This window comes from Enterobacter sp. 241F3 (assembly GCF_034106785.1).
GTDB lineage: Bacteria > Pseudomonadota > Gammaproteobacteria > Enterobacterales > Enterobacteriaceae > Enterobacter > Enterobacter vonholyi.
Genome location: NZ_JAWNDD010000002.1, coordinates 455077 through 509895 on the forward strand (window position 1 = coordinate 455077; position 54819 = coordinate 509895).

Below are 54819 nucleotides of genomic sequence, written 5' to 3' on the forward strand. Positions count from 1 at the left end.
GCGTGGAAACACCCACATCAAAAATTAACGCAACGCGCTGCCGGGATTCTCCGGCAGCAATCAGTCTTCCAGCCTGAGCCCATTCCTCCTGCGTCAATTTAGGGCGTCTGCCACCAATTCGTCCCTGTTCTCGCGCTGCGGCCAGCCCGGCGCACGTCCTCTCGACAATGAGTTCGCGCTCCATTTCAGCAAGCGCCCCCATGATATGGAAGAAGAAACGACCCATTGGCGTTGAGGTATCAATGCTATCAGTCAAACTGCGGAAATTAATGCTTCGCTGGCGTAGTTCCTCGGTCATTGAAACAAGGTGGCGCATACTGCGCCCGAGCCGATCGAGTTTCCATACAACGAGAGTATCGCCCGCATTCAGCTGTCTGAGGGCACGATTGAGCCCTGGTCTGTTTGTCGATTTACCGCTGATTTTATCTTCAAAAATGAGCTCACATCCTGAACGCTGCAGCGCGTCACGCTGTAAGGCGGTGTTTTGTTCATTTGTTGACACGCGTATGTATCCAATAAGCATGGTCTTTCTCTCCGTCAAAACCGGAAATCATGCCATTTAATGGATAAACACGCATTTTCGAAAACCTTGGTTTGGGAGGAGCTAAATACGTAACCAGTCGAGGAAGTAACGCAAATGGAGCTTGGGTAATATGGTCGGATGGAGCCATTGAGGTTATGGGGTATGGTGTAATCCTTGATAACGGCCTGGCAACCGTTAATTACCCAATTGCGCTACCAGGTATAAGCCGCTATATCAGCATTGCCGAACGTCTCTCTGCTGATCCTGGCACAGCGCCCAACTTTGCTCATTCATCAATGATCATTGATGCTTTAACAACAAATATCGGTTTCAAAGCTCGTTGCACAATGGCCGCAACGGGTGCCCCATCAAATAATGGTTTTTCGTGGAGAGTTTACTATGCGCCTATTTAATCCGATCACGATGACGGAGGTCATTCATGGTTTCCACGATACTGTTGGTGCTATAGAGCTCCCTGAAGATAACTGGTTTTTCACAATGCGGGAAATACCTGAGGGAATGCGGCTTGAAGTCAATGAAAAAGGTGAACCAACTCTTATGGAAATTAAATTTGATGTATCAGGCAACGAATAAATGAATACGTTTCCTGGCTGAATGCAGAAAATATCAGGTGCTGCTGATGATTATTGATACATCAAAAGCACCCGATATTGAATGACCTATACCTCGGGTTTCGGTGGAAGGTTAAGATTCGGAGCGGTATCGGTATCAACCTTAGTTAACTTATAACGATACCGCTGCCATTCAGTCAGACGTGGGATATCTGCATCATCAATGTAGCCTCCAGCCTGAGCATCTACCAATGGTGCGATAATTGCAGATGCTTCCGCTAGCAATGCAGTTTTCTGCTGTTCAGCCTTTACCACATCCGCAGAGTGTTTCGCTTTTGCGTCGGTTATCCACTCGCTGCCACTCCACTTATCATATGGCGTTCCAGGGGCTTCTGTAGTCGTATCTTTCGGATAATCACCCGGCAGGGAAATCGTGACTCGTTGACCTGTCTTCGTGCTGTATACAGTTTCACTACGATGATCGGCGAGGTACTCCCATGCGCTTAAGTCAGAGGTGCGACAAATGGTAAAACCTTCTTTAGATTCTCCAGGCGCATCAATACATGATAAGGCTGGAATACCTACACCTTCCGCTAAATATTCAACGGATGAAGAAAGGTATTCGCGCGTCTCACCATCATAATTAAACACAGTAATCTCACCGGCCATAATGGCGATATGTTCACTGTTTAATTTTGCCATCACCATTATGCGGCCCTCACGATGTAGTTAAATGCGATGTTACGCGGGCGAGCGCCAAATGATGACCTTTGCCCTGTAATTGAGGAAATCATTCCAGCGGTACTAATATGTGACCATGATGGGCTATTGTCGACAACGCTATCGAAATCACTCACTGCAATATAAGCAGTTCCATCAGAATAACCGCCAACAAACATCCCAATCCCAGAACCAAACTGAGCTGACAGCAAACCCCTCCCGCTATCTATTCCTCTGCCATCATCCCAGCCACGGATAAACTCAGCGCGAAGGTCTGGCAGTTTGAGGGCAGGATAAGCAAGCGCAAGCTTCGGATATTGGGAAGCCGTGAACGCAGCTCCATTGCACTTAAGCCACCCCGTCGGTGGAGTTGCTGACGGCCACGGAACGGGGACGCCAACCGGCAAAGCGGAACCTTCTCCCAAACCAAGGTTTTTGAGAACCTCAGCACTCAACCCCGCATCGGCAATTTCTTTTAACGCATTGGCGATTAAGGGATACTGTTTATGCGGATTATCAGCAGCAATATGCTTTTTCATCTGATCGTCAGCGTAGCCCTTAACCTCAATAACTTTATTGTCAACATACTGGCGCGTTGCCAGCACAACTGATGGATCAATTTTCAGGGAAATTGACGATGTGCTCGACACAATCAGAATCATGCGAATGGTCTGCGTGCGGCCACTTCCTTCCTGCAGCTGAGGCTTGTATGTTTCCGGGCAGTTAGCTACGGCGATCAGAATGCCATCGTCGTCATAGAGACCGATCTCTCGGATCCAGAAACCGCCCTCGTTCTCGGGAATTATCTGTTCAGCGATGATCTGGCTGGTATTATTTGGGTCAACAGCGAGCAGGTTCAGCGGCGCTATGCGTTTTTGGTTGACGAGCTTCGTCTGCGCCGGATCGGGGGTTGGCAACGTTCCGTTGGCGTCGCCTATCGCCATTTGCGTCAGGTTGAGTTGCATACCAAGTGCCGTCGCGTTAGCTAGCCGCGCCGCGCCCTGATTCGTCAGTATGGCAAAATATTTTGCGGTCATGCGTTCACTCTCAGGTTATCAATCAAATGGATGGCCGAGGCCGGGTAGTAATCACCACCGACAATAAGTTCCTCAGTGGTGTAGGGATAAACAGCCAGCACATCGCCGTGATAGCATCCTGCGCCAACATAAAACTCTCCCGTTGAGCTCAGGCTGATAGCCAGCCCGGTCATATGTCTACTTGCCGGTTTGGCATCTTCAATGAGCCGTTCAAGCTCCTGATACATTTCGTCAGTGATGCCGTTATCAAGCACACCGACAACCAGACGGAATGTCCCTGGCTCCTCACCGAGCTGCCACCACTCGCGCACCTCAATCAAAAAGCCAAGCGGTTCCACCACGCGACGCAATGCGCTGATGGTTCCTTTGTGCTGATGGACGAAAAATGAGGACATAATGACGCTGCGTTTGGTGCTCTCCGGCCACGCCTCATCCCAACGGTCTACCGACAGCGCCCATGCCAGGTAGGGAAGTAAATTCACCGGGCACGCGCTGGGGTTCCATAACGTGCGTAGCGGTACCGGCACACGCTCAATATTCGAGAGCGCAGCGGCAGCGGCGATTTCCAGCGGTGAGGACCCAACGGGTAATAACCTTTCACTCATCCGAACCCCCGATCGCTATCTGATACGAGGTACAGTTCGATGCCTGCGACTTACTCAGTACAATGTCAGAGTGGGGAGACTCCAGTTCAACGCGCTGCACACCTTCAACGTGAAGTGCTGCATAGATGGCCGACAGACGGATATCGCGTCCAAGGCGATGCTGCGCGCTGATATAATTTTGCAGCTTCTGCTCTGCTGCCTGCCTGATAGGTTCAGACTCTGGTCCGGGATAAACGTAGAGCGTTGCGTTTATCTTGTAAGGCACGATTTCTGCTGACTGAACAGTCACACGATCGCCGACCGGGCGGACGGTTTCAGCGTTAAGCGCTTTTTCAACAACCGCCAGTAGTTCAGGACGAGCGGTACCATCACCCTCACGGGATAACACCGAAATCGTCACATACGCAGGCTGAGGGCTTTCAACCGAAACGTCAGCGACCCGTCCGTCGGCGCTTCGACCATGATATTCATAGGCTCCAACCGGCCCCGCGACGCTCAACCCTTCAAATGCCTGCTGCGCACGCAGTCGCAGGTCAGCATCAGACTCCATGACGGCAGCCGTTGGCGGAATGGTAGTGTCATCGCCCGGGGTGATGGTCAGGCGTTCGGTATTATTGTTTCCCGCAATAACGTCCAGATCGTGACCGGAAGAATAGGCCAGCGTCACGGCCAGCGCAGCCTCATTAACGCGCTGGCGCCAGATAACTTCCCGGTAGGCGTTCTCCTGCAGAAGCTTCACAATCGGCTCGGATTCCAGCGTCAGCGTCCGTGTGATCGCCTCTCGCTCCTCTTCCGGATAGAGGGAGACAAAGGTGGCCTTTCGTTCTGCCAACAGCGTTTCATAATCCACCTCCTCCACGACATCAGGCGCGGCGAGCTGGCTCAGATCAACAATAGCCATAGCGTTTAACTCAGTGAAATGGTGATAGAAAAGGATTGTCCGGAGGTCGGACGCGTGCCGGTGATATCGACATACAACGTCCCGTCGTTCTCCGAACGTTCGAAAGTGATGGCCGTCAGGCTTATCCGCGGCTCCCATTTCTGGATGGCGGAATAACAGGCGGCCATGATCTGCAGGCGCAGCGCCGGGCTCTGCGGCCTGTCTATCATCGCCGCCAGCAGCGAGCCGTAATCCCGGCGCATGACCCGCGAGCCAATCGGCGTAACCAGAATGTCGCGCACGCTCTGCCGGATGTGGTCAGCCTCTGAAAGGCTTAGCCCGGTCTGCCTGTTCATTCCCCTGTAACGCACCGTCATTGTGTCCCCTTAGTCCAGCTTCCGCCGCTTTGCACGCTGCCGTGCGCGTGGTTGTCCACCTGCACTCCGTTGGAGGTCAATTTACCGCCGGAGTGCTCAATATTTCCGCTCATCACCCCGCCCTTCTGCACTTCCAGCGAGGCGGTAATTAACTTGTTGGTACACACCACTTCAGGCGTATCCAGCGTGATGCGGGACGTTGAGATCACCCGCACCTCCGGCACGGTGGCAGTCAGCGATTCAGAAGCGGAAATGTCGGCCGTTTTAATACCTGACACCTTCAGCGCCCCGCGTCCGGGTTCGTACTCGATCACCGCGCCGTCAGGAAACGAGACGTGGAACGCGTCAGGCGACCCGGACGGCGCCGGATGGTCGTCAGAGAAAATGCCGGGCAGCACAAAGGCAGTATCCAGCTCACCGCCGATGGCCAGCAGCAGCACCTGCTCTCCCTCGGAAGGGGCCCACCACACGCGCGAACGTCCCGCACGGCAGGTTAGCCAGTTCAGCCAGGTGGTTTTCATCCCGCCGGTCTGGACACGGCAAAGCCCTCTGTTGAGGTCAACGTCGGTCACAACACCGATACGAATCAGATTGCGGATCGCGCGAGCGATACCGTGCATGGAAGTTAATGTATTCATGAGAAGAGAATGCCGTTCAGGAGGAACGGCAGCAACGAGACGGGGTTTTCTGCGGGATGATACAACAAGCGGTCCAGACGGCAGGCGGCTGGCGGCCTTCAGCGTGGGGAGCTTAGTCCTCCCACTGGCTGACCAGCTCACCGTTGATGTACAACGCCTTCGGACGCGTGACGCGCTCCGGCAGCGGCGGCTCCGGGGAATAGGTCGCGTGCAGAACGCCCTGTTCCTCGGAAACAAGAATGCGCTCGGTTAATTGCATGCTGATGCTGATATCCATCGTAGCGTCATCGTTTAAGACGATCGCGAAGGTATATCCGTTTTTGCGTCCGTCATCGAGGGTAAAAATGTCCGGCTGGTTTTCCCGCAGCCAGGCCAGCACCGGGACAAAAAAGCCCTCGCTGTCGCCGGTGAAACCGTTGACCTTCGCGTTCAGCGCATACCGTTTTTCAAAGGAGAGCGAGGAGGCCTGGCGGGCGTCTATATTGCCGCTGCCGACCGACATTTGCAGGCGCTCCGGGTTGGCATTCAGTTGGGGGATCGCGTCAATTAATGCCTGACGCAGGCTCTTGAGTTTGTGCATCGAGTTTATCCTGACAGTCTTTAATGGTTTCAACCTGCAGCGCGCAGGCGATAAGGGCGTACTCAAGCCTGCGAATATCGGCGCTGAGATCGCCGTTAGTGGCGGGTTCGCTTCCCGGCATCGGGCAGCGGCTCACCTTCGGGCAGGCGTTGTAAACAATGGGCTGCGGAGGCGCAGGCGGTGCGGGTGTGCAACCTGCGGACAGCATCAGGCAGCTGAGCGGTATACCAGCGGCGTAACGCTTCATTTTCATTGAGTAATCTCCCGATAGTCGCTTCCCGTCTTGCCCTCTCCTCGCCCGCAGCGACAAGCTCCTCACGGAGCCTGACCTGGGCGTTTTCATTTGCTCTGGCCATCCGCTGTGCCAGGAAAAGCTGTTGATTAAGCTCGGCGAGAGCGTTTTTTTGCTCGCTGTCAACCCGGTTCGCGGTGGCTAAGGAACGGGAAAGGTTCAGGTTGTCATGACGAAGCCACAGCGTGATGGCCAGCAGCCCGGCCAGCGCCAGCATGAGCGTTCTCATGGCAGCCCGTTCATGCACCAGGCCATCTCGCGGACACGGCGGTTTTCCAGACCGGTATTTTTGACGCCGTTGACGTACACCCAGCGGGTAAGCTGTTCGCACGCCTGCGACCACTGTTTACGCTTAATAAAAGACACCAGAGCCGAACGGCAGGCGGCGCCTGCGCCAACATTAAAGGTAAAACTCACCAGCGCGTCGTAGACCCGCGGCGGCATCTCCACCGGCGCGCACGTCGCCAGCCGTCGCTCAACGTTGAGTACATCAGCAACCAGATTTACAGCGGCCTCACGCTCGGTAATGTCCCGCGTCGGCACAACGTTTGCCGTGTGGCCAATGCCTGACGTCCAGACCCCAGCGCTGCACCGGTAGGGCGAGAGGCGACAACCTTCGAGATCGGCAATCAGCGCCAGCCCCTCAGGGGACGTTTTCAGTAATCGAAAATCGGGCATCAGCACCGCCAGGGCCAGCACGCCGGCGACGCTGCAACGCTTAATGATTGAGTTCACGAATGCTCTTCTTATCGAGGCCCAGCGACTGGAGATAGCGCCAGGTTTTTCGCTTAAACCAGTAGTTCGTCAGCGCGGTAAAAATGGCGCAAACACTCCCCACGTACAGCGCGACCTTTTCAGGAGACATCGCCCCGAACCAGGCCAGCGCCACGGCCAGCCAGTAGGCGATAAACGTGGTGATTTTCTCCAGGCTCAGTCCCATAGATTTACGGATTCTTTGGTGGGGGCGCTATTTACCTCCGGCATCTCTACCGGCTTACCGTGAGGCAAGATAACGCCTGACTCCGCGAGGCCAGGATTGGCCTTCAGAACGGCTTCTACGACGCCAGCCGTGCGCCCATAATAGCGGGCACAAACGGCATCAAGCGTGTCCCCCTGCATTGCATAGATCTTCATCAGACGCTCCTAACATCCGGTTACCAGGTACCGTAGAGTTTCCCGGGCTGGCGGCCTTTTCGCTATCGCTGATGGATGGACAATCACGGACACAACAGACCGTCCACAAGCAGCGAAGCGTGGGTCAACGAAAGCGTAAAATCTGAATGAGGGCGTGCGTTCGGGTAATGACGCTGGGCTAGCGCCAGCTCTCGTCTTCCCAGACTTCCCGGAGAATATTATTCAGCATCTCACGATCGGCTTCTCCTTCAAGCCCCTGGAGCTCTACTCCCGTCATCGATCCTATTTTCACGGTCACTCGCGATGACGGGAACAGGGACCTTATTCGGCGGGTCAGTTCGTTCTGGAAGGCCTCGACGACGCCATGGCCAATCTGCTGGTCTTTATCGAGCGTAATGTTCACCCGAACGTTACCCTCTTTTTTGATTCGTTCCGGAACAGGCGATGCTGAGAAAACAACGGTAAATGCGTTGTTTTTGATTAAATTTCCCCGCGCAATCTCAGCAATCAAATTCAGGGCAATCTCACGATCTCTTTCCTGACATGTTCCTTCTGTCGTCAGTCGAGCAATCATCTCGACACGTTCAATCATGACCTGCTCGTTCAACTCTCTGTCCACACAACCTCCACCACGAGATACTGTACAAACATACAGTAGCACGTATTCATAAAAAGAGTGAAGCGAAAAATCAGAACTACTCACGGTATGTGCATGATATCGATGGAGATTAGCGTGCTCTCAGAGCGAACAGATCTGATAAATGCCCAATACGTTCAAGGATTTTCCGCGCCTTGTGCTGATAAGAACGCGCTGCCGGAAAGAGCGTTCCGTCAGCTGCGCCTCTGCACCATTTGTCGTTAAAGCGGCTAACGCCGCCCGCCATAAGATGCAGGGCCTCTGCGCGGCTGATGGCGATTCCGGTGGCGAGCCAAACCTCATCAATCACTTTCTCCGGGACCCCGTTCTGCAGATCCCGCTCGTAGACAAAGGGCGCCGCTGCGCTGGGTCGTATGTGCCTGATGCGCTCGGTTAATGCCCGTCTCGCACGCCGGTTAAGGGGTTGAGAGAGATCGCTCAGCGTACAGTTATTGACAGAACTCCGAGAAGGCGCTGTTACATTCTCAGGCTCCTGGGCCCGCTTCGGCACAATTTTCCACTGCGTCAGGCGGGTTAAAACCGGGCTGCCCGCGCCGAAGGCGGAATCGTACACGCCGCGGATGCGGACCGTTTCTTCGCCGTACTGGTTAAACCCGGTACCCGGCTCATACAGCGTGCGCACCTGTAAATCATCGCGACGCACAAACGGACCGCCCTGTGCAGTGACGTAACCCGCCCAGTCACCGGCGTCGGCAGCCTCATGGACTGCAGCAAACTCGACGCTCAGACCGCGCGCGGCCTCAGCGTCTGCCAGTCGGCGCAGCTCGCGGTAGACCGTTACCGGCGCGCCGCCGATGAACTGAAACTGGCGAATGTGCCAGCGCCCCGCCCAGGCCGATACGGAGGACGCCGTCTCCTTCAGCAGCCCGCCGCTTTCGTTATCGGTCTCACCATCGAGCGCATAGCCGTCGATATTCTTTGAGATGTATTTGGCGATATAGCCGGTAGCGCTGCCTTTCTGCGGATCGATCGCGTCCGCGTGAAAGCGCGCCTGTCTGGCGCTTTCGCTCTGCAGCTCAGCGGCATCCTCCTGCCGCGCGTAGTCCCCGATAATCCGGCGAACACATTCGACATCTTCCGGCAGCATAAACATCAGCATGTGCCAGTGGGGCGTACCGTCATGATGGGGTTCCGCAACGCGGATACCGAAAATACGGATCCCATCACGGTGGAGCTTTGCGCGGATGCGCGCCCACTGCCGGGTGAGGTAGCCTTGCGTCTCCGCCGGACTGGCCCCGTTCCACTTCGCGTTGGGGTAACCTGATTTCAGCGTCGCGTGATACTGCGCGGGCGCGGTTAAGGTATAGAACTCGCCCACGTAGCCCAGCGCCTCACAGATATTTTCAAACCCGCGAATGCGGGTCATCAGTTCACAGCGGCGTATCGCCGGGTTGGCCACCGAGCTATCGAATTTTTCAATCAGGCTGATGCGGTTGCCCTCTTCATCTTCCAGCTCCACGCCCTTGAGAAATTCGCGGGTGCGGCGCTTCTGTTCGCGCCACTCGGTCACGCAGCGTTTGCTCGCATACGCCGTTCTCTTTTTGCTGACGTTGCCAAGGGCAATCTGCAAATGCTCGCGCCAGGCAGCCGCGATCCGACGTAAACGCCCGCGCCACCACGCCTCGGAAAACATCCGCATCACCGCGGCGGCAACATCGTCTTTGTTGAAAAATGTCTTCGACACCCGCTCCCAGTGGGGAGGCGACACGTTGAACTGTCGGGCGATCAGTCCGGCGCGCTGATACCAGACGTACAGCGTCTGGTATTCGCCCATTTCAGCATCGTTAATATTCGCCAGCTCGCCGCGAATAAAGCTGGCGACATCTGCGGCCAGCAGGTCGATGTCCGCGCGGGACATATCCGGAATGCGGTTATAGCGGGCAACCAGTTCAACCATCCGCGAGGCGAGGTATTGCAAAAGCTGAGTGTCGAAATGGCCGTCGAACACGGCCCTGGAGACTTCCTCGTGCAGTCCTGTGCAGGCATAGCGATCGGAGACCCGCCGCAGGCGAGGTAACATCCTTTTGCAGAAGCGGATCAAAAAGGCGTTAGCCTGGGGATTGCCCCGATGCTGTTCGAGGGCGTCAACGGCGCGCCAGACCTCAAAACGCACGCAGTCAGGCTGCTGTGAGAGAACCATTCTTGCCTGCTGCAGCGCCGCGAAGAAGCGATCGCGACGCTGCTGCTGGGCATGGGTAAGATAAGGGCTGGCAATGGCCGACCGCGGTGCATTCCACGGATAAGCGAATGACGTAGCCAACTCACCCTCCCCGGACGTGTTTATTTTTCATCTCCGCGATCTCCTGACAGGTGACGCACAGGGCCACGCCGGGCACCGCCATACGGCGCGCCTGTGGTATTGGAGCCTCGCACTCCTCGCAGAAGAAACGCGAAGGCGATGCGGGTCGTCTGCGGGCGCTATTAATGTGGCGCTCTCTGTCTTCCTGCTCGCGCGCCTGGGCAAGATCGATAAAATCGGCCATCAGTGCAGCTCCTGGGATTCACGCTCGTAGCGAGCCGCCTCGTGGCACAGCAGTTCGGCAACGTCTTCTCCGCTCATGCCGGTTTTGTAGATCTGGCTTGCCAGCGCTTCCAGACGCAGGGAGACCGCAAGGGCGCGCGCGCATCGTTCCTCTGTTTTTGCCTCTGCCAGCAGGCGTTTCAGTTCTTCACTTCCGATTGGATAAGGGCGGTTTTCACTGTGTCGCATCACGCGTTCTCCTTAAATTCAGGCAACAGGGTGCCCGGCGGGTTTACGCCATTCGTTTTTGGGTTGGGTTACAACGGCATGGTCAGCCGTTCAGGAAATAAACTCACAACAGCACGAAAATGATTCATCGCGGTAATTAGCGCTCTTTTCTCCTCTGTGGTCAGCTCGCTGATATCGCACTCATGACGGGCGACGGGTAATCTCGCCAGGAAAAAGAGAGCGGCCAGCGCCCTGCTGTTCTCCTCAAAAAAGGGATCGCGCTTATCGCGCATGTCGGCCATAAACCGCGCCAGCTCTTTCCCGCTATCGCTCCCGAAGCGGGCGCGCAGTTCAGCGATGTGGTTAAGCCCGCTAAGACGCGCCCCCACGCTTAGTGGAACCCTTGCACTGGCAGCTTCTATCGCCATATCTCCCCTCGCATAAATATATGCACGCTAATGCGTTCAAAACGGGCAGAGCACGGCTTTTTCCGCCGTTTGAGGATTGCGATTTCGGAAGCCATGCTGCATGATTCCCATTTTGATAATGCCTGCAATCATTAGCCTCAGTTTGCCAACGTCTGCCGCTGATTGCCCGAATTTGCAATGATACTAATACCCAAATGAGTATTAGTAAACACCCAAAGGAATATATTTTGATATTAGATTCTCAAGTGAATAATGAAGAATTGCTCGATAGAATCTGTCAGGTATATGGTTTTACGCAGAAAATCCAGCTGGCCCGACACTTTAATATCGCCGCCAGCTCGCTTCAGAACCGCTACGCGCGCGGTACCATCTCTTACGACTTTGCGGTTCAGTGTGCGCTGGACACTGGCGCCAGCCTCCGCTGGCTGATGACCGGCCAAGGTGCGCAGTTTGCAGGAAACCCCGCCCCGGGCGATCCCGTTTCGGTTTCGACATTCACACTCAGTGACGGGAGGCTGGAAGAAAATTCCATTTTGAGTATCGACTCTGCTTTCTTTAGCAAACCGCTGGCACGCGGAATCGCCGTCCGCACGGAGGGGAAGCTGCACTTTATCGAAAAAGAGGCGTCGTTAACCGACGGCCTGTGGCTGGTTGAGATTGAAGGCACCGCGAGCATCCGCGACCTGACGCTGCTGCCGGGGAAAAAACTTCACGTGGCGGGCGGCAAGGTTCCGTTTGAATGCGGCATCGACGAGATAAAAACAGTGGGTCGCGTGGTGGGAATTTATAGCGAGGTTAGCTGAGGCCGGGTCGGTTGCATTCGCCACCAAAGATGAGGCGCTTGCTTTCGGGTAGGACACGGTAAAACCCGTGGCAGGGGAAAAAGAGGATCGATGCACATTAACAGGGCTGGTGAACGTGTGGTATTACGCTTTATTGGGTTTACCCCATAGTGAGAGCAACATCCATCAGCTAATTAAAGAAATCCCCCATCGCGCCGATCATCATCCGTGTGTATTATTTCCTGTAGCTTTTACAACAACTAACCTTAACTCAAATACTTAAGCGCCAAAGCGAAAGGCATCATGAGCACACCGATCAAACGGCTAGAAATCATTAAAAATGCCATTGAGCTGGAAGATGACGACATCATCCAGAGCCAGCTGACACGCCTGAAAAATGAAGCGTTTGACGATGAGCTACAGGCAATCGTCGTGGCGCTTGAGGGAAAAAACTACACCGAGGCTATGGCGGCCATTACCGCCTGGCTGCAGGGTCAGCGCGCCGTGACCCAGTGGCGCGATCCGCAGGTGGCGGCCAGCAAGCTAGAGCTGAAGGCGCTGGAAGAGCGCCTACGCGATCTGATTGACCGCCGCAACGCCCGTGTGCAGCAGCTTGATGAATTCAACGATCTCTATTTCTCCCGCCTCGGGCCGTTGATGCAGCAGATCCTCGCCCTGCGTAAAACGCTGGCCGAGCTTAACCTGCGTCGTCAGCAGGCGGAAGCGCGTCGTCGCGAGGAAGATTACCGTCGCTGCCAGCGCTATATGGCGCAGGCGGTAGAAGTACTGGCGACGCTTACCCAGCGCTGGCGCGATCTCCCGGCTGACTCCGTGCAGGCAGCCGAGGCGCGTAAACATCTGGAGCAGCAAAGTAATCTCATCGCCAACCTGCTGGCCGAAGCGCTGGAGCTGGAGAGCGGCTTAACGCGTGAAGAAGAGCCTGCGCGTCAGGCTCGCGACGAGGCCAACGAAGAGTACGAGAAGTATCGCGAACAGCATCACGATGCCGAAGTGCGGCTGCGTAAAGGAAAGCATCTTTCGGAAGAAGATCAGAACGAACTCAAGCGTCTCTGGCGGCAGGCGAGCAAGCTCTGCCACCCGGATCTGGTGGCGGACGATCTGAAAGAAGAAGCCAACAACATGATGGTGCAGCTTAACCAGGCGAAGCAGCGCGGCGATGTGAAAGCCATTCGCTCGTTGGTGGCCCGCCTGCAGCAGGGCTTCGAGCCATTGATGGCAAGCGACAGGCTGAACGATCTGGAACGTATCCGCAAAAAAATGGCGCAGGTCCGCGAGCAGATCGACATTTTAGTGAATGAGCTGGCGGAGCTGGAGAAAGAGGAGTCCTGGCTTCTGGTCTCGTCGCTGAGCAATATGGAAGCGTACTTCGCTCAGCAGGAGAAAGCGCTGCACGAGGTCCGCGCCTCGCTCGAACATCAGGTGAGCGAAGCGCAGCTGGATTCAGCAGCCTGATTATTTGGCGTGCCAGTATGCGCTGGCACGCACCAGCTGTGGATCAATCGCGTCGGCTTCAAACTGACGGCTCAGCCTTTTCACCACCTTCCCTTCCCCGGTCAGCCAGATAAAATAATCGTCCCCCGGAACGGTCAGCGCAGCCAGATGATCTGCGACTGCCTGCTCGCTGTGGCCCACCACCCAGGTGATGTTGAACTCGCTCAGGTGCGCCAGATAGTCCTTATAGGATTCATCCCCAACCGTCACGACCGCGTGAACGTCCGGGCGAACCGGCAGTTGCGCAATGCTTTCTAAGCGTCGACGCAGCGCGGGCATACCGGACTCATCGCACACGTACAGCTGCCAGGCGTAATCCTCCGGCACCACCAGCGAGCCGCGCGGGCCGCCGATGGTCAGCTTGTCTCCCGCTTTCGCCTCAATCGCCCAGCTGCTGGCAATACCGCCGTCATGAATGAAGAAATCGAGAACCAGCTCATGATTTGCCTCGTCGTAGAGCGGCGTATAGTCTCGCGCCTGCGGACGCACGCCGTCGCCCCAGTCGATGCCTTCTTCGGTAACCACCGGCGGCACGAACGCCGCCCCGGGTGCCGGGAAAAAGACTTTGGTATGGTCGTCGAAACCGCGGGAGCTAAAGCCCTCCAGTGCCTCGCCGCCTAAAACAATGCGCTGGAAACCCGCGCTGGCGCGCTCAACGCGGAGCACCGTCAGCTCGCGAAAACGCAGGTCATTACGAACGCGCTGTGGGTAACGGGTAGTTGCCATTTTTAGCCCCTTCTCTGGTGAATACGATATATCTAAATCAATTTTCAAATGATAATGATTACTAATAAGTAAAAATGCAAGATCTTTTAGATTGCATCTGAATATATCTTAGATATAGTTTAGATATATCAAAATGAAGGGCATACTATGCGACACGAACATGAGGGCGGCGGGCGGCGGCCGCGCTTTTTCGGCCACGGCGATCTGCGGCTGGTGATTCTGGATATCCTGACCCGCAACGCGAGCCACGGCTACGAGCTGATCAAAGAGATCGAGAACCTGACCCATGGGAATTACACCCCGAGCCCAGGGGTCATCTATCCAACCCTGGATTATCTTCAGGATCAGACGTTTATCACCATTACGGAAGAAGAGAACGGTCGCAAGAAGATTGCGATTACCGCTGAAGGACAACGCTGGCTGGACGAAAACCGGGAACAGCTGGAACAGATCCAGGTGCGTATCAAAGCGCGTTCTGTCGGTTTTCAGCTACGCAAAAACCCGCAGATGAAGCGGGCGCTGGATAACTTCAAAGCGGTGTTAGACCTGAAGGTGAATCAGGGAGAGCTCAGCGACGCGCAGCTCAAGCAGATTATCGGCGTAATCGACCGCGCGGCGCTGGAGATCTCCCAGCTGGATTAAGCCGGTGCGTGCTCGCTCACGCGGAAGACGCGTACCAGCTCTTTCAGGTGCATCGCCTGTTCATTAAGCGATGCTGCCGCCGCGACGGACTCCTCCACCAGCGCGGAGTTCTGCTGGGTGGTGGCATCAATCAGGCCAATCGCGCTGTTAATCTGCGAGATACCTTCCGTCTGCTCGTGGCTAGCCTGGCGGATTTCCCTCAGAATCACGTCCATCTCTTCTACGTTGCCGACCATCCCGTTGATCAACGCACTCGCTTTTTCAACCAGGTTCATCCCGTCCTGGGTCTGGCTGGTAGAGCTCTCAATCAGCTCGCGGATTTCGCTGGCAGACGACGCGCTCTTCTGGGCAAGCTGACGCACTTCACCGGCGACCACCGCAAAACCGCGACCGTGCTCGCCGGCGCGCGCCGCTTCCACCGCCGCGTTCAGCGCCAGAATGTTGGTCTGGAACGCAATGGCGTCGATCAGGTCGATAATGTCGGACATCCGGTTGGACGTCTCGTTAATCAGGCGCATTTTGCTGGTCACCTGCTTCATCATCTCACCGTTGTTTTTGACCACCGTGGCGGCATCAGCCGAGAGGTTGGTCGCTTCCCCGGTATGCGAGGCGGTATTTTTCACCGTCGCGGTGATCTGCTCCATCGAGGCGGCGGTCTGTTCAACGGAGCTGGCCTGCTCTTCCGTGCGCGCGGCCAGATCCTGATTCCCGGCGACAATCTGCGCGGCTGCGCTGGAGATATTCTCCGAGCCGGTTTGCACCTGCTGCACAATGTCCAGCAGTCGCGTTTTCATCTCCATCAGCGCGTGCAGCAGCAGACCCGTTTCGTCTTTACCGTGTGGCGTGATGCTGCCCGTGAGATCGCCCTCAGAAATGGCTTTTGCAAAATGCACCGCCTCGCCGAGCGGACGAGTAATAGCGCGCACGATAAACCAGCCGATCAGGCTGCCTGCCCCGACGCTAAAGAGCGTGAGCAGGATCAACAGCAGGCGGTTAGACCGGAAATCCCCTTCCACCTGCGCGCCAGCGCTCTGCATCTCGCTGTTTTGAATGGTAATCAGCTCCTTCACCTTCGCTTTATAAGCCTGCTGCACGGCGAGGGTAGTGGTCATCATCTCCTGAATAGCGCCCGCACGATTGTTGTTCTGCACCGCCTGCAAAATGCGGTAGCGCGAGTCCAGATACTGCTGGCGCACGCTGCGGATCTCCGCCAGCACCTGCTGAGACTTTTGATCCTGCAACGCGGTGTTCAGCTCTCCCAGGATCACCGTGATATGCTCGCTGATCTCTTTCAGGCGCTGCTGAGATTGCCCAGTGTAGGTGCCCTGCTCGTCCAGCAGCATCAGCTGTTGAGTGCTAATAAATTCCTGGAAGTTATCAATTAACTGGTTCGCTTTTACCGTGGTCGGATAATCACTGGTAATAATGGATTGCATCCCGTTATTAGCCCGGTTCAGACTCAGCAGAGACAGGCTCGCGCTTATCGCCATCAGGACAATAAAGAACCCAAACGCCAGAAATAATTTCGTGCCGATCTTTACGTCATGTAAGAACATATTTTCTCCATCGATGTGATTATTTCTCAGACGATCGCTGTTATCGGTAACGATTTCGCTAACTTTATGAGTTTGATCGTTTTTTTATTTCATAACCCACACAATGGATAGGTAGAGGCTATTAATATTGCCCCATTGATCGTTACCAGACCACCAGAGAGGCATTTTTCAAAATAGCCTTCTGGATAATTGACTTAGGCAGGGATAAATAACTGAGGTAATTTCTTTAGTTATTTAATATTAGATTAACAATAAAATACATTAATAGTCACAAGCAGAAAATAAAAAGCCGTTTATTCCTTACGAAATAAACGGCTTTTTTTGGAACATTACTGGCTCAATGAAGCACAGTCACCGCATCCTTGAGACGTCCGGCGCGGTGCTTCACCATCGCAGAAATGTGTGCGCTCTCCTCGACCAGGTCGGCGTTTTTCTGCGTAATGCTGTCGAGTTCAGCCACCGCGCGGGTCAGCTCAGAGAGTCCGGTTGCCTGCTCGGAGGTCGCGTGGCTGATCTGGGCGATAAGCTGCGTCACGTTTTTCACCTGCACAACAATATCATCCATCGTACGGCCTGCGGCATGCACCTGCTCAGAGCCGGACTGCACCTTGCTGGCGCTGGCATCAATGAGTTTACGAATATCATTCGCGGCACTGGCGCTGCGGCTGGCGAGATGGCGGACTTCGCCCGCGACCACGGCAAAACCTTTGCCCTGCTCGCCTGCCCTAGCCGCTTCAACCGCCGCGTTCAGCGCCAGAATATTGGTCTGGAAAGCGATGTCGTTAATCAGGGAGGTAATTGAGCCAATTCGCTGCGTGCTGTCGGCAATATCATCCATCGTTTTAACGACGGTCTGCATCGCATTGCCTCCTTTTGTCGCCGCGCTGCTCGCGGCCACGGAGAGTTTGTCCACCTCGGCGGCGGTTTCGGAGTTACTCTGAACGGATGCGGCCATCTGATTCATTGTCGCGACGGTCTGCTGCACGTTCGCTACGGTCTGACGCGTCCGATCGTTCAGCTCTTCATTTCCCTGCGCCAGCCTGTCGCTGCCGTCACGGACGCTAACCACCTGGCTCGACACGTCATTAATCAACCAGCGGCACATCAGGCCAAGCTGCCCTACCGCGCGCAGCGTCAGCCCCAGCTCGTCGCTGCGGTTCAGATGCTGCACGCTGTTGCGCTCACCGGTTGCGACCTTCAGCGCCTGTCGAGCCACATTCTCTACCGGGCGGACAATCTGTTGCTCAAAGAGCAGCGTCCCCAGCAGCATCACCACCGCAGCAGCAACGAGCGGCATCCACCCGGCGGAGGTCGCCGCCAGGGTGGAGGCGAGTAGGGCAAAGAGCACCGCCATCACGCTGCGCACGCGCCAGCGCAGCGGCATAGCAGGCAGTTTGCCCAGCCAGCCTTTTCCAACCACCAGCCCCTTGTGCACACGTTTCTTACAGCTCCCGTCGTTGAGCGCCCGGTAGAGCGGTTCCACGGTGGCAATTTCTTCCGCCGTGGCTTTGGTGCGGATGGACATATAGCCCGTGACCTGCCCGTGGCGCACCATCGGCACTGCGTTAGCACGCACCCAGTAGTGATCGCCGTTTTTGCGCCGGTTTTTAACAATCCCACTCCACGGTTCGCCCTGCTGCAGCGTGTACCACATATCGGCAAACGCGGCTTTTGGCATGTCGGGGTGGCGTACCAGGTTGTGCGGCTGGCCCGTCAGCTCATCAAGCTGGTAGCCGCTCACCTGCACAAAAGTGTCGTTGGCGTGAGTGATGTAGCTGTGGACGTCTGTGGTAGACATTAAGGTGGTGTCATCGTCCAGAGGATATTCATTCTGGGTGACATAGGTTGGAGAGGACATCGTGGGCATCCCTTGCAGGTTATTTGAATGTTAATTTTGTGGGTCAATGTTTTTTCGGCGGTAAACAATTTATCTTTAGTTGTTAAACTTGATGAAGATCGCAGATTTCACTTAAACCATACTTTTTGTACGAATTTATAATTCATTGATTTCAAATACTTTCACAAAGAAATTACCTATAAAGCATGACCAGTTAACGCCCACTTAAGTTGCACCGAATGCACTTCTTTAGTGCAGTTGCGCTTTTTCGCCCCCATTTATCCTTATCTGTCTTGTACCGCTAAATCCCGTTTCGGTTGCTTCGGCATGATTAAATATTGTGCAACATTATTTTAACCTGGCGTTTATCCCGATTTTCGTTAAGGCATCTGAAGTGGCGTAATCCCTGCAATACTTAAACCAGTATCATGTGATACGCGATCCCCGGGAGCACATTTTGAACAGGTTACCTTCCAGCGCCTCGGCTCTTGCCTGTACCGCGCACGCACTGAATCTCATTGAGAAGCGAACGCTTGATCATGAGGAGATGAAACAACTTAACCGAGAGGTCATCGATTACTTTAAAGAGCACGTCAATCCAGGGTTTCTGGAGTATCGCAAATCTGTTACCGCCGGCGGGGATTACGGAGCCGTAGAGTGGCAAGCGGGGAGTCTTAACACGCTTGTCGACACCCAGGGACAGGAGTTTATCGATTGCCTTGGTGGTTTTGGTATCTTCAACGTGGGGCACCGTAATCCAGTTGTGGTTTCCGCCGTACAGAATCAACTTGCGAAACAACCTCTCCATAGCCAGGAACTGCTCGACCCGCTTCGCGCCATGCTCGCGAAAACGCTGGCGGCCTTAACGCCCGGCAAACTGAAATACAGCTTCTTTAGCAACAGCGGCACGGAATCGGTCGAAGCGGCGATAAAGCTCGCCAAAGCGTACCAGTCGCCGCGCGGGAAATTCACCTTTATCGCCACCAGCGGCGCGTTCCACGGTAAATCCCTGGGCGCACTGTCCGCTACCGCCAAATCCACCTTCCGCAAACCGTTTATGCCGCTGCTGCCGGGCTTCCGCCACGTGCCGTTCGGCGACATTAACGCCATGCGCACCGTGCTGAGTGAATGCCGTAAAACCGGCGATGACGTGGCGGCGGTGATCCTGGAGCCGATTCAGGGTGAAGGCGGCGTGATCCTCCCTCCGCAGGGCTATCTGCCTGCCGTGCGTCAGCTGTGCGATGAGTTTGGCGCGCTGCTGATCCTCGACGAAGTCCAGACCGGGATGGGGCGCACCGGCAAGATGTTTGCCTGCGAGCACGAGAACGTGCAGCCGGACATACTGTGTCTGGCGAAGGCGCTTGGCGGCGGCGTGATGCCGATTGGCGCGACGGTTGCTACGGAAGAGGTGTTCTCGGTGCTGTTCGACAACCCGTTCCTGCATACAACCACCTTTGGCGGTAACCCGCTGGCCTGCGCAGCGGCGCTGGCGACCATCAACGTGCTGCTGGAGCAAAACCTGCCCGCGCAGGCGGAGCAGAAAGGCGACATGCTGCTGGACGGCTTCCGTCAGCTAGGCCGGGAGTATCCGGATCTGGTGCAGGATGCGCGTGGTAAAGGGATGCTGATGGCAATTGAGTTTGTCGACAACGAAATCGGCTACAGCTTTGCGAGCGAGATGTTCCGCCAGCGGGTGCTGGTGGCCGGAACGCTCAACAACTCGAAGACTATCCGCATTGAACCGCCGCTGACGCTGACGATTGAGCAGTGCGAGCAGGTGCTGAAAGCGGCGCGTAAAGCGCTGGCAGCGCTGCGGGTGAGCGTGGAAGAGGCGTAAAAAATCACCGGGCCTACAGGCGTTTGTAGGCCCGGTTTTTTAGCGGTGAAATTCCGCCACCGTCATGGTGAAGCGAAGCACGGTATCGCCCTCATTGGCGTAGCCGTGCGCCGCTTCCGTTTTCGCCACAGCCGATGCGCCAGCGTTAACCTGGGTTACCGTCTCATCCACCGTCAGCGTTAAAACGCCTTCGTTCACGTGCAACAGCTCAAAGGTTCCCGCCGGGTGCCCCGGAGAGGTAAAACGCTCCCCCGGCTGCATCTCCCATTGCCATAACTCAATCATATCCGGGCCTGCCGTTCCCGCCAGCAGTCTGGCGCGTCCACCCTGTTCGCCCTGCCACAGCACCGGAATAGTCTCTTCTTCGATAACATGCACCAGCGGCTCGCTGGAGACGTTAACGATATCCGCCACTGAGATACCGAGCGCGGCAGCCACTTTGCACAAGATGGCGATACTGGGGTTGGCTGCGCCCTTTTCGATCTCTACCAGCATGCCTTTACTGACGCTTGCGCGGCGGGACAGCTCGTCCAGAGATAGCTTTTTCTCTTTGCGCCAGTTGCGTATGCGGTTCGCGACGGCCAGGCTTACCTGGGCAACATCGGCCCCGTGCGCAGTCATTATATTGACTTTATCAGTCATTGGTCACTACCATGGTATAAAACAGTCAATACAGGATTATTTATGTCTCTCGTTACGCCGTCAATAGACTCACGTCTTGCCGGGATTGCCCCAGGCTTTCGGGTGCTGAGCATTCTGGTTGAAGCTGCGCCAATTACCCACCCGGAGGTGGCGGCTGCCGCGCTGGCGCAGGCCTGCCAGCAGATGATTAATGATGATGTGCCCTGGGCTGATGCACACCTTTCAGGCTGGGATGACGTGTTTAAAGCCTTCGGCGCGAAACCGAAACGCACGCCCTGCTCGGCATCCGCCCTGCGTAAGCGGGTCCTGAAAGATGGCTCGCTGCCGCCGCTGGATCCGGTGGTGGATATCTATAACGCGGTGAGTATTCGCTACGCCATTCCGGTCGGCGGAGAAAATCTCGCGGCTTATTCGGGCACGCCGCGTCTGACGCTTGCCGACGGCAGCGAGCCATTTGATACCATCAAAGAGGGACAGCCGGTGGTGGAACATCCGGAACCGGGCGAGGTTATCTGGCGCGACGATACTGGCGTTACCTGCCGCCGCTGGAACTGGCGCCAGGGGATACGGACGCGCCTTGATAGCCAGGCGCAATCCATGTGGTTTATTCTTGAAAGCCTGCCGTCGATGCCGCTTGCGGCGCTGGAAGAGGCAGGAGATGAGCTGGTCAACAACCTGCAGCGGCTGATGCCGGGGGCCACGGCTCAGGTTCAGATGCTGACGCTGTAAGAGGACAACACGATGTTTTACGGGTTAAGCGCTTTTCCGTTAACGCCCCTGAAAGAGGGGACGTTTGACGAGCAATCCTTCATCAATCTTCTGCGCCCCGTGGTCGACGCTGGCGTGGATTCTCTGGGCATTCTCGGCTCAACGGGAAGCTATGCCTATCTGACTGTAGAAGAGCGCGGTCGGATCGCACGCTGCGCGGTGGTGCATGCTGATGATATTCCGGTCATCGTCAGCATTGGCGCACACCGGCTGGACGATATACTGCGTCTGGCTGACGACGCGCAGGCGGCAGGTGTCTCCGGCGTGCTGATGGCCCCCGTGTCCTACCAGCGATTAACGGAAGACGAAGTGTTTAATCTCTATGAAACGGTGACCCGCCAGCTCTCCATACCGTTGTGCATTTACGATAATCCGGCCACCACCGGGTTTGCGTTTAGCGATGAATTGTTATTTTCCGTCGCGGCCCTGCCGAATGTGGGATCCATTAAGCTTGGTCGCGTGCCGGAAGACCTGTCGCAGGTACGCGCCCGTCTTCCTGAGACAGTCACGCTGGGCATCGCCGGCGACTGGCGAGCGGCCTCTGCCCTGCAGGCCGGGTTTGACGTCTGGTACTCGGTGCTCGGCGGATTGTTCCCGCAAACAGCGCTGGCGATTGCCCGTTCGAAAGAGACTGCCCAATCCGAGCGATTAGAGCCACTGTGGGAATTGTTCCGTCACTACGGCAGCTTACGGGTTATCGCGGCGGCGGCAGAGATGATGGGAAAAGTGGCTGCACCTGCGTTGCCGTTCCCGTTGCAGGCGGTTCAGGGTGAGCCGCGTGAAGCGCTCGCGAGATTACTTGCCCATCTGGAGCTGGTTTGAAAAATGCCGGGTGGCGCTGCGCTTACCCGGCCTACAACACTTTTATAACGCCTGTTACTCCGGCAACAGCCCAACAAAGCTGCGCTTTTTACGCGGCTCCGACATCAGCTCCTCAAGCTTGTCCACGCACGCCAGATAGTGCGGGGTTTGCTTGTGTGCCAGCACCGCCTCTTCGTCTTTATAGGCTTCGTAGATAAAGAACCGGGTTTTTACCCTCGGGTCCTGCAATACGTCAAAACGCAGGTTCCCCGGCTCCTGGATTGCGCCCTCGTGGTTGGCGCGAAACACTTCCAGAAACTCGTCTACCCGCTCGGGCTTAATGTTGATTTCCACCAGCGTCACGTTCATTTTGCTTCTCCCTGTTTCTTTTCCTGCCAGAACTGGAACGCATCGCGGGCATTCCAGCTCTCGTGAACCACTTTTTTCACCGCCTTCAGCATGGCGAGCGGCGCGCTGGACTGGAAGATGTTGCGCCCCATGTCCACGCCGGATGCCCCCTGGTCGATCGCGCGCCAGCACATCTCCAGCGCCTCGTGCTCAGGAAGCTTTTTGCCCCCGGCGATGACGATCGGCACCGGGCAGCTGGCGGTCACTTTTTCAAAACCCTCATCCACGTAGTAGGTTTTGACGAACTGCGCCCCCATTTCGGCGGCGATGCGGCTTGCCAGCGAGAAATAGCGCGCGTCGCGCGCCATCTCTTTCCCCACGCCCGTTACCGCCAGCGTCGGCATGCCGTAGCGCGCCCCTGCATCGACAAGCTTGATGATGTTGTTGATCGACTGATGCTCAAACTCGCTGCCGATGTACACCTGCGCCGCCACCGCGCAGACGTTCAGGCGCAACGCGTCTTCCATCGCCACCGCCACGCACTCGTTGGAGAGTTCGCCCAGAATCGAGTTACCGCCGGAGGCGCGCAGAACCACCGGTTTGTTCGTCGCGGCGGGTACCTGGCTCCTGAGGATGCCGCGGGTGCACATCAGCACGTCGGTTTCACCAAACAGCGGCGCGATGGAGAGATCGATACGCTCAAGGCCAGTGGTTGGCCCCTGAAAATAGCCGTGGTCAAAGGCCAGCATCACCGTGCGGTTGCTGTTTGGGTTAAAGATGCGCGCCAGCCGCGACTGCATGCCCCAGTCCAGCGAGCCGCAGCCCTTCAGCGTGAACGGCACATTCTGCTGCGGCGTGCCGATGCCAAAATCCTTGCCGTCTTTGATGTCGTCTAAATCAGCCATTTGCTCCCCCGTCAGAAATCGTATTTGCTGATGTTCTCTTTGGTGAACACCACCCGCTCCGGCAGCAGCACGATGCCGTTGCCCTTCGCCTCATACTGGTAGCCCTGCACGCTGTTCGGCTCGACCTTCAGCGCCCCGATGTTTTTTACGTCAACGCTGTCGCCGACGTTAAGATCGCCTTTTTTAAGCAAACGATCGGCGACATTGACCGCAATTTTGCCCTGTTGCACCACGTCCCACAGGCCGAAGGCCTTCACCGTGCCGCGCTCAACGTACGGGCGCATCACGTTCGGCGTGCTAAACCCGACAATCGCCACCCCTTCCAGCTTCAGGTTTTCCGCGGCCTGCGCCGCGGCCGGCAGCGCGTTGGCGTCCGGGGCAATAATCGCATCCAGATCCGGGTAGGCTTTTAAGATCCCTTCGGCGGTTTGCAACGATTTGGTGGCGTCGTTATAGCCAAACTGGGTCGTTACGATCTGCCACTGGGGGTGATCTTTCTCTATTTTGGCCTTCGCCTCTTTCACCCACTGGTTCTGGTCGGTGACGGTCGGGCTTGAGTAGAAGAACGCCACTTTCGCGTTCGGTTTGGTGACCTGCTTGCCCGCCATCTCCACCAGCAGACCGCCCAACTGTTCCGGCGTCCCCTGGTTGATGTAGATGCTGCGGCACTCCGGCCTGGTGTCAGAATCCCAGGTCAGGACCTTGACGCCGCGCTGCATCGCGCGCTTAAGCGCCGGACACAGCCCGTCCGGCGACACGGCGGAGACGATAATGGCGTTATAGCCCTGGTTGACGAAGTTATTGATGAGCTGCACCTGGCCGGAAACGCTCGGCTCGGTCGGGCCGTCGTAGGTCACGTCCACGCCAAGATCTTTCCCCGCCTCTTTCGCGCCGTTGCCGCCGCTGGTGAAGAAGCCCACGCCCACCAGCTTCGGGATAAAGGCAATGCGGTCCGCCGCCTGCGCCGAAGCGAAGCTGAGGGCCATTGCCAGGACGAGCAGTTTTGTTTTCATCTTACGCTCCGGATAGTTTTCTAAAGAGAGAACGCACCCACTCGCGGTGCAGACTCAGCGAACGTCCCATCACCACCACAACCAGCAGCGCCCCTGACAGCGCGCTCGACACCTGGTTGGGGATACCGACCATCTGTAAACCCTGCTGCAGATAGCCCACCAGCAGCGCCGCCAGCGCCGTACCGACAACCGAACCTGAACCGCCGTAGATATTGGCTCCGCCGAGCACGGCGGCGGTGAGCGCGGGCATCAGTAAATCGCGCCCAAGATCCGAACGTGCGGAGCCGAAATAGGAGACCATGACCAGCGCGGCAATCGCGGAGGCAACGCCCACCAGGCCGTACAGCGCGTAGGGCATACCGTTTACCGACAGCGCCGCATAGCGCGCCGCACGCGGATTTTGGCCAATCAGGAACAGATGACGGCCAAAGCGCCCCCGGTGGGTAATGAGCCAGAAGAAGACGGTGATTACCGCGAACAAGACCAATGGGATCGGCAGGCCCAACACCGTGAGGTTAGCGAACGCCGTGAAGCCGTCCGGGAAACCGCTGATTCCCTCGTAGCCCGTGGCCCCCGCCATGCCGGAGAGCAGCAGCGCCCCGCCGCCGTAGAGGTAGAGCGTGCCGAGGGTGATAACCAAAGGGCTGATGCCGGTGTAGTGGATCAGCGCCGCATTCATCAGCCCGCACAGCAGGCCGAGCAGCAGCGTCAGCGGAATGGCGACCGCCATCGGCCAGCCCGCCTGCATCATCACCCCCAACGCGATGGCGCACAGGCCGATGGTCGAGCCGAGGGAGATATCGATCCCGCCGCTGATAATCACCAGCGTGAGCGGCAGCGCCACAATACCGATGCAGATGAAGTCGCTGGTGCTGAAAAGCAGCATGTTGATATCGAGCATGCGCGGGTTGATGGCGCCAAAGAGCAGGATCTCCAGCACCAGCAAAATCAGCAGCGCGCTTTCCCAGTTAAGCCTCATTTACGCCACCTCTTTTTTACGTTTGGGAAAGGGGGTGACGTGCTTTCCCCCTTTGTTACCCGGCTGGAAACGACCGTACTTCAGCGCCCGCTGATGCCGCGCCAGCGCCTGGCGCAGACGCCCGTCGAGCACCAGCACGCCCAGCAGCACCAGCCCGGCGATAAAGTCGTTCCACCAGGCAGGAAGCCTGAACAGCACCAGCACGGTGTCGATTTGCGTCAGGAAGAACGCACCGAGCAGCGCGCCAATCAGCGTCCCCGTGCCGCCCAGCAGCGAAATACCGCCGAGCACGCAGGCGGCGATGGCCTTCATCTCCAGCCCGCTGCCGGTCTGGTTGGGCACAAAGCCAATCTGCGCGGCAAAGACGATCCCGGCGCAGGCCGCCAGCATGCCGTTGAGGGTGAAGGCGATCATGCGGGTGCGGTTCACCGCCACTCCCAGCTGGCGCGCGGCGGCGAGGTTATCCCCCACCGCGTAGAAATCACGCCCGAACGCGGTGCGCGACAGCGTCCACGCGCCTGTGGCCGCGATGGTCAACACCACCATGCCAAGGGGCGATACGCCGATTGCCGCAGGCTCAGAGAGGGATTTCAACCCCGGCGGCAGCCCTTCAATCCACTTTCCGCCCGTCCAGAGCAGCATCGCCCCGCGGTACAGCCCCAGCGTGCCGAGGGTGGCGACGATCGCCGGAATGCGCAGCCCCACCACCAGAAAACCGTTGAATGCCCCGGCCAGCGCCCCGATCGACAGTGCGAAGAGAATGGAAACGGGCAGGCTGTAGCCGCTGTTCAGCGCCACGCCGACGGCAATGGCGGACAGCCCGACTGTCGAGCCGACGGACACGTCGATATTGCGGGTCAGCATCACCAGCGCCGCACCGATAGCCAGCAGGATCAGGATCTGTGAGCTGGCGAAGATCATCCCCAGCGTCTGCAGGCTGAAGTAAGAGGGATTCAGCGCCACCAGCACGGCGAACAGCGCCAGAATGGCGAGAAACGCGCTCAGCTCGCGGTTTTTCAGTAAGGTCTTCATGATTGCCCTCCGAACGCCAGCGCCATCATGCGATCGAGGCTGACGGCGTGGCGCGGCAGTTCGCCGCTGAGCACGCCCTGGTGCATCACCAGCACGCGGTCCGCGAGGCCCGGAAACTCATCGAGATCGCTTGAGATCATCAGCACCGCCACGTTCTGCGCCGCCACGCTTTTGATAAGCTGGTAGATATCGGCGCGCGCCGAGACGTCCACGCCGCGCGTCGGCTCGTCGACGATCAGCAATAACGGGTTGGCTTCCAGACAGCGTGCAAGCAGCACCTTCTGCTGGTTGCCGCCGGAGAGCGTGCGCACGGTTTGATCCGCATGGTTGAGCTTGATCCCCAGCGCCCGGTGATAGCGCTCCACTACCGCGGACTCTCTTTTCCGCTGCTGCCAGAGCGACGGCTCGTTCAGCGCCACGGTGTTCCAGCGGATCGGCGCGTCGAGGAACAGGCCGGATACCTGCCTGTCTTCCGGCAGGTAAACCAGGCCTTTTTCCAGCCGCAAACGCACCGGCTCGTTGGCGATCTCCTGGTTCTCCAGCCAGATGCGTCCCCCGCGTACCGGCCGCAGGCCGTAGAGGGTTTCGGCAAACTCGGTGCGCCCGGAACCCACCAGCCCGGCCAGGCCGACGATCTCCCCGGCGTAGATCTCAAGGCTCAGATCGATAAACCCTTCTCCGGTCAGGTCCTCTACCCGCAGCACCGGAAAATCCTGCGGCTGGGTGCGGCGGTTGCCCGGCAGCGCCAGCCACAGCTTTTGCGTATCGCTCAGGGATTTCTCGCGGCTCACCGGCGTCATGGCGGCGATCAGGGCGCTATCGTCAAACTGCGCGGTTTCGCCGCTCAGCACCACCGCGCCGTCGCGCATCACCGAGACGTGGCTCGAAAGCACGCGAATTTCCGGCAGCTTATGGGAGATAAAGACGATCCCGACGCCGAGTGCCTGCAGGGCGCGGATCTGACGAAACAGCCGTTCGGTTTCGCCCGGCGTGAGGGAGGCCGTGGGCTCGTCGAGGATCAGGATCCTGGCGTTGCGCATTAATCCGCGCAGGATCTCCACCATCTGCTGATCCGCCACCTCCAGGGTGCTGGCGGCGGCGTCGAGGTTGAGCTGGCACTGCAGCTGCTCAAGTTTCTCCGCCAGCCTTTTTTCCAGATCGCGTTCGCGCGGCAGGCGGAACAGGATGTTTTCCCGCACCGTAAGGTTGGGGAACAGCAGCGGCTCCTGCGGCACCAGGTAAATGCCGAGCCTGTGCGCCTGCACGGGCGTCAGCCGCGCATATAACTGCCCCTCGACGGAAAGTTCACCGCTGTCCGGCGTCTCGACCCCGGCGATGATCTTCATCAGCGTCGATTTTCCCGCGCCGTTTCCGCCCATCAGCGCGTGCACCTGACCCGCAAGCAGCGTGAAATCAATGCCTTTCAGAACCGGCACGCCTGAGAACTGCTTGCTGATATTCCGCGCGTCGAGAAGTGGTGTCATCATCGCTCCGCTATTGAACAAATGATTTTTAGATTTAATAATGTTCAAAAGCGTAGACGGTGAACTATATTTACAACCGTGCAGGGATCACAGTTTTATCGATTGAGATTCAGATAAACCAGAAACGATCGAAATGATCCGTTTTGTCGCGTGGCTCACACTTTCCCTCTGCGTCATCACGAACATATGATCTAAATTTTTATAAGAGTTCAACTATGAGCGATAAACGCACTGCGGAAGAAGGACGGTTTGCCGGGCTGGCGCTGGCGGAAGAGGAGCTGGTGGCGCGCGTGGCCTGGTGCTACTACCACGACGGGCTGACCCAGAACGATATCGGCGAGCGGCTCGGGCTGCCGCGTTTGAAGATTTCTCGCCTGCTGGAAAAAGGCCGTCAGTCCGGGGTGATCCGCGTGCAGATTAACTCCCGCTACGAGGGATGCCTGGCGCTGGAAACCGAGCTACAGCAGCGCTTTGGCCTGAAGCTGGTGCGCGTGATGCCCGCCCTGAATACGCCGCCGATGAACGTGCGGTTAGGCATTGGCGCGGCGCAGTCGCTGATGGGCGTGCTGGAACCCGGCCAGCTGCTGGCGGTGGGGTTCGGTGAAACCACCATGAGCAGCCTGCAGCACCTGAGCGGCTTTATCAGCTCGCAGCAGATCCGCCTCGTGACGCTCTCCGGCGGCGTCGGGCCATATATGACCGGTATTGGACAGCTGGACGCCGCCTGCAGCGTCAGCATGATCCCCGCCCCGCTTCGCGTGTCTTCCGCCGAAGTGGCCGGGATCTTAAAACGCGAAACCAGCGTGCGGGACGTGATCCTCGCGGCCACCGCCGCCGACGTCGCGGTGGTGGGTATTGGTTCAGTGAACCAGCGCCGTGATGCCACGATCCTGCGCTCCGGCTACATCAGCGAAGGTGAACAGCTGATGTACGCCCGCAAAGGCGCGGTCGGCGACATTCTCGGCTATTTCCTCAATGCCGAAGGCGAATGCGTTGAGGAGCTGGAGATCCATAAAGAATTACTCGGCGTCTCGCTTGATGAGCTGGCGCAGCTGCCCACCATCGTTGGCGTGGCCGGCGGGGAAGAGAAAGCCGATGCGATTTATGCCGCACTGAAGGGTCGCCGTATCAATGGCCTGGTGACGGAAGAGACGACAGCCCGCGCGGTGCTGGCTCTGGCCAAATGAGAGCCCGCCCTGCGCTAACAGCGAGGCAAGCTCATGAGTTACCTTTTAGCGTTAGATGCAGGGACAGGCAGCGTTCGCGCCGTTATTTTCGATTTACAGGGCAACCAGATTGCCTTCGGTCAGGCCGAGTGGAAGCACCTGAGCGTTGAGAACGTGCCGGGGTCGATGGAGTTCGACCTCGAGACCAACTGGCAGCTGACCTGCAGGTGCATTCATCAGGCGCTGGAGCGTGGGCACCTGAGCGCGACAGATATTCAGTCCGTCGCCTGCTGTTCAATGCGCGAAGGGATCGTGCTGTATGACCGCAACGGCGAGGCCATCTGGGCCTGCGCTAACGTCGACGCCCGCGCCAGCCGCGAAGTGGCCGAACTCAAAGAGATCCACGATGACCGTTTTGAATCCGAAGTGTATGAGGTTTCTGGCCAGACGCTGGCGCTGAGCACCATGCCGCGCCTGCTGTGGCTGGCGCACCATCGTCCGGATATTTACCGCAACGCCGCGACCATCACCATGATCAGCGACTGGCTGGCGGCGAAGCTCTCCGGCGAGCTGGCGGTCGACCCGTCTAACGCGGGCACCACCGGCATGCTGGATCTGTTTTCCCGCGACTGGCGTCCGGCGCTGCTCGACATGGCCGGGCTGCGCGCCGATATCCTCTCCCCGGTGAAAGAGACCGGCACCGTACTGGGTGCTATAAACCGGGAGGCCGCGCTGCAGAGCGGCCTGCGCGAAGGCACGCCGGTGGTGATGGGCGGCGGCGACGTGCAGCTGGGCTGCCTGGGGCTGGGCGTGGTCCGCGCCGGACAAACGGCGGTACTGGGCGGTACCTTCTGGCAGCAGGTGGTCAACCTGCCGCAGGTGCGCACCGATCCTGAGATGAACATCCGCGTGAACCCACACGTCATTCCCGGCATGGCGCAGGCGGAGTCGATCAGCTTCTTTACCGGGCTGACCATGCGCTGGTTCCGCGACGCCTTCTGCGCGGAGGAAAAGCTGATTGCCGATCGTATGGGGATGGACACCTACTCCCTGCTGGAAGAGATGGCGAGCCGCGTGCCGGCGGGTTCCCACGGGGTGATGCCGATCTTCTCCGACGCGATGCATTTTAAGCAGTGGTACCACGCCGCGCCGTCGTTTATTAACCTCTCCATCGACCCGGAAAAATGCAACAAAGCGACGCTGTTCCGCGCCCTGGAGGAGAATGCGGCGATCGTCTCGGCCTGCAACCTGGCGCAGATTTCGCGCTTCTCCGGCGTAACGTTTGAAAGCCTGGTGTTTGCGGGCGGCGGTTCCAAAGGCGCTCTGTGGAGCCAGATCTTAAGCGACGTCACCGGCCTGCCGGTGCGCGTGCCGGAAGTGAAAGAGGCGACGGCGCTCGGCTGCGCGATTGCGGCAGGTGCTGGCGCGGGGCTGTTCGCCGATATGGCCTCGACGGGCGAACGGCTTGTGAAGTGGAGCCGCGAGTTCACGCCAAACCCGGCGCACCGCGAGCTGTACGACAGCATGATGCAGAAATGGCAGGCGGTATATGCGGACCAGCTCGGGCTGGTGGACAGCGGACTGACCACGTCGATGTGGCAGGCTCCGGGGCTGGTACGGGCAGCAGCGCCGTAAATAACGCCGGATGGCGCTACGCTTATCTGTCCTGGGGATTTGTAGACCCGGTAAGCGCAGCGCCACCGGGGAAGTTCTTTGAGATCTATCACAATCATTCGATCCCGCTTTTACCTTTCCGCTGCCGCTGGCTAAATTAGTAACTCATCCGACCACATAACAATAATTTTACACTGGAAGAGACTATGAGCCGCTACCCGTCGTTATTCGCCCCTCTCGATCTGGGGTTCACCACACTCAAAAACCGCGTGTTGATGGGCTCGATGCACACCGGGCTCGAGGAGCATCCGGACGGGGCCGAGCGTCTGGCAGCCTTCTATGCCGAGCGCGCGCGCCATGGGGTGGCACTGATAGTCACCGGCGGCGTGGCCCCTTCCCCTTCCGGCGTCGGCATGGAGGGCGGCGCGGTGCTGAACGATGCGTCGCAGCTGCCGCACCACCGCATTGTGACCGACGCGGTGCACAGCGAGGGCGGTAAAATCGCCCTGCAAATTCTGCACACCGGACGCTACAGCTACCAGCCGAATCTGGTTGCGCCATCGGCCATTCAGGCGCCGATTAACCGCTTTAAACCTCACGCCCTCACCCACGACGAGATCCTGGCGCTGATCGACGACTTTGCCCGCTGTGCGGCGCTGGCGCGTGAGGCGGGCTACGACGGCGTGGAGGTAATGGGCTCAGAAGGCTATCTGATTAACGAATTCCTCGCGGCCCGCACCAACCAGCGCGACGACGAATGGGGCGGCGACTATGCCCGCCGGATGCGCTTTGCCGTGGAGGTGGTGCGCGCGGTACGTGAACGTGCGGGTTCGGATTTTATCATCATCTTCCGCCTGTCGATGCTCGACCTGGTGGAAGGCGGCGGCACGTTCGACGAAACCGTGCAGCTGGCGCAGGCGATAGAAGCCGCGGGGGCCACCATTATCAACACCGGCATCGGCTGGCACGAGGCGCGCATTCCGACCATCGCCACGCCGGTGCCGCGCGCGGCGTTCAGCTGGGTAACGCGCAGGCTGAAAGGGAAAGTGTCTGTTCCGCTGGTCACCACCAACCGCATTAACGATCCGCAGGTGGCGGACGATGTGATTTCGCGCGGCGATGCCGACATGGTCTCGATGGCGCGCCCGTTCCTGGCCGATGCCGAACTGCTCTCCAAAGCGCAAAGCGGCCGCGCGGATGAGATCAATACCTGCATCGGCTGTAACCAAGCCTGTCTGGATCAGATCTTCGTCGGGAAGGTCACCTCCTGCCTCGTCAACCCGCGCGCCTGCCATGAAACCAAAATGCCGGTGATCCCGGCGACAGCGAAAAAACGCCTGGCGGTTGTCGGCGCAGGACCTGCGGGCCTGGCGTTTGCGGTGAATGCCGCTTCGCGCGGGCACAGCGTGACGCTGTTTGATGCAGCCGGGGAGATCGGCGGGCAGTTTAATATCGCCAAACAGATCCCGGGCAAAGAGGAGTTTTATGAAACGCTGCGCTACTACCGCCGGATGATCGAACTGACGGGCGTCGAGCTGCGGCTTAACCAGTTTGTCAGCGCGGCGGATCTGACTGATTTCGATGAGGTGATCCTGGCGAGCGGGATCGTACCGCGCACGCCTTCGATCGAGGGTATCGATCATCCAAAAGTGCTGAGCTATCTCGACGTGCTGCGTGACAAAGTACCGGTTGGCGAGAAGGTGGCGATTATCGGCTGCGGCGGGATCGGCTTTGATACCGCCATGTATTTGAGCCAGCCGGGCGAGGCGACCAGCCAGAACATTGCCGAGTTTTGCGTCGAATGGGGCATTGATACCAGCCTCAGCCAGTCCGGTGGCCTGCGCCCGGAAGGGCCGCAGCTGCCGAAAAGCCCGCGCCAGATCGTGATGCTGCAGCGTAAGGCCAGCAAGCCGGGCGAAGGGCTTGGCAAAACCACCGGCTGGATCCACCGCGCTACCCTACTCTCGCGTGGGGTGAAGATGATCCCGGCGGTAAGCTACGAGAAGATCGACGACGAGGGTCTGCACGTCACGATCGGCGGCGAGCCGCAGCTGCTGCGCGTGGATCATGTGATTTTATGTGCCGGGCAGGAACCGAAGCGGGATCTGGCCGACCCGCTGCGCGAGGCCGGTAAAACAGTGCATCTGATTGGCGGGTGCGACGTGGCGATGGAGCTGGATGCGCGGCGGGCGATTGCGCAGGGCACCCAGCTTGCACTGGTTATTTAACGACGACGTCCCAGCTTCACCGACTTCAGCACCACGAACTTATTGTTCGTCGCAATGGTGACGCAGTTGCCGAAAATCTTCTTCAGCTTGTGGAAGTAATCCAGGTGGCGGTTGGCCACGATGTACAGCTCGCCGTTAATCTTCAGGCAGCGGCGCGCGTGGTGGAACATCTCCCACGCGACGTTATCCGTCAGGGCGTGCTTCTGGTGGAACGGCGGGTTGCAGAACACGGCGTTAAAGCGGAACGGCTCTACGCCGGACAGCGCGTTGTTGATCATAAACTCGCAGCGGTCCAGCGCGTCCGGCATGTTGGTTTCCACGTTCAGACGGCTGGAGGCCACCGCCATCGGCGATTCGTCGCTGAACACCACGCTGGCGTCCGGGTTCTTCGCCAGCAGCGTCAGGCCAATCACGCCGTTGCCGCAGCCCAGATCGACAATCTCACCTTCCAGATTTTCCGGCAGATGTTCCATAAAGAAGCGCGCGCCGATATCCAGACCGGTGCGGGAGAAGACGTTCGCGTGGTTGTGGATGGTCCAGTCGGTCCCTTCCAGCGTCCAGCTCAGGGTCTCTGGCGCGTCGGCCAGCTCCGGCGCGCTGAAGGTGCAGTTAATCAGGCGCGCTTTTTTCCACGCCAGCGTGGTGGTGGTTGGGCCGAGGACCTTCTCGAACAGCTCCAGCGTCGAGGTGTGAATATCGCGCGCTTTGGCACCCGCGATGATGCGGGTTTCTGGCGTCACGACCTTACGCAGCGCGCGCAGCTGCTGCTCCAGCAGCGCCATGGTTTTTGGCACTTTGATCAGCACCACGCCCGGCGCCTGCGGGTAGTCCGCGGTGCTGTCGAGGAACTTCACGCTGGACTCGTCGATGTCGTTATGGCGCAGGTTTTCACGCGTCGCCAGTTCGCTAAGGTAGGAATCGCCAATGCTGTAAGGCGTGTGCTCTGCCAGGGCGCAGCCCAGCGCGCCGAAGGCGTCATTCAGGATCAAAACCGGGCCGCGGATTTCAGTCTCATCCAACTGTTGCAGCAGATATTCATCCGCCGCTTCCCACGCCTGAAGCGGGTTAACGTCGTCCGTTTCCGGGAAACGTTTAAGGTTGAGTGAACGGAAACCGTTGTCTAAGTGGCTCATCGGCCCTCCTGAATGGTAAAATTTGGCGTATCCCTGAAAAGGGTGCGTGAGTATACCCGTTTTCGCATTAATTTGGGTGTTTGATGAACCAACTTACTTATCTCCAGGGCTATCCGGAGCATTTACTGACTCAGGTTCGCAGCCTGATTGCCGAGCAGAAGCTCGGCGGGGTGCTGGAAAAACGCTATCCCGGCACGCACGATTTCGCGACCGATAAGGCCCTCTGGCAGTATACGCAGGATCTGAAAAGCCGGTATCTGAAGAGCGCCCCGCCGATCAACAAGGTGATGTACGACAACAAGATCCACGTGCTGAAAAACGCGCTCGGCCTGCACACCGCCGTCTCACGCGTTCAGGGCGGCAAGCTGAAGGCCAAGGCGGAGATCCGCGTCGCGACGGTTTTCCGTAACGCGCCGGAGGCGTTTCTGCGGATGATCGTCGTCCACGAGCTGGCGCACCTGAAGGAGAAAGAGCACGACAAAGCGTTCTACTCCCTGTGCTGCCACATGGAGCCGCAGTACCACCAGCTGGAGTTTGATACCCGCCTGTGGCTTACGCATTTATCGTTAAATGGTAATGCGGAATAGCGCACGCGAATTGTCATGATGACGTGCTACAGTGGCTAAAGGTTCCCCGCTACGGAGTACGTAAACGTTTATGATACGTTTCGCAGTCATTGGAACGAACTGGATCACGCGCCAGTTCGTCGACGCCGCCCACGAAACCGGCAAACTGAAACTTACCGCAGTCTATTCCCGCAGCCTTGAGCAGGCGCAGAGTTTTGCCAACGATTATCTCGTTGAGCATCTCTTCACCTCGCTTGATGAGATGGCGCAAAGCGACGCCATTGACGCGGTCTATATCGCCAGCCCGAACTCCCTGCACTTCCCGCAAACGAAGCTGTTCCTCAGCCATAAAAAGCATGTGATTTGCGAGAAGCCGCTGGCATCAAATATTGAGGAAGTGGAGGCGGCCATTGCGCTTGCCCGCGAAAACCAGGTGGTTCTTTTCGAAGCGTTCAAAACCGCCAGCCTGCCGAATTTCCTGCTGCTGCAGCAGTCCCTGCCGAAAATCGGCAAGATACGCAAAGCCTTTATTAACTACTGCCAGTACTCGTCGCGCTACCAGCGCTATCTGGACGGCGAGAACCCGAACACCTTTAACCCGGCGTTCTCGAACGGCTCGATAATGGATATCGGATTCTACTGCCTGGCCTCTGCCGTGGCCCTGTGGGGCGAGCCGCACGGCGTCACGGCTACCGCCAGCCTGCTGGAGAGCGGCGTGGATGCGCACGGTGTCGCGGTGCTGGATTACGGTGATTTCAGCGTGACGCTGCAGCACTCCAAGGTGAGCGATTCCGTGCTGCCGAGCGAAATTCAGGGCGAAGCGGGCTCGCTGGTCATCGAGAAGATCTCCGAGTGCCAGAAGGTGAGCTTTGTCCCGCGAGGTGGCAAAGCCCAGGAGCTGACGCAGCCTCAGCATATTAACACTATGCTCTATGAGGCAGAGGTCTTCGCCCGTCTGGTGGAAGACAACGAAGTGAATCACCCAGGCCTTGCGGTGAGCCGCACCACGGCGAAGCTGCAAACGGAGATCCGCCGCCAGACCGGCGTGGTGTTCCCGGCAGACGGCGTGGGCGCGGAGGTTATCGCGTAAAGCTGTGTAATGAAACGGCGCAGACCATTGACGAAACCAATGGTCTGACATATTTTGTTACCTGCAAAGGGGAGTAACTTCTTCGTCGGTGGATCGTCATTACGATGCGTGCAATACCGCATCCGGTCGCCGGGCAACCTTCGTGGTTGTAAGTGAGACCTTGCCGGAAGGCGAGGTCTATGCATAAAAAGCTAACGGCTATCGTCTTCTGACCATGGCCGTTTTTGTTTTTTATGTGTAAGGAAAATAGTATGCATTCTGTCGGCACTCCCATGTTGTGGGGCGGATTCGCGGTTGTCGTGCTCATCATGCTGGCGATCGACCTCTTTTTGCAGGGACGTCGCGGCGCGCACGGCATGACCATGAAACAGGCCGCCGCCTGGTCGCTGGTGTGGGTCACCCTCTCTCTGCTCTTCTGCGCTGCCTTCTGGTGGTACCTGGCCTCGACTGAAGGCCGCGCAGTTGCCGACCCTCAGGCGCTCGCCTTCCTCACCGGTTATCTGATTGAAAAAGCCCTGGCGGTCGATAACGTCTTCGTCTGGCTGATGCTGTTCAGCTACTTTGCCGTACCTGCTGCCCTGCAGCGTCGCGTGCTGGTGTACGGCGTGCTGGGCGCGATTATCCTGCGTACCATCATGATCTTCGCTGGCAGCTGGCTGATTACCCAGTTCGAATGGCTGCTGTACGTCTTCGGCGCGTTCCTGCTGTTCACCGGGGTCAAAATGGCGCTGGCGAAAGAGGACGGCTCTGCGATTGGCGATCGCCCGCTGGTGAAGTGGATCCGCGGCCATCTGCGCATGACCGACAAGATCGAGAGCGAGCACTTCTTCGTGCGCAAGAACGGCCTGCTGTTTGCCACCCCGCTGCTGCTGGTGCTGATTCTGGTTGAGCTGAGCGACGTGATTTTCGCCGTGGACAGCATTCCGGCGATCTTCGCGGTAACCACCGACCCGTTCATCGTCCTGACCTCTAACCTTTTCGCCATTCTCGGCCTGCGTGCCATGTATTTCCTGCTGGCAGGCGCGGCGGAGCGTTTCTCCATGCTGAAGTACGGCCTGTCGGTGATTCTGGTGTTTATCGGTATCAAAATGCTAATCGTCGATTTCTACCATATCCCGATCGCTATTTCGCTCGGCGTGGTATTTGGCATTCTGATCGTGACGCTAATTATCAATACCTGGGTTAACCGCCAGCACGATAAGAAGCAGCAGGTGGAGTAATCCCCTCACCCCGGCCCTCTCCCACAGGGAGAGGGTGAACACACTTTTGTAACGCAGTAGTTAAAAAATATGATGCAACACGTAAAATCCAGCATTTTACGCTTCCCTCCTTTGGCACATTCCCTATACTCGACCAGGCAAACATTTACTTACATCCGGACATAAATGTGACTAAGAGCACATCCGGGATGGAACGCAATTTCACTCAGGAAATATGTATGAGCATACAATCAAGCGGTCTGTTCGCGCGCCTGGCGCAGGGCAGCCTCGTTAAACAAATTCTGGTCGGGCTGGTGCTGGGTATTCTGCTGGCGATGGTGTCAAAACCTGCCGCGGAAGCCACGGGGCTGCTCGGGACGCTGTTCGTAGGTGCACTGAAAGCCGTCGCGCCGGTACTGGTTCTGATGCTGGTCATGGCGTCAATTGCCAACCACCAGCACGGACAAAAAACTAACATTCGCCCCATTCTGTTCCTTTATCTGCTGGGAACCTTCTCGGCTGCCTTAACGGCCGTGGTGTTTAGCTTCCTGTTCCCGTCCACGCTGCACCTGACCAGCGCGGCCGGTGATATCACGCCGCCGTCCGGCATTGTCGAAGTCCTGCGGGGCCTGCTGATGAGCATGGTCTCTAACCCCATCACCGCGCTGATGAGCGGAAACTACATTGGCATCCTGGTCTGGGCGATTGGTCTGGGCTTCGCGCTGCGCCACGGCAACGAGACCACGAAAAACCTGGTCAACGATTTGTCCAACGCCGTGACCTTTATGGTGAAGCTGGTGATTCGCTTTGCGCCAGTCGGTATTTTCGGGCTGGTCTCCTCCACGCTGGCAACTACCGGTTTTGACGCACTGTGGGGTTACGCGCAGCTGCTGGTTGTGCTGGTCGGCTGTATGCTGCTGGTGGCGCTGGTGATCAACCCGCTGCTGGTGTTCTGGCAGATCCGCCGCAACCCGTATCCGCTCGTGCTGACCTGCCTGCGCGAAAGCGGCGTAACCGCCTTCTTCACCCGCAGCTCGGCGGCGAACATTCCGGTTAACATGGCGCTGGCGGAGAAGCTGAACCTGGACCGCGACACCTATTCCGTTTCGATCCCGCTGGGTGCAACCGTGAATATGGCGGGTGCGGCAATCACCATTACCGTGCTAACCCTGGCGGCGGTGCATACGCTGGGCATTCCGGTGGATCTGCCAACCGCGCTGCTGTTGAGCGTCGTGGCGTCGCTGTGTGCCTGTGGCGCATCGGGCGTGGCGGGCGGTTCCCTGCTGCTGATCCCGCTGGCGTGTAATATGTTCGGTATCCCGAACGAAATCGCCATGCAGGTGGTAGCCGTCGGCTTTATCATCGGCGTGCTGCAGGACTCCTGCGAAACCGCGCTGAACTCCTCTACCGACGTGCTGTTTACCGCAGCGGCCTGTCAGGCGGAAGACGCGCGTTTAGCGAAGAACGCCCTGCGAGGTTAACAGCAAAACGGCAACCCTGAGGTTGCCGTTTTTAGTGTTTGTACCCTCTCCCTGTGGGAGAGGGTCAGGGTGAGGGCACCAGCCCGCTCCCTATTTAAAGCGTCACACCACTCTTAAAGATCGCCAGCTCGCGGAAGTCGTTCTTCTCGTTACAGGTTTGCTTGCCGTTGGCAAATTCCACAATCGCGTCCACGAATTCCGTCAGCAGCTGCGGCATCGCTTTGCCGTGAATCAGCTGGCCCGCATCAAAGTCGATCCAGTGTTTTTTCTTCGCCGCCAGCTCGCTGTTGGTGGCAATTTTCACCGTCGGCACAAAACCGCCGTACGGCGTGCCGCGACCGGTGCTGAACAGCACCATATGGCAGCCGGCGCCCGCCAGCGCGCTGGTGGCGACCGCATCGTTACCCGGTGCGCTCAGCAGGTTCAGACCGTGCGTTTTCAGGCGCTCGCCGTAGCGCAGAACGTCCACCACCTGGCTGGCGCCCGCTTTCTGGGTGCAGCCGAGAGATTTCTCTTCCAGCGTGGTGATCCCGCCCGCTTTGTTACCCGGAGACGGGTTCTCGTAAATGGGCTGATTGTGGGCGATGAAATACTGTTTGAAGTCGTTCACCATGGTGACGGTCTTCTCAAACGTCTCTTCGTCGCGGCAGTGGCTCATCAGAATACGTTCCGCACCGAACATCTCCGGCACTTCGGTCAGCACAGTGGTGCCGCCGTTGGCAATGACGTAATCCGAGAAGCGACCCAGCATCGGGTTGGCAGTGATGCCGGACAGGCCGTCAGACCCGCCGCACTCCAGACCAAACTTCAGCTCGCTCAGCTTGCCCGGCTCGCGCTTGTCGTGGCGCATCACGTTATACAGCTGATGAAGCTGCTCAACGCCCGCTTCCACTTCGTCGTCCTGATGCTGACACACCATAAAATGCACGCGCTCAGGATCGAACTCACCGAGCGTCTCGCGGAAGGCGTCCACCTGATTGTTCTCGCAGCCCAGGCCGATCACCAGCACCGCCCCCGCGTTCGGGTGGCGCACCATGTTTTGCAGCATGGTGCGGGTATTGATGTGGTCGTCTCCCAGCTGGGAGCAGCCGTAGGTGTGGCTGAACAGATGTACCCCGTCAGTGCCTTCGGCACTGTTGGTCTCTTTCAGAAAACGCGTCTGGATCTGCCGCGCGATGCCGTTGACGCAGCCGACGGTCGGGAGGATCCACAGCTCGTTGCGGATCCCCACCTCACCGTTAGCCCGACGGTAGATCTGTACTTCACGATCTGCCGCCTGACGCTCTTCCGCGGGTAAATCAGGTTGATAGCTGTACTCGTCCAGATCGCTCAGATTGGTGCGGGTATTGTGAGAATGAATATGTTCACCCGGCTCGATATCCGCTAACGCATGCCCAATCGGAAGACCGTACTTAATGATGTTGTCCCCTTTGGCGAGAGGCTTCACGGCAAACTTGTGTCCGCGAGCAATCGCCTGACGCAGGGTGACGCTCTGGTTATCAACGGTCACCACGTCGCCTTCATCGAGATCCGTCAGCGCGACGGCCACGTTATCCAGCGAATGGATTTTGATGTATTGCATATCAACCTCAAACGGCCCTAGTTCAGTTCAATGGCGAAGTAGTCACGCGCATTGTTAAAGCAGATGTTTTTCACCATTTCGCCCAGCAGCTGGATATCCGCTGGCGCTTCGCCTGCGTGCACCCAGCGGCCAATCATCTGGCACAGAATGCGGCGGAAATATTCATGACGGGTATAGGACAGGAAGCTGCGGCTGTCGGTCAGCATGCCGACAAAGCGGCTTAGCAGGCCAAGCTGCGCCAGCTGCGTCATCTGACGTTCCATACCGTCTTTCTGATCGTTGAACCACCAGCCGGAGCCGAACTGCATCTTGCCCGGCATCCCTTCGCCCTGGAAGTTGCCGACCATGGTACCCAGCACTTCGTTATCGCGCGGGTTCAGGCAGTAAAGGATGGTTTTAGGCAGCAGATTTTGTTCGTTCTGTTTGCTCAGAAGTTTGGACAGCTCTTCTGCCAGCGGACGGTCGTTGATGGAGTCGAAGCCTACATCCGCACCAAGCAGCTTAAACTGGCGCTGGTTGTTATTGCGCAGCGCACCGATATGGTACTGCTGTACCCAGCCGCGACGCGCGTATTCGGCACCGAGGAACACCAGTACCGCCGTTTTGAACTGCGCCACTTCGTGCTCGCTAAGCGATTCACCGGAGAGACGACGTGCCAGAATGCTGTCCAGCTCGGCTTCATTTGATTCCGCAAACAGCACCACGTCCAGCGCGTGGTCAGAAACTTTACAGCCGTGCGCCGCGAAGTGATCCAGACGTTTGGTCAGCGCGGTTTGCAGGTCGGTGAAACGACGGATGTCGGTATCGGACACTTCCGCCAGCTTCGTCATGTAGTCGGCGAAGGTAACCTGCTCAATGTTGAAGGCTTTATCCGGGCGCCAGCTTGGCAGCACTTTGATATCAAAAGAGGTGTCTTTGGCGATAACCGCATGATGCTCCAGAGAGTCAATCGGATCGTCGGTGGTGCCCACCATCTTCACGTTCATCTGCTTCATGATGCCGCGCGCGGAGAAGTTATCCTGCGCCAGCAGGGCGTTGCAGCGCTCCCAGATTTCATCGGCGGTCGTTGGGGAGAGCAGTTTGCCGGTGATGCCAAACGGACGGCGGAGCTCAAGGTGCGTCCAGTGGTAAAGCGGGTTGCCGATGGTGTGCGGAACGGTCGCCGCCCAGGCGTCAAACTTCTCGCGGTCGGTCGCATCGCCGGTACACAGGCGCTCAGCCACGCCGTTGGTGCGCATGGCGCGCCATTTGTAGTGGTCACCCTTCAGCCAGATGTCATACAGGTTTTTGAAGCGATAATTTTCGGCAACCTGCTGCGGCGGTAAATGGCAGTGGTAGTCGAAAATCGGCTGGTCTTTTGCGTAGTCGTGGTACAGGCGGCGAGCAAATTCGGTATCTAACAGAAAATCGTCGGTCATAAACGGCGTCATTATCGTCTTCCTCATTACGGGAGCGCAGAAAGCGTATGTTCATATGCTGCAAAGTTATCACACCAATTTCCACCAGCCGACGTTTTTTTCGTGAGTGAGATCAATAAACGTCAACAAATAAATTACCCTCAATGGAGTAAACCCTTCTACAAGCCGCATCATTACTGGCTTTGCGCTCAGCAATTAATGTCCCCACAAAGAATCATACATTTGTGATGTCACTCACCTTTTAAAGTTGTATGACAAGTTATCTTTTCGCCGTCGCAAACTATAAGCCGACGGAATGCATTACTGGTGTCAGATACACCAGATTTAACGGTACGGATACCGACTTATGCACGCTTACTTATGGCAAGGTTCGGGCCGTTCCGGGACATGCTCCCGGCTGCGCCCCTCCCGTTACACAACTGCTCCCGGAAACGGTCGAGAGGTTGCCGCGTTCTGGCGCGGAAATAACATAACGATGAGGTTTTAGATGCGTAAAATTAAAGGGTTACGTTGGTATATGATCGCACTGGTGACGTTAGGCACCGTGCTGGGCTACCTGACGCGTAACACCGTGGCAGCAGCAGCGCCAACGTTGATGGAAGAGCTGCATATCTCCACGCAGCAATACTCCTACATCATTGCCGCCTATTCCGCGGCTTATACCATCATGCAGCCTGTTGCTGGCTATGTGCTGGACATTCTCGGTACCAAAATCGGTTATGCCTTCTTCGCCATCGCCTGGGCGGTGTTCTGCGGAGCCACCGCGCTGGCGGGAAGCTGGGGCGGCCTGGCGCTGGCGCGCGGCGCGGTAGGTGCAGCTGAAGCCGCCATGATCCCCGCAGGGCTGAAAGCCAGCTCCGAGTGGTTCCCGGCAAAAGAGCGTTCCATTGCGGTCGGTTACTTCAACGTCGGCTCGTCCATCGGGGCGATGATTGCACCACCGCTGGTGGTGTGGGCTATCGTGATGCACAGCTGGCAGATGGCGTTCATCATCTCTGGCGTGCTGAGCTTTGCGTGGGCCATGGCGTGGCTGATTTTCTATAAACATCCGCGCGATCAGAAAAAACTGTCTGAAGAAGAACGCGAGTACATTATTGGTGGTCAGGAAGCGCAGCATCAGACCAACAACGGCAAAAAAATGACCGTCTGGCAGATCCTGGGCACCCGTCAGTTCTGGGGTATCGCCCTGCCGCGTTTCCTGGCCGAGCCGGCATGGGGTACCTTCAACGCGTGGATCCCCCTGTTCATGTTTAAAGTCTACGGCTTTAACCTGAAAGAGATCGCGATGTTCGCCTGGATGCCGATGCTGTTCGCTGACCTGGGCTGTATCGTGGGCGGATACCTGCCACCGCTGTTCCAGCGCTGGTTTGGGGTGAACCTGATTGTTTCCCGTAAAATGGTAGTGACCATGGGCGCACTGCTGATGATTGGCCCGGGCATGATCGGCCTGTTCACCAGCCCGTATGTGGCTATCGCCCTGCTGTGCATCGGCGGATTTGCTCACCAGTCCCTGTCCGGCGCGCTGATTACGCTCTCCTCTGACGTCTTTGGCCGTAACGAAGTGGCCACCGCCAACGGCCTGACAGGGATGGCCGCCTGGACCGCAAGTACGATGTTTGCGCTGGTGGTCGGCGCACTGGCGGATACCATCGGCTTCAGCCCGCTGTTCGCCGTGCTGGCGATCTTCGACCTGCTGGGCGCGGTGGTAATCTGGACGGTGCTGAAAAGCAAGTCGGCAGAGGAGCTGGCAAAAGAGTCCCTTGGGAAACCGGCTACGCAAAGTTAGCGAAAATGTGTTTCCCCTAAGCCGCCTCCAGGCGGCTTTTTTAATGGCAAAATCTGGAGAGTGGCACGCAAAAGTGGTATAACAAATCATCTGCCGTACCCTGCCTGGAGCGCATATGGAAATCACCGAACCACGTCGTTTATATCAACAACTTGCTGCCGAGCTGAAAGATCGCATCGAGCAAGGAGTCTATCTTGTCGGTGATAAACTTCCCGCCGAGCGCTTCATTGCGGATGAAAAAAGCGTCAGCCGCACCGTGGTGCGCGAAGCCATCATCATGCTGGAAGTGGAAGGCTACGTTGAGGTACGCAAAGGCTCCGGCATTCACGTGATTTCTAATCTGCCGAAACACTCTCCCGTCGCGGACGAAAGTCTGGAATTCGCCAGCTACGGTCCGTTTGAGCTGCTCCAGGCTCGCCAACTGATCGAAAGCAATATTGCTGAGTTTGCGGCGACGCAGGTGACCAAGCAGGACATCATGAAGCTGATGGAAATCCAGGAGAATGCCCGTAAGGAAAAATGTTTCCGCGATTCAGAGTGGGATCTGCAGTTTCACGTCCAGGTCGCCCTGGCAACCCAAAATACGGCGCTGGCGGCAATCGTTGAGAAAATGTGGACTCAGCGCGTTCATAACCCGTACTGGAAGAAACTGCACGACCATATCGATTCCCGTACTGTCGACAACTGGTGTGACGATCACGATCAAATCCTTAAGGCGCTGATTCGTAAAGATCCCCATGCCGCTAAGCTGGCGATGTGGCAGCATCTGGAAAACACCAAGCAGATGCTGTTCAATGAAACCAGCGACGACTTCGAATTTAACGCTGACCGCTATCTTTTCGCCGATAATCCCGTTGTTCATCTCGATACGGCCCCCAGTGCCGCAAAATAGATGACCTTCCCGCTGGCAGGCGCCTCGCTGCGCCTTCTGGCTCCAGTGGGTAAGCAAAACATATATAGTGTCAGCCTTTGTAAATCCCCTCGCTCACTTCCTGGGCTTACGCCAAAATCAACTCACGCCTGCAAATTCTGTGACGCAGAACGTTGGGCTTTGTTACAATTGGATTCACTTCGTTATTTTGTAAGTTAGTGCTTGCTAACCAGCCAATTAACAGGGAAACGTGTTGGCCACACCGCAATGTGTCCGCGAGCGACCATAATGAAATCACAACAATGTCGCCGTGCTGTTTGCCCCGGATAACAGGCGTGACGTTAACCGATTTCCAGGAACACTGAATGGAACTTTTGACCCAACTACTGCATGCCCTTTGGGCGCAGGATTTTGAAACGCTGGCCAACCCTTCCATGATTGGCATGCTCTATTTCGTCTTGTTTATGATCCTGTTCCTTGAGAACGGTTTGCTGCCTGCTGCCTTCCTGCCTGGTGACAGTTTGCTGGTGCTCGTCGGCGTGCTGTGTGCCAAAGGGGCGATGGCGTTTCCGCAAACTATTTTATTACTGACCGTCGCGGCCAGCCTCGGCTGCTGGGTGAGCTACATCCAGGGTAGATGGCTGGGCAATACCCGGATCGTCCAGAACTGGCTCTCGCACCTGCCTGCACATTATCATCAGCGGGCGCACCACCTTTTCCATAAGCACGGGCTTTCCGCGCTGCTGATTGGCCGCTTTATCGCGTTTGTACGTACGCTGTTGCCGACCATTGCCGGTCTGTCGGGGCTGAGCAGCGCCCGCTTCCAGTTCTTTAACTGGATGAGCGGTCTGTTATGGGTGCTTATTCTGACAACGCTCGGCTATGCGTTGGGTAAAACGCCGGTGTTTATGAAATATGAAGACCAGCTGATGTCCTGCCTGATGCTGCTGCCTGTGGTTCTGCTGGTCTTCGGCCTGATCGGCTCTCTGGTCGTGCTGTGGAAAAAGAAATACGGAGCCAGAGGCTAACGATGGCTATCTCACCGCTTGCCCTGCGCCGTTTTGCCTGTGCCGTGATTACACTGGGGGTGCTCAGCGCTATGCTTCTGGCATGGAGCGCGCTTTCGCACCAGGAATCCACGCTTGCCATTCGCCCGGTGAACCAGGGTGCCAGCGTGCCTGACGGTTTTTCTGTCTGGCACCATCTGGACGCGAACGGGATCCGCTTTAAAAGCATCACCCCACAGGACGATGTTTTACTGATCAAGTTTGATTCCCGAGCGCAAAGTGCCGCCGCAAAAGTGGTTCTCGACCGTACGCTGCCGCACGGGTATATCATTGCCCAGCAGGAAGATGAGAGCCAGCCTGCAGCCTGGCTCTCGTTGATTCGCGATACGTCGCATCGGTTTGGATAACTTCCAGGATTCCGAATCTTTTCACTCACTTTGGTGAATCCCCCGTTTACTTACTATGCTTAAGTACGCGGAGCACCCCTCGACTGTACTCCGCATAACTTTGGATAGCGGCTTACGCCGCAACACAATGGAAGGTTTCGATAATGAAATTCCGCATGACTCTGGCTCTGGCCCTTTTTTCTTTAAGCACAGCATCCTTCGCAAACTCTCTTTGTCAGGAGAAAGAACAGGATATTCAGCGTGAGATCGGTTATGCCGAAAAGCATAACAATCAGCACCGTGTTGACGGTCTTAAAAAAGCGCTGAGCGAAGTGAAAGCGAACTGTTCAGACAGCAAGCTTCGTGCCGACCACAAGAAGAAAATCGCTGAACAGAAGGACGAGATAGCCGAGCGCCGTCGCGACCTGCAGGAAGCGAAAGAGAAAGGGGATGCGGAAAAAATTGCTAAGCGCGAGAAGAAGTTGAAAGAAGCGCAGGACGACCTGAAAGCGCTGGAAGCTCGCGATTATTGAGTTAACGGAAATCTCAACAGGAGAGAGAATCATGTCAAAAGATACGACGTCTGAACATCTGCGCGCTGAACTGAAATCCCTGGCCGATACCCTTGAAGAGGTGCTGAACTCCTCTGCTGACAAGTCAAAAGAAGAGGTCAGCAAGCTGCGCAGCAAGGCGGAGCAGGCCCTGAAAGAGAGCCGCTACCGCCTGGGTGAAACCGGTGATGCACTGGCGAAACAGACCCGCGAAGCGGCTGCCCGCGCGGACGAATACGTGCGTGATAATCCATGGACGGGTGTAGGAATTGGTGCCGCAGTGGGTGTGGTACTGGGTGTCCTTCTGACGCGTCGTTGATATGGAAGATCCTCGTCACGCACAAGGGCCTGCTAACAACGTCCTCGGCATCGGCCAGCGTATTTTAACAACGCTGGTCGGGATTGCCGAAACGCGCGTCCGGCTGGCAGTGGTTGAGCTGGAAGAGGAGAAAGCCAACCTCTTCCAGATGCTGCTGATGCTCGGACTGACCATGCTCTTCGCCGCGTTTGGTCTGATGAGCCTGATGGTTTTAATCATCTGGGCCATTGACCCGCAGTATCGTCTTAACGCCATGATTGCCACCACCGTCGTTCTGCTGGTAGCAGCGTTGATTGGCGGTATCTGGACGCTGCGTAAAGCGCGTAAGTCCACATTCCTGCGCCATACGCGTCAGGAGCTGGCTAACGATCGCGCCCTGCTGGAGGATGACAAGCCGTGAGCGGTAAAGCCGAACGTCAAAAGCGAAAAGCGTACCTGCTAAGCCAGATCCAGCAGCAACGGCTGGATCTGTCGGCCAGCCGTCGCGACTGGATTGACGCGACGCGACGGTTTGACCGAGGCTGGAACACCTTCCTGAGCCTGCGTTCATGGGCGCTGGTCGGCAGCAGCGTGATGGCTATCTGGACGGTTCGTCATCCAAATATGCTCATCCGCTGGGCGCGCCGTGGGTTTGGTGCCTGGAGCGCCTGGCGCCTGGTGAAAGCAACGTTGCGGCAGCAGCAATTACGCTAGCCTTCTCGCCGGGTAAGGCGTAGCCGCCACCCGGCAAAATCCTCCCCCTCACTTACTCAATATCTTTGAAGAAGATTGACAGTTTTCCTTGCTAACAATTGCCACCCGCCCCGTTTATTATCCTCTCCATCGACAGCAACGACGCGGTATCTACCCGGAATTGCAGACAAATAACGTTCAGCCGCTGATGTGGTTTCCTGGAGAGTAAAATGAAAAAATTAGAAGATGTTGGTGTACTGGTAGCGCGTATTCTGATGCCAATTCTGTTCATCGTGGCAGGTTGGGGAAAAATCACCGGTTATGCGGGTACCCAGCAGTATATGGAAGCCATGGGCGTTCCGGGATTCCTGTTGCCACTGACCATTCTTCTTGAGTTCGGCGGCGGCCTGGCAGTCCTGTTCGGCTTCCTGACCCGCACTACCGCGCTGTTTACTGCAGGCTTCACCGTACTGACGGCGTTCATCTTCCACAGCAACTTTGCGGAAGGCGTGAACTCTCTGATGTTCATGAAAAACCTGACCATCGCGGGTGGCTTCCTGCTGCTGGCCGTCACTGGCCCGGGCGCATACAGCATCGACCGCGTTCTGAATAAGAAATGGTAAGCACGCTATACTGAATGAACTCAAAGCGAGGAGACATCTCCTCGCTTTTGCTATCTGACGGAGGAGAAAAAATGGGACAACTCGTAGACGGCGTATGGCAGGATGTCTGGTATGACACCAAATCCACCGGAGGTCGCTTCAAGCGCTCAGTTTCGGCCTTCCGTAACTGGCTGACCGCCGACGGTGCCCCCGGCCCGAGCGGCGAAGGCGGCTTCGCGGCTGAGAAAGACCGTTATCATCTTTATGTTTCCCTTGCCTGCCCGTGGGCGCACCGCACGCTAATTGTGCGCAAGCTCAAAGGTCTCGAATCCTTAATTCCGGTTTCAGTCGTCAACCCGTTGATGCTGGAAAACGGCTGGACGTTCGACAGTGATTTCCCTGCGGCAACCGGCGACGAACTGTATCACCACGATTTCCTGTACCAGCTCTATCTGCGCGCCGATCCGCACTACACCGGGCGCGTGACCGTGCCTGTGCTGTGGGACAAGAAAAACCAGACGATTGTCAGCAATGAGTCTGCGGAAATCATCCGCATGTTCAATACCGCATTTGATGCGCACGGCGCTCGTGCCGGAGATTATTACCCGGTTGAACTGCGTGATAAGATTGACGAGCTGAACGGCTGGATTTACGACAACGTCAACAACGGTGTCTACAAGGCCGGTTTCGCCACCAGCCAGGAAGCGTATGACGAAGCGGTCGGGAAGGTGTTTGAATCACTGGAACGCCTGGAACAGATCCTGGGCCAGCATCGCTACCTGACGGGCGATCGCCTGACGGAAGCGGACATTCGCCTGTGGACCACGCTGGTTCGCTTTGATCCGGTCTATGTCACCCACTTTAAGTGCGATAAACACCGCATCAGCGACTACCTGAACCTGTATGGTTTCCTGCGCGACATCTACCAGATGCCGGGCATCGCGGAAACGGTCGACTTCGACCATATTCGCACCCACTATTTCCGCAGCCACAAGACCATCAACCCGACGGGTATTATCTCCATCGGTCCGTGGCAGAACCTGGATGAACCGCACGGGCGCGACGTCCGATTTGGATAAATATTAAGGGCATCAATAGATGCCCTTTTTTAATTCACAATCTCCATCTATCCTTACTTTGATTGCTTAGAAAACAAGTGATTGACCGATTATTGAGGCAAGGAAAATGGACTGGTATCTGAAAGTACTGCGCAACTACATTGGATTTGGTGGCCGCGCCCGCCGCAAAGAGTACTGGATGTTCGTTCTGGTGAACTTCATCCTCGTCATGGTGCTGGGTATTGTGGATAAAATTCTTGGCTGGGAGCGGGCTGGCGGTGAAGGCGTGCTGACCACCATTTATGGCCTTTTAGTCCTGCTGCCATCGTGGGCGGTACTGTTCCGTCGGCTGCACGATACCGATCGTTCGGCGTGGTGGTTGCTGCTGCTGCTGATCCCGATTGTGGGCTGGATCGTGATTTTGATTTTCAACTGCCAGAGCGGAACGCCGGGCGAAAACCGTTTTGGTCCCGATCCTAAGATCGGCGCGTAAATTACTGCCCGGTGGCGCTTACGCTTACCGGGCCTGTACGCTTATTTGTTGTGGTGCGCAAAGAGCTTTGGAATTTCTCGCAGGCACCACGATTTGGCTTCGCCCATGCTGTCGCGACGCCACGCCATAATGATATCCACTTCGCTGGTGTACTCCGGGCTCACAACCCGCAGTCGTCCTTCCGCAATATCTTTTTCCACAAACGGGTACGGCATCGTCGCCACGCCCAGACCGGCCAGCAGCGCCTGCCGTTTGTCCTCCAGCGAGGTCACCGTCAGACGAGGCTGTTTATCCAGCAGCTGCACCGTCAGCACCGGACGCTCGCGCGCGGTATCCGCGACCGCCACGCCGCGATACTTCACGCGCGTCACTTCAGAGAGCGGCTCGGGTTCCTGATGAATCGGGTGGTTGGGGGCGGCAACGTAAACATTCATCACGCTGTAGAGCTTGCGCGAGTTGATTTCCGACGATGAGCGGAAGTGCATGTCCGGCGCAATAACGATATCTGCCCTGCCCGTCTCCAGACGTTCCCACGCCCCTGCCAGCACCTCGGTGATGATGGACAGCTGCGTATTGGCCTTCGCCGCCAGGCGATCCACCAGCGGGAACAGCGCTTCGGTCGGCACCAGCGCTTCGGTCACGAGCGTGAGATGGGTTTCCCAGCCGCGCGCCAGCGCTTCGGCGTCTGTCGTCAGCTTGTCCGCCGCTTCCAGCAGTACGCGGCCGCGCTCCAGCAGCATTCGGCCCACGTTGGTGAATTTTGTTCGATGACCGGAGCGGTCAAAAAGCACCACGTCAAGCTCTTCTTCCAGCTTTTGCATGGTGTAGCTCAGCGCAGACGGAACGCGCCCCAGTTCATCGGCTGCCGCCGCAAAACTGCCGCGCCGGTCAATCGCGTCCATGACGCGAAGCGCCTCAAGCGTCAATGCTCTCTCTTTAGCCATCTCGTTCTCATTCAGGAAATTTGAACATACCGGGCAGAATATCTGGCTAACAATGAAGCGTCCATACCTTTACCATTGTTTTAGTGTAAAGAGAGGTCAAGTTTATGATTACGACAAGAACAGCTAAACAGTGCGGACAAGCCGATTTCGGTTGGCTGCAGGCCCGCTACACCTTTTCCTTTGGACACTACTTTGACCCTAAACTCCTCGGTTACGCTTCACTGCGCGTGCTGAACCAGGAAGTGCTCGCCCCGGGCGCCTCCTTCCAGCCGCGTACGTACCCGAAAGTCGATATCCTGAACCTGATCCTGGAAGGCGAGGCAGAATACCGCGATAGCGAGGGCAATCATGTCCAGGCAAAGGCTGGCGAAGCGTTGTTAATTTCCACACAGCCGGGTATCAGCTACAGCGAACATAACCTCAGCAAAGACAAAACGCTGACCCGCATGCAGCTATGGCTGGACGCCTGCCCTGAGCGGGAAAATCCGCTGGTCCAGAAGTTAGATTTAACGGGCGATAAGCAGCAGCTGATTGCATCGCCGGACGGCAGTACAGGTAGCCTGCAGCTGCGCCAGCAGGTGTGGCTGCATCATATCGAACTGAAGAAAGGTGAACAGGCGAGCTTCCAGCTTCACGGTCCGCGCGCCTATCTGCAGTCTATTCACGGTACGGTGCATGCGGTGACGCACACGGAAGAGAAAGAAGCCCTCACCTGCGGCGACGGGGCGTTTATTCGTGATGAAGCGAATATCACGCTGGTGGCAGATACGCCGCTGCGCGCGCTGCTGATTGATTTGCCGGTTTAGAGAATGCCCTCACCTTAACCCTCTCCCAACGGGAGAGGGAACCGCTCGAGCCTCGGCAGAATTATCCGGCGCCGTACGCGACGACGAAATCACTCTGCCAGCGCGTTGGCCATATCAGTTCTAATCTGTTTACGCTGTTCCGGCGTTAATACCTGGCTGACGTCGAAGTAATATTTCACGCGGTAATAACGGGTCTGCTCTTCAATCTTGCTAAAGGCGGCAAGCTGGCTTTTGACCGTGCTTTCGTCCCATTTACCCGCCTGGAACATGTCGACCAGCGCGCCGTCCTTCACGCCCGTCATCGGGATCTTGCTGACATTTTGTTCCAGCTGCTTATGCAGCTCTTCAATCTTCTTAACCTGCTCATTGCTGAGCTTCAGGTGCTGTACCAGCGGATCCTGCGATGGAGACGGAGCAGCCTCAACGTTCGCGGCCTGTGCCGTAAAACTGCACACTGCCAGCGAGGCGGCGACCAGCGCAATACGGGTCATTTTCATCATCTTACTGTCCTTACATGCTGTGATAGGAAAAGCGGGCATTGTTTTTCAAGAGCGGATGAATATGTGTGAGTAATTATATAAACAATTTTGTATGTTTCGCGGGCAAAAACATGCCCCCTGGGTTGAGGGGGCATGAGCACTTAGATTTAGATTGACTGGGTAAACGTTCGCGAAATCACATCCTGCTGCTGCTCGCGCGTCAGGGCATTAAACCGCACCGCATAGCCCGAGACGCGGATGGTCAGGTTCGGGTAGTTCTCGGGATGCGCAATGGCATCGAGGAGCATCTCCCGGTTCATCACGTTAACGTTCAGGTGCTGCCCGCCCTCAATAGACGCTTCGTGATGGAAGTACCCGTCCAGCAGCCCCACCAAGTTGGTTTTGCGCACCAGCTCGTCCTTGCCCAGCGCCTGCGGCACGATAGAGAAGGTGTAGGAGATCCCGTCTTTGGCATAGGTGAACGGCAGCTTGGCGACCGACGTTAACGAGGCCACCGCCCCTTTCCTGTCGCGCCCGTGCATCGGGTTTGCGCCTGGCGCAAACGGCGTGCCGCCGCGGCGTCCGTCCGGCGTGTTCCCGGTCTTCTGGCCGTAAACCACGTTAGAAGTGATGGTCAGGATCGACTGGGTCGGCACCGCGTTGCGGTAGGTTGGCAGCGCCTGAATTTTCTTCATAAAGCGCTCCACCAGGTCGCAGGCAATGCTGTCCACACGGTCGTCATTGTTGCCGTACTGCGGATAGTCCCCTTCAATCACGAAATCGACCGCGAGGCCGGTATGGTCGCGCACCGGCTTCACCGTAGCGTATTTAATCGCCGACAGGGAATCCGCCGCCACCGACAGCCCGGCAATGCCGCAGGCCATGGTGCGATAGACATCCCGGTCGTGCAGCGCCATCAGCGAGGCTTCGTAGCTGTACTTATCGTGCATGTAGTGAATGAGATTCAGGGCGCTGATGTACTGCACCGCCAGCCAGTCCATAAAGTGATCGAGACTCGCCATCACGGTGTCGTAATCCAGCACGTCGTCCAGCAGCGGCTCGGTTTTTGGCCCGACCTGGATCTTCAGCTTTTCGTCCACCCCACCGTTGATTGCGTACAGCAGCGTTTTGGCAAGGTTGGCGCGCGCGCCAAAGAACTGCATCTGCTTGCCGATCACCATCGGGCTGACGCAGCAGGCAATGGCATAATCGTCGCTGTTGAAGTCCGCACGCATCAGATCGTCGTTCTCATACTGCAGAGAAGAGGTGACGATCGATACCTGCGCGGCGTATTTCTTAAACGCGATCGGCAGCTGTTCTGACCAGAGGATCGTCAGGTTCGGCTCCGGCGCAGGTCCCATGGTGTGCAGGGTATGCAGATAGCGGAAGCTGTTTTTGGTCACCAGCGTGCGTCCGTCCAGCCCCATGCCGCCGATCACTTCCGTCGCCCAGATCGGATCGCCGGAGAAGAGCGTGTCGAACTCCGGCGTGCGCAGGAAGCGCACCATGCGGATCTTCATGATGAAGTGGTCGATCAGCTCCTGCGCCTGCACCTCGCTCAGCCGCCCCGCCTGCATGTCGCGTTCGATGTAGATATCGAGGAACGAGGCCGTGCGCCCCAGCGACATCGCCCCGCCGTTCTGGGATTTCACCGCTGCCAGGTAGGCAAAATAGACCCACTGCACCGCTTCCTGAGCGCCCATAGCCGGGCGCGAGATATCAAAGCCATAGTTGGCCGCCATCTGCTGGATCTGCAGCAGCGCGCGCCTGTGCTCCGCCAGCTCTTCGCGCAGGCGGATCGTTGCCTCCAGATCTTCGCCGCGCTCCAGCCTGCCCTGCAGATCGGCAAACTGAAGTTCACGTTCGCGTACCAGATAGCTGATGCCGTAGAGCGCCACGCGGCGGTAATCACCGATGATGCGTCCGCGCCCGTAGCCGTCCGGCAACCCGGTCAGCACGCCGGATTTACGACAGCGCATCATCTCCGGGGAGTAGACGTCAAACACACCCTGGTTATGGGTTTTGCGCAGCTCGGTAAAGAGATATTCAAACTGCGGATCCATCTCCCGCCCGTAGGCCTCAAACGAGCTGCGGATCATGTTGATCCCGCCGTACGGATGCAGGGCGCGCTTGAGCGGCTTTTCGGTTTGCAGGCCGACGATCGTCTCCAGATCCTGGTCGATGTAGCCAGGCCCGTGGGCCGTAATGGTGGTGGCAATGTTGGTGTCGAAATCTACCGGGGCGTGGGTGGCATTCTCCTGGCGAATGCCGACCATTACCTTCTGCCACAGCGCCGTCGTTGCAGGCGTCGCCTGCGCGAGGAAAGCTTCATCGCCTTCATAAGGGGTGTAGTTATGCTGAATAAAATCGCGGACGTTGACGGCGTTTTTCCATTCTTCACCGCGAAACCCGGCCCATGCGTCGCTGTAGGGTGCGACGCCCGTATCGATTGTTACATTCATGTGATTCTCGCTTTATCAGGCGTAAGCCGCGGCCGGGGTAACCTTCCCAAGACGGAGGGCGTCCAGCGCGATCATTTTTTCTTCGTTGGTAGGGATAACCGCGCAGGCCACGCGGGACGATTCGGTGGAGATCACGCGCTCACCCGCGCTGCCCGGCAGGGCATTTTTAGCGTCGTCGAGGTTGATGCCGAAGACTTTCAGATGTTCCACCACCAGCGCGCGAATCAGCGTTGAGTTTTCGCCAATGCCGCCGGTAAAGACCACACCATCCAGGCGGTGCAGCGACGCCGCGTGCCCGGCGATATGTCGCGCAATGCGGTGAACAAAGGTATGGATAGCCAGCTGCGCCCGCTCATTGCCTTCGTGCCAGGCTTTCTCCAGCGCGCGTAAATCGGAGGAGATGCCGGAGATCCCAAGCAATCCCGACTCTTTATTGACCACGCGCTCCAGATCCTCTAACGACTGGCCGGTCTGCTGGGCAATCCACGCCATCGCGCCGAAGTCCACGTCGCCGCAGCGCGTCCCCATTATCAGCCCTTCCAGCGGCGTCATCCCCATCGAGGTGTCGACGCTTTCGCCGTTGCGCACCGCGCAGATGGACGCCCCGTTGCCGAGATGGGCAATCACCAGGCCGCTGTCATCGGGGGACAGGCCGAGAAGCGTATGCGCCTGCGCGGCCACGTAGCGGTGAGAGGTGCCGTGGAAGCCGTAGCGGCGCACGCCCAGCGCTTCAAAATAACGATACGGCAATCCGTACAGATACGCCTGAGGCGGCAGCGTCTGGTGGAAGCTGGTATCAAATACCGCTACCTGCTGCACGCCCGGGAACAGATGTTGTGCAGCTTCCACGCCGCTCAGGTTGGCGTAGTTATGCAGCGGCGCCAGCGGTGAGACCTGGCGGATCTGCTC

At 57.4% G+C, this 54819-nt stretch carries 63 protein-coding genes (2 of these 63 cut by a window edge); 28 read left to right on the forward strand and 35 right to left on the reverse strand.

Annotated features, from left to right (window positions below; genetic code table 11):
- Window positions 1-523, reverse strand: the 5' portion of a protein-coding gene (locus UR504_RS09450; RefSeq protein WP_271369578.1) for a recombinase family protein. 71 nt of this gene lie to the left of the window's left edge; the window shows 523 of its 594 coding nt (coding positions 1-523); it begins with the start codon at window positions 521-523; the stop codon falls past the left edge of the window.
- 155 nt (window positions 524-678) lie between these two features.
- On the opposite strand from UR504_RS09450, the gene UR504_RS09455 reads away from it, so the two are divergent.
- Genes UR504_RS09455 through UR504_RS09465 form a run of 3 tightly spaced genes read left to right on the forward strand, consistent with a single transcriptional unit; the run spans window position 679 to window position 1202 of the window.
- Window positions 679-936, forward strand: coding sequence for a hypothetical protein (locus tag UR504_RS09455; RefSeq protein ID WP_232473032.1), 258 nt, complete (start codon window positions 679-681; stop codon window positions 934-936).
- On the forward strand, window positions 923-1117 hold the full coding sequence (locus UR504_RS09460; RefSeq protein WP_302238434.1) for a hypothetical protein: 195 nt from the start codon (window positions 923-925) through the stop codon (window positions 1115-1117). Before UR504_RS09455 ends, UR504_RS09460 begins: the two co-directional genes overlap by 14 nt.
- 13 nt (window positions 1118-1130) lie before the next feature.
- Entirely contained in the window at window positions 1131-1202 is a 72-nt protein-coding gene (locus tag UR504_RS09465; protein ID WP_302238440.1) for a hypothetical protein, read from the forward strand.
- Window position 1203: 1 nt separating this feature from the next.
- Here UR504_RS09465 and UR504_RS09470 read toward each other — a convergent pair whose 3' ends face one another.
- From UR504_RS09470 to UR504_RS09550, 17 genes are all read right to left on the reverse strand, one after another.
- Window positions 1204-1803 carry a tail fiber assembly protein gene (locus tag UR504_RS09470; protein WP_302238436.1) on the reverse strand — a complete coding sequence of 200 codons (600 nt, stop codon included), beginning with the start codon at window positions 1801-1803 and terminating at the stop codon, window positions 1204-1206.
- On the reverse strand, window positions 1803-2852 hold the full coding sequence (locus UR504_RS09475) for a phage tail protein (protein WP_320739647.1): 1050 nt from the start codon (window positions 2850-2852) through the stop codon (window positions 1803-1805). The genes UR504_RS09470 and UR504_RS09475 overlap by 1 nt, the downstream gene beginning before the upstream one ends.
- Window positions 2849-3457 carry a phage tail protein I gene (locus tag UR504_RS09480; RefSeq protein ID WP_302236725.1) on the reverse strand — a complete coding sequence of 203 codons (609 nt, stop codon included), beginning with the start codon at window positions 3455-3457 and terminating at the stop codon, window positions 2849-2851. Before UR504_RS09480 ends, UR504_RS09475 begins: the two co-directional genes overlap by 4 nt.
- Entirely contained in the window at window positions 3450-4358 is a 909-nt protein-coding gene (locus UR504_RS09485) for a baseplate assembly protein (RefSeq protein ID WP_302236728.1), read from the reverse strand. Before UR504_RS09485 ends, UR504_RS09480 begins: the two co-directional genes overlap by 8 nt.
- Before the next feature lie 5 nt (window positions 4359-4363).
- Window positions 4364-4714: a GPW/gp25 family protein gene (locus tag UR504_RS09490; RefSeq protein ID WP_023616182.1), complete on the reverse strand. Its 351-nt coding sequence runs from the start codon at window positions 4712-4714 to the stop codon at window positions 4364-4366.
- Entirely contained in the window at window positions 4711-5352 is a 642-nt protein-coding gene (locus UR504_RS09495; RefSeq protein WP_302236732.1) for a phage baseplate assembly protein V, read from the reverse strand. Before UR504_RS09495 ends, UR504_RS09490 begins: the two co-directional genes overlap by 4 nt.
- A 112-nt stretch (window positions 5353-5464) precedes the next feature.
- A complete protein-coding gene (locus UR504_RS09500; protein WP_271369514.1) occupies window positions 5465-5932 on the reverse strand; it encodes a phage tail protein in 468 nt (155 codons plus the stop codon).
- Window positions 5895-6140: an Rz1-like lysis system protein LysC gene (gene lysC / locus UR504_RS09505; protein WP_229226321.1), complete on the reverse strand. Its 246-nt coding sequence runs from the start codon at window positions 6138-6140 to the stop codon at window positions 5895-5897. Before lysC ends, UR504_RS09500 begins: the two co-directional genes overlap by 38 nt.
- Window positions 6028-6453: an Rz-like lysis system protein LysB gene (gene lysB, locus UR504_RS09510; protein WP_302236741.1), complete on the reverse strand. Its 426-nt coding sequence runs from the start codon at window positions 6451-6453 to the stop codon at window positions 6028-6030. The genes lysC and lysB overlap by 113 nt, the downstream gene beginning before the upstream one ends.
- Complete coding sequence (locus UR504_RS09515) at window positions 6450-6959, reverse strand: lysozyme (RefSeq protein ID WP_274240925.1); 510 nt, start codon at window positions 6957-6959, stop codon at window positions 6450-6452. The genes lysB and UR504_RS09515 overlap by 4 nt, the downstream gene beginning before the upstream one ends.
- Window positions 6943-7164: an HP1 family phage holin gene (locus tag UR504_RS09520; protein ID WP_023616187.1), complete on the reverse strand. Its 222-nt coding sequence runs from the start codon at window positions 7162-7164 to the stop codon at window positions 6943-6945. Before UR504_RS09520 ends, UR504_RS09515 begins: the two co-directional genes overlap by 17 nt.
- A complete protein-coding gene (locus UR504_RS09525) occupies window positions 7155-7358 on the reverse strand; it encodes a tail protein X (RefSeq protein ID WP_274240926.1) in 204 nt (67 codons plus the stop codon). The genes UR504_RS09520 and UR504_RS09525 overlap by 10 nt, the downstream gene beginning before the upstream one ends.
- 178 nt (window positions 7359-7536) lie before the next feature.
- Window positions 7537-7977 (reverse strand): DinI-like family protein, encoded by a 441-nt coding sequence (locus UR504_RS09530; protein WP_274240927.1) that lies wholly within the window; start codon window positions 7975-7977, stop codon window positions 7537-7539.
- Window positions 7978-8086: 109 nt separating this feature from the next.
- On the reverse strand, window positions 8087-10276 hold the full coding sequence (locus UR504_RS09535; protein ID WP_320739650.1) for a replication endonuclease: 2190 nt from the start codon (window positions 10274-10276) through the stop codon (window positions 8087-8089).
- 1 nt (window position 10277) lies between these two features.
- Window positions 10278-10499, reverse strand: a complete 222-nt coding sequence (locus tag UR504_RS09540) for a TraR/DksA family transcriptional regulator (protein ID WP_048028939.1) — start codon at window positions 10497-10499, stop codon at window positions 10278-10280.
- Window positions 10499-10726: a DUF2732 family protein gene (locus UR504_RS09545; RefSeq protein ID WP_271369508.1), complete on the reverse strand. Its 228-nt coding sequence runs from the start codon at window positions 10724-10726 to the stop codon at window positions 10499-10501. Before UR504_RS09545 ends, UR504_RS09540 begins: the two co-directional genes overlap by 1 nt.
- Before the next feature lie 68 nt (window positions 10727-10794).
- On the reverse strand, window positions 10795-11133 hold the full coding sequence (locus UR504_RS09550; protein ID WP_274240929.1) for a DUF5347 domain-containing protein: 339 nt from the start codon (window positions 11131-11133) through the stop codon (window positions 10795-10797).
- A gap of 194 nt (window positions 11134-11327) precedes the next feature.
- On the opposite strand from UR504_RS09550, the gene UR504_RS09555 reads away from it, so the two are divergent.
- Both UR504_RS09555 and UR504_RS09560 read left to right on the forward strand, forming a co-directional pair.
- On the forward strand, window positions 11328-11936 hold the full coding sequence (locus tag UR504_RS09555) for a phage repressor protein CI (RefSeq protein WP_414464877.1): 609 nt from the start codon (window positions 11328-11330) through the stop codon (window positions 11934-11936).
- 282 nt (window positions 11937-12218) lie between these two features.
- Window positions 12219-13388, forward strand: a complete 1170-nt coding sequence (locus UR504_RS09560; protein ID WP_111964916.1) for a DNA repair protein — start codon at window positions 12219-12221, stop codon at window positions 13386-13388.
- On the opposite strand, the gene UR504_RS09565 is transcribed toward UR504_RS09560, so the two are convergent.
- Complete coding sequence (locus tag UR504_RS09565) at window positions 13389-14153, reverse strand: siderophore-interacting protein (RefSeq protein WP_274240930.1); 765 nt, start codon at window positions 14151-14153, stop codon at window positions 13389-13391. It lies immediately after the preceding gene.
- A 147-nt stretch (window positions 14154-14300) separates the two neighbouring features.
- On the opposite strand from UR504_RS09565, the gene UR504_RS09570 reads away from it, so the two are divergent.
- Window positions 14301-14795 (forward strand): PadR family transcriptional regulator, encoded by a 495-nt coding sequence (locus tag UR504_RS09570; protein ID WP_274240931.1) that lies wholly within the window; start codon window positions 14301-14303, stop codon window positions 14793-14795.
- On the opposite strand, the gene UR504_RS09575 is transcribed toward UR504_RS09570, so the two are convergent.
- Window positions 14792-16351: a methyl-accepting chemotaxis protein gene (locus tag UR504_RS09575; protein ID WP_136195059.1), complete on the reverse strand. Its 1560-nt coding sequence runs from the start codon at window positions 16349-16351 to the stop codon at window positions 14792-14794. The two genes, UR504_RS09570 and UR504_RS09575, sit on opposite strands and share 4 nt — an antisense overlap.
- A gap of 337 nt (window positions 16352-16688) precedes the next feature.
- Window positions 16689-18209 carry a PAS domain-containing methyl-accepting chemotaxis protein gene (locus UR504_RS09580; RefSeq protein WP_302236758.1) on the reverse strand — a complete coding sequence of 507 codons (1521 nt, stop codon included), beginning with the start codon at window positions 18207-18209 and terminating at the stop codon, window positions 16689-16691.
- A gap of 436 nt (window positions 18210-18645) precedes the next feature.
- Between UR504_RS09580 and ygjG the strand changes: the two genes are divergently transcribed.
- Complete coding sequence (gene ygjG, locus UR504_RS09585; RefSeq protein ID WP_168708009.1) at window positions 18646-20025, forward strand: putrescine aminotransferase; 1380 nt, start codon at window positions 18646-18648, stop codon at window positions 20023-20025.
- 39 nt (window positions 20026-20064) lie between these two features.
- Here ygjG and UR504_RS09590 read toward each other — a convergent pair whose 3' ends face one another.
- A complete protein-coding gene (locus UR504_RS09590) occupies window positions 20065-20667 on the reverse strand; it encodes a helix-turn-helix domain-containing protein (RefSeq protein WP_302236764.1) in 603 nt (200 codons plus the stop codon).
- A 42-nt stretch (window positions 20668-20709) separates the two neighbouring features.
- Here UR504_RS09590 and UR504_RS09595 point away from each other — a divergent pair, with 42 nt between their 5' ends.
- Together UR504_RS09595 and UR504_RS09600 are read left to right on the forward strand one after the other, a co-directional pair.
- Window positions 20710-21396 (forward strand): B3/4 domain-containing protein, encoded by a 687-nt coding sequence (locus UR504_RS09595; RefSeq protein WP_302236767.1) that lies wholly within the window; start codon window positions 20710-20712, stop codon window positions 21394-21396.
- Window positions 21397-21408: 12 nt separating this feature from the next.
- Entirely contained in the window at window positions 21409-22257 is an 849-nt protein-coding gene (locus tag UR504_RS09600; RefSeq protein ID WP_302236771.1) for a dihydrodipicolinate synthase family protein, read from the forward strand.
- Window positions 22258-22311: 54 nt separating this feature from the next.
- Here the strand turns inward: UR504_RS09600 and lsrG are convergent, their stop codons facing one another.
- Genes lsrG through lsrA form a run of 6 tightly spaced genes read right to left on the reverse strand, consistent with a single transcriptional unit; the run spans window position 22312 to window position 27997 of the window.
- Window positions 22312-22605, reverse strand: a complete 294-nt coding sequence (gene lsrG / locus UR504_RS09605; RefSeq protein ID WP_008503162.1) for a (4S)-4-hydroxy-5-phosphonooxypentane-2,3-dione isomerase — start codon at window positions 22603-22605, stop codon at window positions 22312-22314.
- A complete protein-coding gene (lsrF, locus tag UR504_RS09610; RefSeq protein WP_302236773.1) occupies window positions 22602-23489 on the reverse strand; it encodes a 3-hydroxy-5-phosphonooxypentane-2,4-dione thiolase in 888 nt (295 codons plus the stop codon). The genes lsrG and lsrF overlap by 4 nt, the downstream gene beginning before the upstream one ends.
- Before the next feature lie 11 nt (window positions 23490-23500).
- The gene (gene lsrB, locus UR504_RS09615; RefSeq protein WP_302236775.1) at window positions 23501-24502 is read right to left on the reverse strand and encodes an autoinducer 2 ABC transporter substrate-binding protein LsrB; all 1002 of its coding nucleotides are present in this window, start codon (window positions 24500-24502) and stop codon (window positions 23501-23503) included.
- 1 nt (window position 24503) lies between these two features.
- Window positions 24504-25481, reverse strand: coding sequence for an autoinducer 2 ABC transporter permease LsrD (gene lsrD / locus UR504_RS09620; protein WP_302236778.1), 978 nt, complete (start codon window positions 25479-25481; stop codon window positions 24504-24506).
- Window positions 25482-26513 carry an autoinducer 2 ABC transporter permease LsrC gene (lsrC, locus tag UR504_RS09625; RefSeq protein ID WP_302236781.1) on the reverse strand — a complete coding sequence of 344 codons (1032 nt, stop codon included), beginning with the start codon at window positions 26511-26513 and terminating at the stop codon, window positions 25482-25484. It abuts the gene before it with no gap.
- Window positions 26510-27997, reverse strand: a complete 1488-nt coding sequence (lsrA, locus tag UR504_RS09630; RefSeq protein ID WP_302236989.1) for an autoinducer 2 ABC transporter ATP-binding protein LsrA — start codon at window positions 27995-27997, stop codon at window positions 26510-26512. Before lsrA ends, lsrC begins: the two co-directional genes overlap by 4 nt.
- 215 nt (window positions 27998-28212) lie before the next feature.
- Between lsrA and lsrR the strand changes: the two genes are divergently transcribed.
- The 3 genes from lsrR (at window position 28213) to UR504_RS09645 (ending at window position 33005) form a co-directional block, all read left to right on the forward strand.
- Complete coding sequence (lsrR, locus tag UR504_RS09635; RefSeq protein ID WP_003862617.1) at window positions 28213-29184, forward strand: transcriptional regulator LsrR; 972 nt, start codon at window positions 28213-28215, stop codon at window positions 29182-29184.
- A 33-nt stretch (window positions 29185-29217) separates the two neighbouring features.
- Window positions 29218-30798, forward strand: coding sequence for an autoinducer-2 kinase (gene lsrK, locus UR504_RS09640; protein ID WP_302236786.1), 1581 nt, complete (start codon window positions 29218-29220; stop codon window positions 30796-30798).
- Between the two features lie 185 nt (window positions 30799-30983).
- Window positions 30984-33005: an NADPH-dependent 2,4-dienoyl-CoA reductase gene (locus tag UR504_RS09645; protein WP_302236788.1), complete on the forward strand. Its 2022-nt coding sequence runs from the start codon at window positions 30984-30986 to the stop codon at window positions 33003-33005.
- On the opposite strand, the gene rlmG is transcribed toward UR504_RS09645, so the two are convergent.
- Window positions 33002-34138: a 23S rRNA (guanine(1835)-N(2))-methyltransferase RlmG gene (rlmG, locus tag UR504_RS09650; protein ID WP_302236790.1), complete on the reverse strand. Its 1137-nt coding sequence runs from the start codon at window positions 34136-34138 to the stop codon at window positions 33002-33004. The two genes, UR504_RS09645 and rlmG, sit on opposite strands and share 4 nt — an antisense overlap.
- A gap of 83 nt (window positions 34139-34221) precedes the next feature.
- On the opposite strand from rlmG, the gene UR504_RS09655 reads away from it, so the two are divergent.
- From UR504_RS09655 to sstT, 4 genes are all read left to right on the forward strand, one after another.
- Window positions 34222-34725: a YgjP-like metallopeptidase domain-containing protein gene (locus tag UR504_RS09655; RefSeq protein ID WP_302236793.1), complete on the forward strand. Its 504-nt coding sequence runs from the start codon at window positions 34222-34224 to the stop codon at window positions 34723-34725.
- Window positions 34726-34795: 70 nt separating this feature from the next.
- Complete coding sequence (locus UR504_RS09660) at window positions 34796-35794, forward strand: Gfo/Idh/MocA family protein (RefSeq protein WP_223580545.1); 999 nt, start codon at window positions 34796-34798, stop codon at window positions 35792-35794.
- A gap of 251 nt (window positions 35795-36045) precedes the next feature.
- A complete protein-coding gene (locus UR504_RS09665) occupies window positions 36046-37014 on the forward strand; it encodes a TerC family protein (RefSeq protein ID WP_023309283.1) in 969 nt (322 codons plus the stop codon).
- Window positions 37015-37232: 218 nt separating this feature from the next.
- The gene (gene sstT, locus UR504_RS09670) at window positions 37233-38474 is read left to right on the forward strand and encodes a serine/threonine transporter SstT (protein ID WP_115876320.1); all 1242 of its coding nucleotides are present in this window, start codon (window positions 37233-37235) and stop codon (window positions 38472-38474) included.
- Window positions 38475-38568: 94 nt separating this feature from the next.
- Here the strand turns inward: sstT and UR504_RS09675 are convergent, their stop codons facing one another.
- Window positions 38569-40056 carry a UxaA family hydrolase gene (locus UR504_RS09675; protein WP_115876321.1) on the reverse strand — a complete coding sequence of 496 codons (1488 nt, stop codon included), beginning with the start codon at window positions 40054-40056 and terminating at the stop codon, window positions 38569-38571.
- A 17-nt stretch (window positions 40057-40073) separates the two neighbouring features.
- Entirely contained in the window at window positions 40074-41486 is a 1413-nt protein-coding gene (gene uxaC / locus UR504_RS09680; protein WP_302236803.1) for a glucuronate isomerase, read from the reverse strand.
- A 475-nt stretch (window positions 41487-41961) separates the two neighbouring features.
- Here uxaC and UR504_RS09685 point away from each other — a divergent pair, with 475 nt between their 5' ends.
- The 11 genes from UR504_RS09685 (at window position 41962) to UR504_RS09735 (ending at window position 49219) form a co-directional block, all read left to right on the forward strand.
- On the forward strand, window positions 41962-43260 hold the full coding sequence (locus tag UR504_RS09685) for an MFS transporter (protein ID WP_024906406.1): 1299 nt from the start codon (window positions 41962-41964) through the stop codon (window positions 43258-43260).
- A 115-nt stretch (window positions 43261-43375) separates the two neighbouring features.
- A complete protein-coding gene (gene exuR / locus UR504_RS09690) occupies window positions 43376-44152 on the forward strand; it encodes a transcriptional regulator ExuR (protein ID WP_023615584.1) in 777 nt (258 codons plus the stop codon).
- Between the two features lie 344 nt (window positions 44153-44496).
- Window positions 44497-45159: a DedA family general envelope maintenance protein YqjA gene (yqjA, locus tag UR504_RS09695; protein ID WP_008503144.1), complete on the forward strand. Its 663-nt coding sequence runs from the start codon at window positions 44497-44499 to the stop codon at window positions 45157-45159.
- Window positions 45160-45161: 2 nt separating this feature from the next.
- Window positions 45162-45545, forward strand: coding sequence for an EnvZ/OmpR regulon moderator MzrA (gene mzrA, locus UR504_RS09700; RefSeq protein WP_127732377.1), 384 nt, complete (start codon window positions 45162-45164; stop codon window positions 45543-45545).
- Between the two features lie 143 nt (window positions 45546-45688).
- Window positions 45689-46057, forward strand: coding sequence for a DUF1090 domain-containing protein (locus UR504_RS09705; RefSeq protein ID WP_023309291.1), 369 nt, complete (start codon window positions 45689-45691; stop codon window positions 46055-46057).
- 31 nt (window positions 46058-46088) lie between these two features.
- Window positions 46089-46394, forward strand: a complete 306-nt coding sequence (locus tag UR504_RS09710) for a DUF883 family protein (protein WP_008503141.1) — start codon at window positions 46089-46091, stop codon at window positions 46392-46394.
- 1 nt (window position 46395) lies between these two features.
- Window positions 46396-46794, forward strand: coding sequence for a phage holin family protein (locus UR504_RS09715; RefSeq protein WP_014885329.1), 399 nt, complete (start codon window positions 46396-46398; stop codon window positions 46792-46794).
- Entirely contained in the window at window positions 46791-47087 is a 297-nt protein-coding gene (locus tag UR504_RS09720) for a YqjK-like family protein (RefSeq protein ID WP_111964937.1), read from the forward strand. Before UR504_RS09715 ends, UR504_RS09720 begins: the two co-directional genes overlap by 4 nt.
- Before the next feature lie 209 nt (window positions 47088-47296).
- A complete protein-coding gene (locus UR504_RS09725) occupies window positions 47297-47689 on the forward strand; it encodes a DoxX family protein (RefSeq protein ID WP_023309292.1) in 393 nt (130 codons plus the stop codon).
- A gap of 71 nt (window positions 47690-47760) precedes the next feature.
- A complete protein-coding gene (locus tag UR504_RS09730; protein ID WP_111964938.1) occupies window positions 47761-48747 on the forward strand; it encodes a glutathione S-transferase family protein in 987 nt (328 codons plus the stop codon).
- Between the two features lie 106 nt (window positions 48748-48853).
- Complete coding sequence (locus UR504_RS09735) at window positions 48854-49219, forward strand: DUF805 domain-containing protein (protein WP_223580557.1); 366 nt, start codon at window positions 48854-48856, stop codon at window positions 49217-49219.
- Window positions 49220-49260: 41 nt separating this feature from the next.
- Here UR504_RS09735 and yhaJ read toward each other — a convergent pair whose 3' ends face one another.
- The gene (yhaJ, locus tag UR504_RS09740) at window positions 49261-50163 is read right to left on the reverse strand and encodes a DNA-binding transcriptional regulator YhaJ (RefSeq protein ID WP_008503135.1); all 903 of its coding nucleotides are present in this window, start codon (window positions 50161-50163) and stop codon (window positions 49261-49263) included.
- Between the two features lie 104 nt (window positions 50164-50267).
- Between yhaJ and UR504_RS09745 the strand changes: the two genes are divergently transcribed.
- Complete coding sequence (locus tag UR504_RS09745; protein ID WP_115876325.1) at window positions 50268-50969, forward strand: pirin family protein; 702 nt, start codon at window positions 50268-50270, stop codon at window positions 50967-50969.
- An 89-nt stretch (window positions 50970-51058) separates the two neighbouring features.
- Here the strand turns inward: UR504_RS09745 and UR504_RS09750 are convergent, their stop codons facing one another.
- The 3 genes from UR504_RS09750 to tdcD form a co-directional block, all read right to left on the reverse strand.
- Window positions 51059-51469, reverse strand: coding sequence for a Spy/CpxP family protein refolding chaperone (locus UR504_RS09750; RefSeq protein ID WP_111964939.1), 411 nt, complete (start codon window positions 51467-51469; stop codon window positions 51059-51061).
- A gap of 146 nt (window positions 51470-51615) precedes the next feature.
- Window positions 51616-53910: a formate C-acetyltransferase gene (pflB, locus tag UR504_RS09755; RefSeq protein WP_271369490.1), complete on the reverse strand. Its 2295-nt coding sequence runs from the start codon at window positions 53908-53910 to the stop codon at window positions 51616-51618.
- A 15-nt stretch (window positions 53911-53925) separates the two neighbouring features.
- Window positions 53926-54819, reverse strand: the 3' portion of a protein-coding gene (gene tdcD, locus UR504_RS09760) for a propionate kinase (RefSeq protein ID WP_274243312.1). Its footprint extends 315 nt past the window's final position; 894 of the gene's 1209 nt are visible here — the last part of the coding sequence; the start codon falls outside the window, past its right edge — the gene reads right to left on this strand; it ends in the stop codon at window positions 53926-53928.

Excerpts from the sequence above, each read along its gene's own strand:
- UR504_RS09645 (WP_302236788.1), top strand. The coding sequence starts at position 30,984 with ATGAGCCGCTACCCGTCGTTATTCGCCCCTCTCGATCTGGGGTTCACC.
- pflB (WP_271369490.1), bottom strand. The coding sequence starts at position 53,910 with ATGAATGTAACAATCGATACGGGCGTCGCACCCTACAGCGACGCATGG.
- UR504_RS09710 (WP_008503141.1), top strand. The coding sequence starts at position 46,089 with ATGTCAAAAGATACGACGTCTGAACATCTGCGCGCTGAACTGAAATCC.
- lsrA (WP_302236989.1), bottom strand. The coding sequence starts at position 27,997 with ATGACACCACTTCTCGACGCGCGGAATATCAGCAAGCAGTTCTCAGGC.
- UR504_RS09750 (WP_111964939.1), bottom strand. The coding sequence starts at position 51,469 with ATGATGAAAATGACCCGTATTGCGCTGGTCGCCGCCTCGCTGGCAGTG.
- UR504_RS09580 (WP_302236758.1), bottom strand. The coding sequence starts at position 18,209 with ATGTCCTCTCCAACCTATGTCACCCAGAATGAATATCCTCTGGACGAT.
- UR504_RS09705 (WP_023309291.1), top strand. The coding sequence starts at position 45,689 with ATGAAATTCCGCATGACTCTGGCTCTGGCCCTTTTTTCTTTAAGCACA.
- UR504_RS09565 (WP_274240930.1), bottom strand. The coding sequence starts at position 14,153 with ATGGCAACTACCCGTTACCCACAGCGCGTTCGTAATGACCTGCGTTTT.
- lsrC (WP_302236781.1), bottom strand. The coding sequence starts at position 26,513 with ATGAAGACCTTACTGAAAAACCGCGAGCTGAGCGCGTTTCTCGCCATT.
- UR504_RS09545 (WP_271369508.1), bottom strand. The coding sequence starts at position 10,726 with ATGCGACACAGTGAAAACCGCCCTTATCCAATCGGAAGTGAAGAACTG.
- UR504_RS09455 (WP_232473032.1), top strand. The coding sequence starts at position 679 with ATGGGGTATGGTGTAATCCTTGATAACGGCCTGGCAACCGTTAATTAC.
- UR504_RS09685 (WP_024906406.1), top strand. The coding sequence starts at position 41,962 with ATGCGTAAAATTAAAGGGTTACGTTGGTATATGATCGCACTGGTGACG.
- UR504_RS09480 (WP_302236725.1), bottom strand. The coding sequence starts at position 3,457 with ATGAGTGAAAGGTTATTACCCGTTGGGTCCTCACCGCTGGAAATCGCC.
- UR504_RS09550 (WP_274240929.1), bottom strand. The coding sequence starts at position 11,133 with ATGGCGATAGAAGCTGCCAGTGCAAGGGTTCCACTAAGCGTGGGGGCG.
- yhaJ (WP_008503135.1), bottom strand. The coding sequence starts at position 50,163 with ATGGCTAAAGAGAGAGCATTGACGCTTGAGGCGCTTCGCGTCATGGAC.
- yqjA (WP_008503144.1), top strand. The coding sequence starts at position 44,497 with ATGGAACTTTTGACCCAACTACTGCATGCCCTTTGGGCGCAGGATTTT.
- UR504_RS09665 (WP_023309283.1), top strand. The coding sequence starts at position 36,046 with ATGCATTCTGTCGGCACTCCCATGTTGTGGGGCGGATTCGCGGTTGTC.
- lsrD (WP_302236778.1), bottom strand. The coding sequence starts at position 25,481 with ATGAGGCTTAACTGGGAAAGCGCGCTGCTGATTTTGCTGGTGCTGGAG.
- UR504_RS09595 (WP_302236767.1), top strand. The coding sequence starts at position 20,710 with ATGTCTCTCGTTACGCCGTCAATAGACTCACGTCTTGCCGGGATTGCC.
- UR504_RS09475 (WP_320739647.1), bottom strand. The coding sequence starts at position 2,852 with ATGACCGCAAAATATTTTGCCATACTGACGAATCAGGGCGCGGCGCGG.
- UR504_RS09495 (WP_302236732.1), bottom strand. The coding sequence starts at position 5,352 with ATGAATACATTAACTTCCATGCACGGTATCGCTCGCGCGATCCGCAAT.
- mzrA (WP_127732377.1), top strand. The coding sequence starts at position 45,162 with ATGGCTATCTCACCGCTTGCCCTGCGCCGTTTTGCCTGTGCCGTGATT.
- sstT (WP_115876320.1), top strand. The coding sequence starts at position 37,233 with ATGAGCATACAATCAAGCGGTCTGTTCGCGCGCCTGGCGCAGGGCAGC.
- UR504_RS09555 (WP_414464877.1), top strand. The coding sequence starts at position 11,328 with ATGAGTATTAGTAAACACCCAAAGGAATATATTTTGATATTAGATTCT.
- UR504_RS09655 (WP_302236793.1), top strand. The coding sequence starts at position 34,222 with ATGAACCAACTTACTTATCTCCAGGGCTATCCGGAGCATTTACTGACT.
- UR504_RS09735 (WP_223580557.1), top strand. The coding sequence starts at position 48,854 with ATGGACTGGTATCTGAAAGTACTGCGCAACTACATTGGATTTGGTGGC.
- UR504_RS09500 (WP_271369514.1), bottom strand. The coding sequence starts at position 5,932 with ATGCACAAACTCAAGAGCCTGCGTCAGGCATTAATTGACGCGATCCCC.
- UR504_RS09540 (WP_048028939.1), bottom strand. The coding sequence starts at position 10,499 with ATGGCCGATTTTATCGATCTTGCCCAGGCGCGCGAGCAGGAAGACAGA.
- UR504_RS09520 (WP_023616187.1), bottom strand. The coding sequence starts at position 7,164 with ATGGGACTGAGCCTGGAGAAAATCACCACGTTTATCGCCTACTGGCTG.
- UR504_RS09570 (WP_274240931.1), top strand. The coding sequence starts at position 14,301 with ATGCGACACGAACATGAGGGCGGCGGGCGGCGGCCGCGCTTTTTCGGC.
- UR504_RS09725 (WP_023309292.1), top strand. The coding sequence starts at position 47,297 with ATGAAAAAATTAGAAGATGTTGGTGTACTGGTAGCGCGTATTCTGATG.
- UR504_RS09575 (WP_136195059.1), bottom strand. The coding sequence starts at position 16,351 with ATGTTCTTACATGACGTAAAGATCGGCACGAAATTATTTCTGGCGTTT.
- UR504_RS09675 (WP_115876321.1), bottom strand. The coding sequence starts at position 40,056 with ATGCAATACATCAAAATCCATTCGCTGGATAACGTGGCCGTCGCGCTG.
- UR504_RS09745 (WP_115876325.1), top strand. The coding sequence starts at position 50,268 with ATGATTACGACAAGAACAGCTAAACAGTGCGGACAAGCCGATTTCGGT.
- rlmG (WP_302236790.1), bottom strand. The coding sequence starts at position 34,138 with ATGAGCCACTTAGACAACGGTTTCCGTTCACTCAACCTTAAACGTTTC.
- UR504_RS09590 (WP_302236764.1), bottom strand. The coding sequence starts at position 20,667 with ATGACTGATAAAGTCAATATAATGACTGCGCACGGGGCCGATGTTGCC.
- lysC (WP_229226321.1), bottom strand. The coding sequence starts at position 6,140 with ATGCTGTCCGCAGGTTGCACACCCGCACCGCCTGCGCCTCCGCAGCCC.
- UR504_RS09485 (WP_302236728.1), bottom strand. The coding sequence starts at position 4,358 with ATGGCTATTGTTGATCTGAGCCAGCTCGCCGCGCCTGATGTCGTGGAG.
- UR504_RS09600 (WP_302236771.1), top strand. The coding sequence starts at position 21,409 with ATGTTTTACGGGTTAAGCGCTTTTCCGTTAACGCCCCTGAAAGAGGGG.
- lsrB (WP_302236775.1), bottom strand. The coding sequence starts at position 24,502 with ATGAAAACAAAACTGCTCGTCCTGGCAATGGCCCTCAGCTTCGCTTCG.
- lsrF (WP_302236773.1), bottom strand. The coding sequence starts at position 23,489 with ATGGCTGATTTAGACGACATCAAAGACGGCAAGGATTTTGGCATCGGC.
- UR504_RS09730 (WP_111964938.1), top strand. The coding sequence starts at position 47,761 with ATGGGACAACTCGTAGACGGCGTATGGCAGGATGTCTGGTATGACACC.
- UR504_RS09490 (WP_023616182.1), bottom strand. The coding sequence starts at position 4,714 with ATGACGGTGCGTTACAGGGGAATGAACAGGCAGACCGGGCTAAGCCTT.
- lysB (WP_302236741.1), bottom strand. The coding sequence starts at position 6,453 with ATGAGAACGCTCATGCTGGCGCTGGCCGGGCTGCTGGCCATCACGCTG.
- lsrR (WP_003862617.1), top strand. The coding sequence starts at position 28,213 with ATGAGCGATAAACGCACTGCGGAAGAAGGACGGTTTGCCGGGCTGGCG.
- UR504_RS09715 (WP_014885329.1), top strand. The coding sequence starts at position 46,396 with ATGGAAGATCCTCGTCACGCACAAGGGCCTGCTAACAACGTCCTCGGC.
- exuR (WP_023615584.1), top strand. The coding sequence starts at position 43,376 with ATGGAAATCACCGAACCACGTCGTTTATATCAACAACTTGCTGCCGAG.
- UR504_RS09470 (WP_302238436.1), bottom strand. The coding sequence starts at position 1,803 with ATGGTGATGGCAAAATTAAACAGTGAACATATCGCCATTATGGCCGGT.
- UR504_RS09560 (WP_111964916.1), top strand. The coding sequence starts at position 12,219 with ATGAGCACACCGATCAAACGGCTAGAAATCATTAAAAATGCCATTGAG.
- UR504_RS09660 (WP_223580545.1), top strand. The coding sequence starts at position 34,796 with ATGATACGTTTCGCAGTCATTGGAACGAACTGGATCACGCGCCAGTTC.
- lsrG (WP_008503162.1), bottom strand. The coding sequence starts at position 22,605 with ATGAACGTGACGCTGGTGGAAATCAACATTAAGCCCGAGCGGGTAGAC.
- uxaC (WP_302236803.1), bottom strand. The coding sequence starts at position 41,486 with ATGACGCCGTTTATGACCGACGATTTTCTGTTAGATACCGAATTTGCT.
- lsrK (WP_302236786.1), top strand. The coding sequence starts at position 29,218 with ATGAGTTACCTTTTAGCGTTAGATGCAGGGACAGGCAGCGTTCGCGCC.
- UR504_RS09460 (WP_302238434.1), top strand. The coding sequence starts at position 923 with ATGCGCCTATTTAATCCGATCACGATGACGGAGGTCATTCATGGTTTC.
- UR504_RS09525 (WP_274240926.1), bottom strand. The coding sequence starts at position 7,358 with ATGAAGATCTATGCAATGCAGGGGGACACGCTTGATGCCGTTTGTGCC.